Consider the following 57,671-nt stretch of genomic DNA (forward strand, 5'->3'; position numbering starts at 1 on the left):
CACCCGCTGACGGTCCACCGCCAGTGATGCGTAGCCACCGAACGAGCCCGGTTGCTCTTGCAGACCTTGGTTGTTCATCTGAACCTCCATGAAAAAGAAACTGTTGTGATTGTAGGGCGGGGCGCCAGCTTGGCTAAAGTGGCAACTCCCCCGTTCACCTCTACCATAACACCATGAAGCAAAAGCCCTACCTGAGCCTGGAAGACGTCAAGCGCATCGCCGCCGCCGCCGAGGCTGAGGCTGCCAAACACCAGTGGGCCGTGACCATCGCCATCGTGGATGACGGCGGTCATCTGCTGTGGCTGCAGCGTCACGACGGTGCCGCCGCCAGCTCTGCGGTGATCGCACCGGCGAAGGCCAAGGTTGCCGCCATGGGTCGTCGCGAATCCAAGGTGTATGAAGACATCGTCAACAACGGCCGGGCCGCCTTCCTCAGCGTGCCTCTGGAAGGCATGCTCGAAGGCGGTGTGCCGGTCGTCGTGGACGGCCACTGCATCGGCGCCGTCGGCGTGAGTGGCGTCAAGTCCGCCGAGGATGCGCAAGTGGCGAAGGCTGGCATCGCCGCGTTGGGCTGATCGCTTGGATCCCCGAGGTGGTGCGGGTCGACACCCGCCCACCTTGCACGGTTTCGTTTGCGCAAATGTGGTCGGTGTATACCCTGGCAGGCTATACTTAGCAGGTTTACCCGCAACCTACCGCGCCTCGCACACTTCACCCCTCGCAAGGAATCACTCTTTCTGGATTGACCTCTTCGCAGCCGACCTGTGAGCCGCTGACATTGCGCTCCCTGGCTGCACCGAGGCTGGAGCAGAGCTGGGCGCGCGCATAACAACGGAGTTACCCGTGCTGCCCGATCTGCTTTCCACCCCCCCAGCGATCCTCGCCTTGGCAGACGGCACGGTCTTCAAGGGTTCCGCGCTCGGCGCCGCCGGCCGGACCGTTGGTGAAGTGGTGTTCAACACCTCGCTCACCGGCTACCAAGAAATCCTCACCGACCCCAGCTATTGCCGCCAGATCGTCACCCTGACGTATCCGCATATCGGCAACTATGGCGTCAATGACGAGGACGTCGAGGCCACGAAGATCCATGCCGCAGGCCTGATCATCAAAGAGGCGCCCGTCCTCGACTCCAACTTCCGCAAGACCCGCAGCCTGCGCCAGTACCTGCAGGACGAAGGCACGGTCGCCATCGCCGACATCGACACCCGCCGCCTCACCCGCGTGCTGCGTGAAAAGGGTGCCCAGAACGGCTGCATCCTGGCGTTGAAGGCCGGCGAGCAGATCACCGATGCGCTGATCCAGGAAGCCATCGCCCTGGCCAAGGGCGCGCCCAGCATGGCCGGCCTGGACCTGGCCAAGGTTGTCAGCCGCACCGAGCGCGAGACCTGGACCGAAACCGAATGGGTGCTCGGCAAGGGCTACGGCGAGCAGACCACCCCGCGCTTCCATGTGGTCGCCTACGACTTCGGCGTCAAGAGCAACATCCTGCGCATGCTGGCCTCGCGCGGCTGCCGCATCACCATTGTGCCGGCGCAGACCCCGGCCTCCGAGGTCTTCGACCTGGAACCCGATGGTGTCTTCCTCTCCAACGGCCCTGGCGATCCGGAACCCTGCGACTACGCCATCAAGGCCACGGCACAGCTGATCGAAGCGGGCATCCCCACCTTCGGCATCTGCCTGGGTCACCAGATCATGGCGCTGGCCTCCGGCGCCAAGACCTTCAAGATGAAGTTCGGCCACCATGGCGCGAACCATCCGGTCAAGGACCTGGACAACGGCCGCGTCAGCATCACCAGCCAGAACCACGGCTTTGCGGTCGATCCCGACACGCTGCCGTCGAACCTGCGCGCCACCCATGTCAGCCTGTTCGACGGCACGCTGCAAGGCCTGGCCCGTACCGACAAGCCGGCGTTCTGCTTCCAGGGCCACCCGGAAGCCAGCCCCGGCCCGCATGACATTTCCTATCTTTTTGACCGCTTCATCGGTCTGATGTCCAAGGCCTGATGGAGACCCGCAATGCCAAAACGTTCTGACATTCAAAGCATCCTGATCATCGGCGCGGGCCCGATCATCATCGGCCAGGCCTGCGAGTTCGATTACTCCGGCGCCCAGGCGTGCAAGGCCCTTCGTGAAGAAGGCTACAAGGTCATTCTGGTCAACAGCAATCCGGCGACCATCATGACCGACCCGGACACCGCCGATGTGACCTACATCGAGCCCATCACCTGGCAGGTGGTCGAGAAGATCATCGCCAAGGAGCGTCCGGATGCGATCCTGCCCACCATGGGCGGCCAGACCGCGCTGAACTGCGCCCTGGACCTGCACAAGCATGGCGTGCTGGAGAAGTACCAGGTCGAGATGATCGGCGCCAACGAGAAGGCCATCGAGAAGGCGGAAGACCGCCTGAAGTTCAAGGACGCGATGACCAAGATCGGCCTGGACTCGGCCAAGTCCGGCATCGCCCACTCGCTGGAAGAAGCCTGGGCGGTGCAAAAGCGCATCCAGGCGGACATCGGCGGCAGCGGCTTCCCCATGGTGATCCGTCCCAGCTTCACCCTGGGCGGTTCGGGCGGCGGCATTGCCTACAACCCCGAGGAATTCGAAGACATCTGCAAGCGCGGTCTGGACCTGTCGCCGACCAACGAGCTGCTGATTGAAGAATCGCTGATCGGCTGGAAGGAATACGAGATGGAAGTGGTCCGCGACAAGGCGGACAACTGCATCATCGTGTGCTCGATCGAAAACCTGGATCCGATGGGCATCCATACGGGTGACTCGATCACCGTGGCTCCCGCACAGACGCTGACCGACAAGGAATACCAGCTGCTGCGCAATGCCTCCATCGCCATCCTGCGCGAAATCGGCGTGGACACCGGCGGCTCCAACGTGCAGTTCTCGATCAATCCGGACAACGGCCGGATGATCGTGATCGAGATGAATCCCCGTGTGTCGCGCTCGTCGGCCCTGGCCTCCAAGGCCACCGGCTTCCCGATCGCCAAGATCGCCGCCAAGCTGGCGGTCGGCTACACCCTGGACGAGCTGCGCAACGACATCACCGGCGGCATCACCCCGGCGTCGTTCGAACCCAGCATCGATTACGTGGTCACCAAGATCCCGCGTTTTGCCTTCGAGAAGTTCCCGATGGCCGACTCGCACCTGACGACCCAGATGAAGTCGGTGGGCGAAGTGATGGCCATGGGCCGGAGCTTCCAGGAGTCGTTCCAGAAGGCCCTGCGAGGCCTGGAAACCGGCATCGACGGCCTGACCGAACGCAGCACCGATCGTGAAGAGATCGTGCAGGAAATTGGCGAGGCCGGTCCGGAGCGCATCCTCTTCCTCGGCGACGCCTTCCGCGTCGGCATGACGCTGGACGAAGTCTACGAAGAGACCGCCGTCGATCCGTGGTTCCTGGCCCAGATCGAACAGCTGGTGAAGATCGAGCAGAGCCTGAAGGGTCGTGCGCTGGATTCGCTCAGTGCCGACGAATTGCGCCTGCTGAAGAAGAAGGGCTTTTCCGACAAGCGGCTGGCCAAGCTGCTGGGGACGAATCAGCATGAGGTCCGCAAGGCCCGCCATGCGCTGAATGTGCGCCCGGTCTACAAGCGGGTGGACACCTGCGCCGCCGAATTCGCGACGCAGACGGCCTACATGTACTCGACCTATGACGAGGAGTGCGAGGCCAACCCGACCGACAAGAAGAAGATCATGGTGCTGGGTGGTGGCCCGAACCGGATCGGTCAGGGCATCGAGTTCGACTATTGCTGCGTCCATGCGGCCCTGGCGATGCGCGAAGACGGCTACGAGACCATCATGGTCAACTGCAATCCGGAAACCGTCTCCACCGATTACGACACCTCCGACCGCCTCTACTTCGAGCCGGTGACGCTGGAAGACGTGCTGGAAATCGTGGCGAAGGAAAAGCCGGTCGGCGTGATCGTGCAGTATGGCGGCCAGACGCCGCTGAAGCTGGCGCTGGACCTGGAAGCCAATGGCGTGCCCATCATCGGGACGAGCCCGGACTCCATCGACATGGCCGAAGACCGCGAGCGCTTCCAGCAGCTGCTGCACACGCTGGGTCTGAAGCAGCCGCCCAACCGCACCGCCCGCAATGAAGATCAGGCGGTGGCGCTGGCCAACGAGATCGGTTATCCGCTGGTGGTGCGCCCGAGCTATGTGCTGGGCGGCCGCGCGATGGAAATCGTGCACGGCGACAAGGACCTGGAGCGCTACATGCGCGAAGCGGTGCGGGTCTCCGAGAAGTCCCCGGTGCTGCTGGACCGCTTCCTGGAAGATGCGGTGGAAGTCGACGTCGATTGCATCTGCGACGGCGAAGACGTGATGATCGGCGGCATCATGGAGCACATCGAGGCGGCCGGCATCCACTCCGGTGACTCGGCGTGCTCGCTGCCTCCGTACACCTTGTCCCAGGAACTGCAGGAAGAGCTGCGTCGTCAGACCGCCGCCATGGCGCGTGCGCTGAAGGTGGTCGGCCTGATGAACGTGCAGTTCGCCATCCAGGGCGACGTGACCCAGGGCCTGGCGGACAACACGGTGTACGTGCTGGAAGTGAATCCCCGCGCGTCCCGCACGGTGCCGTTCGTTTCCAAGGCCACCAGCCAGCCCCTGGCCAAGATCGCGGCCCGCTGCATGGCCGGCACGAAGCTCAAGGACCAGAAGGCCGCCGGGGGCAAGCCGCCGGTGGAGATCCAGCCGCCGTATTACTCGGTCAAGGAAGCCGTCTTCCCGTTCAACAAGTTCCCTGGCGTGGACCCGATCCTCAGCCCGGAAATGCGTTCGACCGGCGAAGTGATGGGCGCCGGCCGGACCTTCGGCGAAGCCATGCTGAAGAGCCAGCTGGGCGCCGGTTCGCGCCTGCCGCGTCAGGGCAATGTGCTGATCACGGTGAAGAACAGCGACAAGGAGCGCGCCGTGGCACTGGCCCGCGACCTGGTGGCGCTGGGCTTTGGCGTGGTGGCCACCAAGGGCACGGCGGCGTCGATCGCCGACGCCGGCATTCCGGTGCGGGTGGTCAACAAGGTCAAGGACGGCCGTCCGCACATCGTGGACATGATCAAGGGCGGCGACATCCAGCTGGTGTTCACCACCGTGGATGAAACCCGCGCCGCGATCGCCGACAGCCGCCACATCCGTCAGGCCGCCCTGGCCAACCGTGTGACCTACTACACCACCATGGCCGGTTGCGAAGCCGCCGTGGAGGGCATGAAGCACAAGGACGGTCTACTGGTGCAATCGCTGCAGGAACTGCACGCCGAACTGCATTAAACTGGTGCTATCCATTCCGCCGCCGCTGCTCAGAATCCCTGGGCGGCAGCGGCGGTTTGTTTTGTCATTTCTAGGTTCAACACATGGCCACGATCCCCCTGACCAAGCGCGGCGCTGAAAAGCTGAAAGAAGAACTGCATCGACTCAAGACGGTCGAGCGTCATGCCGTGATCAACGCCATTTCCGAGGCTCGCGCCCAAGGTGACCTGTCCGAAAACGCCGAATATGAAGCGGCCAAGGACAAGCAAGGTTTCATCGAAGGCCGCATCCTCGAGATCGAAGGCAAGCTGGCGGCTGCGCAAGTGATCGACCCGTCCGAGCTGGACGCGGGCGGTCGCGTGGTGTTTGGCACCACCGTGGATCTGGAAGAAGAGGAAAGCGGCGCCGCCGTCACCTACCAGATCGTTGGCGACGACGAAGCCGACCTGAAGCAGGGCCTGATCTCCATCAGCTCGCCGATTGCACGCGCGCTGATCGGCAAGGAAGCCGGTGATGTGGCCGAGGTGCAGGCCCCGGGCGGCATCAAGCGCTACGAGATCGTCGACGTCCGGTATCTCTGATGCTGCTGCGGCTGAGGGCTTTGCTGGCGGCGCTGTGGGCGGGTGAACTGCTCACCGTGGCGTTTCTGGCGGCGCCCAATGCCTTTGCATCGCTGGAGCGGGCGCAGGCTGGCCTATATGTCGGCCGACTCTTCGAGATGGATGCGCGCATCGCGCTGGCCGCCGCCGTGCTGCTGGTGCTGATGGAGCGCCGGCTGCAGCGGGACGGCACGTCGACGGGTCCGGTGATGGGCCTGCCGCTGGTGCTGCCCCTGGTGGCGCTGTTCCTGACGGTGCTGGGCTACTACGGTCTGCAGCCGCTGATGGAATCGGCGAAGCAGGGGCTGGGGTCCTGGACCTTCCTGCAGCTGCATGCGGTGTCGCTGGCGATGTTTGGGCTGCGCACGGTGGCGGTGGTGGTGCTGGCGTGGCGAATCATGCCCAGGCAGTAATGCCCAGGCAGTCATGCGCAGCCATCGCTGCTGGCGCATCGTCACCATCCCAGCGGAAATAAAAAAGGACGGCAACATGGCCGTCCTTTTCTCGTGAGGAAGCGCCGGGCTCAGGAAGCGCTGGACTTCTTGACGCTGGTCTGGCGCGGCTTCTTCGCGCGCTTGATCTCGCCGCCCTGGGTGACGCGCTGGTTGCCCAGCACCTGCACCTTCTTGATCTGAGGGCGGTTGTTGCCGCTCTTGGAGAACTTGACGATCTTGACCGTCTTGGGGGCAGGGCGGGCGTCTTCACGCACGGCCTTTTCCTTCTCGGGCATCGGGCGCCACAGCACCAGCAACTTGCCGATGTGCTGGATGGGAGCGGCGTCCAGTTCCTCGGCCAGGGTGGCCAGGATCGATTCGCGACCGTCACGGTCGTCGGACATCACACGCACCTTGATCAGGCCGTGGGCCTTCAGGGCGGCGTCCACTTCCTTGGTCACGGCCGGGGTCAGGCCGTCGGCGCCGATCATCACCACCGGATCCAGATGGTGGGCGTCGGCGCGTTTGTCCTTGCGCTGGGCAGGAGTCAGTTGAATAGCAGGCATGGCGCGCATTATCCGTGAGTGGCGGACTTCGCGAAAGCGCCAGATGGCCGCAGCGGCGCCGCCTGCGGGACATTCAGGCAAAATCCCCTCATGAAAATCGACACCAAAAGCAAGAAGGTCAACAAGGCGTGGCTGAATCAGCACGTGAATGACCCCTATGTCCGGATGGCGCAAAAAGAAGGGTTTCGTTCTCGCGCCGCCTACAAACTGAAGGAAATCGACGAAGAATTCCAGCTGATTCGTCCCGGTCAGGTGGTGGTGGACCTGGGCGCCTGCCCGGGCGCCTGGAGCCAATACCTGCGCCGCCGCTTTGCGCCGAAGGAAGCGGGGGTGGGCGGCGCCGCTGCCGGCCAGCTCAATGGCCGCATCATTGCGCTGGACCTGCTCGAATTCGAGCCGATCGAAGGGGTGGAGTTCATCCAAGGCGATTTCCGGGAAGACGAGGTGCTGGCGCAACTGGAAGCGTCGCTCAACGGTGCGCCGGTGGATCTGGTGGTGTCGGACATGGCGCCCAATCTCTCCGGCATTGCCGCCACCGACGCCGCCCGCATTGCCCACCTGATCGAGCTGGCCCTCGATTTTTCCGCCCGTCACCTCAAACCGGATGGTGCCCTGGTGGCCAAGGTCTTCCACGGGGCGGGTTACGATGAACTGGTGCAGGCGTTCCGGGACCAGTTTCGCCGGGTCAAAACCGCCAAACCCAAGGCCTCCCGGGATAAATCTTCGGAAAACTTTCTCGTTGGCATCGGTTTGAAGCGCTGATCCTGGCGCAGGCAGGGCTCGAGACCTTGGGGTGAAAAGTTCGGAAAATCGCCAAAACCCTGATGAGATCGGCCTTCCACCCCCGATTCAGGTCGTCCCGGGGCCGATGATCATGGCAATATCTATCAACGGACATGGAATTGCCAATCAGGGGCGGGGACTTGACTGTCCTAGAATCAACCCCATGTACCGTCCAAGTCCTGCGCCTCGGAAGTTCGTCGTGGCTGCAGGGGACGGAAAGATGAAGGAGTCGCGGTGAACAATCAGTGGTTCTCGAAGGTGGCTGTGTGGATGGTGATCGCCCTAGTGCTGTTCACCGTCTTCAAGCAGTTCGATCGCAGCGCAACGCAGGGGAATCAGGTCGCTTACTCCGACTTCCTCGACGATGTGCGTGCCAAGCGCATCAAGCAGGTCACCCTGCAGGAAGGGTCCAGCGGCACGGAAATCGTCGCTGTGAACTCCGAGGGCGCCAAGGTGCGCACCACGGCCACCTACCTGGACCGTGGCCTGATCGGTGATCTGATCAACAACAACGTCAAGTTCGACGTCAAGCCGCGCGAAGAGCCGTCGGTCCTGATGGGCATTTTGCTCAGCTGGGGTCCGATGCTGCTGTTGATCGCCGTCTGGGTGTATTTCATGCGCCAGATGCAGGGCGGCGGCAAGGGCGGGGCGTTCAGCTTCGGGAAATCCAAGGCCCGCATGCTGGACGAAGCCAACAACTCCACCACCTTTGCGGACGTCGCCGGTTGCGATGAAGCCAAGGAAGAAGTGAAGGAGCTGGTGGACTTCCTCAAGGACCCGCAGAAGTTCCAGAAGCTGGGTGGCCGCATTCCGCGTGGTGTGCTGCTGGTCGGCCCTCCCGGGACCGGCAAGACGCTGCTGGCCAAGGCCATCGCTGGCGAAGCCAAGGTGCCGTTCTTCACCATCTCCGGTTCTGACTTCGTCGAAATGTTCGTCGGTGTGGGCGCAGCCCGCGTCCGCGACATGTTCGAGCAGGCCAAGAAGAGCGCGCCCTGCATCATCTTCGTGGACGAAATCGACGCCGTCGGCCGTCACCGCGGTGCTGGCCTGGGCGGCGGCAATGACGAGCGCGAGCAGACCCTCAACCAGATGCTGGTCGAGATGGACGGCTTCGACACCAACCTGGGTGTGATCGTCATGGCCGCGACCAACCGTCCGGACATTCTCGACCCCGCACTGCTGCGCCCCGGCCGTTTCGACCGCCAGGTGTATGTCACCCTGCCGGACGTGCGTGGCCGTGAGCAGATCCTGAATGTGCACATGCGCAAGGTGCCGGTCGGCCAGGACGTCCGTGCCGACATCCTCGCCCGTGGTACCCCCGGTTTCTCCGGTGCCGATCTGGCCAACCTGGTCAACGAAGCTGCCCTGTTTGCCGCCCGCCGCAATGGCCGCGTGGTGGACATGCAGGACTTCGAAAAGGCCAAGGACAAGATCATGATGGGCCCCGAGCGCAAGTCCATGGTCATGCCAGAGGAAGAGCGCAAGAACACCGCCTATCACGAGGCCGGTCACGCCCTGGTGGCGCGTCTGCTGCCCAAGACCGACCCGGTGCACAAGGTCACCGTCATCCCGCGTGGCCGCGCCCTGGGCGTGACCATGCAGCTGCCGGAAGGTGACCGCTACAGCATGGACAAGGAGCGCATGCTCTCGACCATCTCGGTGCTCTTCGGTGGCCGGATTGCGGAAGAAGTGTTCATGGACCAGATGACCACTGGCGCCAGCAACGACTTCGAACGCGCCACGGCCATCGCCCGTGACATGGTCACCCGCTACGGCATGACCGACGAGCTGGGCCCGATGGTCTATGCCGACAATGAAGGCGAAGTCTTCCTGGGCCGTTCGGTCACGAAGACGACCAACATGTCGGAAGAGACCATGCGCAAGGTCGACCAGGAAATCCGCAAGATCATCGACGAGCAGTACAGCACCGCCCGCCGCCTGATCGAGGAGAACAAGGACAAGATGCACGCCATGGCGACGGCGCTGCTCGAGTGGGAAACCATCGACGCCGAGCAGATCGACGACATCATGGGCGGCCGTCCTCCGCGTCCCCCCAAGGACTGGACCCCGCCGAGCAACAAGCCCGACAACGGCGGCACTCCTGCCGTCAGCACGGGCAGTGCCCACGCAGCGGCTTGAGCGCCTGCGGGCGATCCTGAAACCCTGACACGGGTCACCGCGGTCCGAATGCGGTAATCTTGAAAGGCCGGTTCCGATGAACCGGCCTTTTTCGTTGGTGCACTGTGGGGCGAGGGGCCTTGCACGGCGCCGACCCTGCCTCGATTGATCCGTCCCATGAGCGTTCGCCAGATCTGGAAAACCACCCGCTTCGACCTCGACCTGTCGGAGCGGCCGCTGGTCATGGGGATCGTGAATGTGACGCCGGACTCGTTTTCCGACGGCGGCCAGCATGACGACCCGGCGCGGGCCATCGACTTCTGCGAGCGGCTGCTGGGGGAGGGTGCGGACATCCTGGACCTGGGCGCGGAATCGACCCGCCCCGGTGCGCCCAAGGTGTCTGCGGACGAAGAATGGCATCGGCTGGAGCCGGTCCTCCGGGCGGCACTCAGCCTGGGCATCCCGGTGTCGGTCGACACCAGCAAGACCGAGGTCATGCAGCGTGCGCTGGACCTGGGCGTGGACATCATCAATGACGTCATGGCCCTGCGGGACGAGGGCGCCGAAGCGCTGCTGGCCAGCCACGCCGCCGCCGGCATTTGCCTGATGCACATGCGGGGGGATCCCGCCAGCATGCAGCAGCAGACCGCCTACACCGACGTGGTGGCCGAGGTGCGGGACTTCCTGCAGGCCCGGCTGGACTGCCTGCTGGGCCGCGGCGTGGCGCCGGAGCGCATCACGCTGGACCCGGGGTATGGCTTCGCCAAGACGGTGGAGCAGAACATTGCCCTGCAGCAGCGCCAATGGGAGCTGCTGGCGATGGGCCGCCCGCTGCTGGTGGGTTGGTCCCGCAAGAGCACGCTGGGCGCGCTCACCGGCCGCGCCGTTGACGAGCGCCTGAGCGCCAGCGTTGCCGCCGCCCTGGCCACCGTGGCCCAGGGCGCCCGGGTGGTGCGGGTGCATGATGTCGCCGCCACGGTGGACGCGTTGAAGGTCTGGCAGGCCTTCGTCAGACCAACGGCCTGAAATCCGCCCTTCGCATGGGCGACAATGACGGTTCCAGTTCGAACAGTCAGAGGTTGCTCCTTATGAGCCGGAAGTATTTCGGTACCGATGGAATCCGCGGTACGGTGGGTCAGACCCCCATCACCCCCGATTTCATGCTGCAGCTCGGCCACGCGGTCGGTCGGGTGCTCAAGCGGAGTTACGCCAAGCCCAGCGTGCTCATCGGCAAGGACACCCGCATCTCTGGCTACATGCTGGAATCGGCGCTGGAGGCCGGTTTTGCCTCGGCCGGCGTGAATGTCCTGCTGACCGGTCCGCTGCCCACGCCCGGCGTCGCCTATCTGACCCGGGCGCTGCGTCAGCACCTCGGGGTGGTCATCTCCGCCTCTCACAATCCGTTTGCCGACAACGGCATCAAGTTCTTCTCATCGAAGGGCGAAAAGCTGCCGGACGCCTGGGAGCTGGACGTCGAAGCGGTGCTGGAAGAGGCCCCGGTGTGGGTGGATTCCGCCAGCCTCGGCCGCGCCCGCCGCCTGGACGATGCCCAGGGACGCTATATCGAGTTCTGCAAGGCCAGTTTCAGCCCGGACCTCAGCCTGCGCGGCATGAAGCTGGTGGTGGATGCCGCCAACGGCGCGGCCTATCAGGTGGCGCCGTCGGTGTTTCATGAGCTCGGCGCCGAGGTCATCTCCATCGGCACCAAGCCCGATGGCTTCAACATCAACGACAAGGTCGGGGCCACTGCGCCGCAGGCCCTGGTCGCTGCCGTCAAGGAACATGGCGCCCATTACGGCATCGCCCTGGACGGGGATGCGGACCGGCTCCAGATGGTGGACGCCGAGGGCCGGCTGTTCAACGGCGATGAGCTGCTGTATGTGATGGTGGCTGACCGCCTGGCCCGTGGCGAGCGGGTGCCCGGCGCGGTCGGTACGCTGATGACCAACATGGCGGTGGAACTGGCGCTGCGCCAGCGGGACGTCGAATTTGTCCGCGCCAAGGTGGGCGACCGTTACGTGCTGGAAGAGCTGGCCAACCGGGGCTGGCAGCTGGGCGGGGAGGGCTCCGGCCACCTGCTGGCCCTGGACAAGCACACCACCGGTGACGGCATTGTCAGCAGCCTGCTCGTGTTGGAAGCGGTGGCGCGCAGCGGCCGTCCGCTGGCCGACCTGCTCGACGGTGTCACGCTGTTCCCGCAGACGCTGATCAACGTCCGCCTGCAGGCCGACCAGCAGGACTGGAAGGCCAATCCCGCCCTGGCTCGTACCGAAGCGGAAGTGACCGCCGAGCTGGGTGACCGGGGGCGGGTGCTGATCCGCAAGTCCGGAACCGAGCCGCTGCTGCGGGTGATGGTGGAAGCCAGCGACGCCGACCTGGCCCGCCGCTGCGCAGAGCGCCTGGTGGAAGCCGTCAAAGGCTGAGCACCGCTTCGATTCACCCCGGTCCAGCAGCCCGCTAGGCGAACATGACAGCGGGGTGAATCGAATATGACAAGTGGACGCTGGGGCAAGCCGCCCCGGCGTGCCCCCTTTGACCGCCCGCTTTGACCTCCCTAGGAAGGGTGGTGAAGGCCCAATTGGCCGGGCTTTGGGCGCTCTGCGTCACCTCCGCCGGGGCTGTCATAGTCGTCACGCTTGTGTCACATTCGGTTCATACCATCCGTTCCGTTCGCCAACAAACCTAGCGATAGGACTGAATGACCATGAACCAACTCCGTGCTGGCCTGCTCTTCGCCGCTTGCGCCACCGTCTTCTCGGTGGCCCAGGCCCAGGAAGTGACCGGTGCAGGTGCCTCCTTCCCGGCGCCCATCTACACCAAGTGGGCTGACGCATACAACAAGGCCACTGGCGTTCGCATCAACTACCAATCGGTGGGTTCGGGTGCCGGCATCAAGCAGATCCAGGCCAAGACCGTCGATTTCGGCGCTTCGGACGCCCCCCTTAAGGATGACCAGCTGGCCAAGGACGGCCTGGTCCAGTTCCCGACCGTGATCGGCGGCGTCGTGCCGGTGGTCAACATCGCCGGCGTGAAGCCGGGCCAGATCAAGCTGACCGGCCAGGTGCTGGGCGACATCTACCTGGGCAAGATCACCAAGTGGAATGACCCCGCCATCACCGCCCTGAACGCAGGCGTGACCCTGCCGGACGCGCAGATCGCCATGGTGCGCCGCGCCGACGGCTCCGGCACCAGCTTCCTGTTCACCAACTACCTGTCGAAGGTGAACGCCGAGTGGAAGTCCAAGGTCGGCGAAGGCACCGCGGTGAACTGGCCGGCTGGCGTGGGCGGCAAGGGTAACGAAGGCGTGGCCTCGTATGTGTCGCGTCTGCCGAACTCGATCGGCTACGTGGAATACGCCTACGTCAAGCAAAACAAGATGACCTACGTTCAGTTGAAGAACGCCGACGGTCAATTCGTCAACCCGAGCGATGACGCCTTCAAGGCCGCCGCTGCCGGTGCCAAGTGGAACGAATCGTTCTACCAGGTGCTGACCGAGCAGCCCGGCAAGGAGAGCTGGCCCATCACCGGCGCCACCTTCATCCTGATGCACAAGCAGCAGGAAAAGGCTGCCACCGCGCAAGCCGCCCTGAAGTTCTTCGACTGGGCCTACACCCAGGGCGACAAGATGGCTGACGACCTGGACTACGTGGCACTGCCGACGTCGGTCAAGGACCTGATCCGGAAGCAGTGGGCGGACAACCTGAAGGACGCCTCCGGCAAGGCCATCAGCCTGAAGTAATTCGGCACCTCTGAGTGCAGCCCGGTGTCCCTGAACGGTCACCGGGCTTTTGCACAAGAGAGAAGAGAAGAAGTACCCCACAGCAACCAGCGGAGGCCCCGTGGCCGCAATACTCCCAGCCAACACCATCGACCGTCAGCGAGGCGACGAGCGAGCCCATCCCCACGGCCGCCCGCCCGCCCGGCGCCGCGTCGCCCCCTGGGCGGACACCGTTTTCTCCATGCTGGCCCATGGCGCTGCCTGGCTCACGCTGGCGATGCTGGTTGGCATCATCCTGTCCTTGATCATGGGCGCCGCGCCGGCCATCAAGCAGTATGGGCTGGGCTTCCTGGTCAGCAGCGACTGGGATCCGGTGCAGGAGAAGTTTGGCGGCCTGGCCATGATCTATGGCACGCTGGTGACCTCGTTCCTGGCGCTGGTGATCGCCGTGCCGGTGAGCTTCGGCATTGCGCTGTTCCTGACGGAACTCGCCCCGGGCTGGCTGCGCCGCCCGCTGGGCATCGCCATCGAGCTGCTGGCCGCCGTGCCCTCCATCGTCTACGGCATGTGGGGCCTGTTCGTCTTCGGCCCGCTGCTGGCCACCTATGTGCAGCAGCCGCTGCAGAGCCTGCTGGGCAACGTGCCGCTGCTGGGCACCCTGGTGTCGGGCCCGCCGGTGGGCCTGGGCATCCTGTCGGCCGGCATCATCCTGGCCATCATGATCATCCCCTTCATCGCGTCGGTGATGCGTGACGTCTTCGAAGTCACCCCCGCGATGCTCAAAGAGTCCGCCTACGGGCTGGGCTCGACCACCTGGGAAGTGGTCTGGCGCGTGGTGCTGCCCTACACCAAGACCGGTGTCATCGGCGGCATCATGCTGGGCCTGGGGCGCGCCCTGGGCGAGACCATGGCCGTCACCTTCGTGATCGGCAACACCAGCCAGCTCAACTCGCTGTCGCTGTTCGAGGCGGCCAACACCATCACCTCGGTGCTGGCCAATGAATTCGGGGAATCGGGTCCCGGCAGCCTGCATCAGGCCTCGCTGCTGTACCTGGCCCTGGTGCTGTTCTTCATCACCTTCGTCGTCCTGGCCTTCTCCAAGGTGCTGCTGAACAAGCTCAAGAAGAACGAAGGAACCCGCACATGAGCGCGACCACCGCCGGCCGCATGGCCATGTACAACAAGCGTCGCCGCATCAATGTGCTGGCGCTGTCCCTGTCGATGGGCGCCATGTCCCTCGGCCTGATCTGGCTGGTCTGGATCCTGTTCGAGACGATCACGCAGGGCGTGGGCGGCCTGAGCTGGGCCACCTTCACCCAGATGACCCCGCCGCCGAATTCCGAAGACGGCGGCCTGGCCAATGCCATCTTCGGCTCGCTGATGATGGTGGTGCTGGCCACCGTGATCGGCACGCCGATCGGGGTGTTGTCCGGCGTCTATCTGGCGGAATATGGCCAGAAGACCTGGCTGGGCAACAGCGTGCGTTTCATCAACGACATCCTGCTGTCGGCCCCGTCCATCGTCATCGGCCTGTTTGTCTACAGCCTGATCGTCATCCGGTTCCGTGGCTTCTCCGGCTGGGCCGGGGTGGTGGCGCTGGCGCTGATCGTGATTCCGGTGGTCATCCGCACCACCGAGAACATGCTGAACCTGGTGCCCAGCGCCCTGCGGGAAGCGGCCTATGCCCTGGGGACCCCCAAGTGGAAGGTCATCCTGACGGTCACGCTCAAGGCCGCCCGTGCGGGTGTGCTGACCGGTGTGCTGCTGGCGCTGGCCCGTGTGTCTGGCGAAACCGCGCCGCTGCTGCTGACCGCCTTCAACAACCGCTTCTGGTCCACTGACCTGTCCGGCCCGATGGCCAACCTGCCCAAGGTGATCTTCGACTTCGCCATGAGTCCCTATGAGAACTGGCGACAGCTCGCCTGGGCCGCGGTTTTCATCATCACCATCGGCGTGCTGCTGCTCAACATCGCAGCGCGTGTGTTGTTCAAGAACAAGCATTGAGCGGGCGCGCGCGCTGAAGCGCGCCGCCCACTGTCAAACGAATTCATAAGGCCCTGACCATGGACGCCAAAGTCGATATGCCGGTGACCGAGCGCTCGAAGCTCTCGGTGAAGAACCTGAACTTTTATTACGGCAGCTTCCACGCGCTGAAGAACATCAATCTGGACATTCCGGAGAACAAGGTGACCGCCTTCATCGGTCCCTCGGGCTGCGGCAAGTCCACCCTGCTGCGCACCCTCAACCGCATGTTCGAGCTGTATCCGGAGCAACGCGCCGAAGGCCAGATCCTGCTGGACGGGGAAGACATCCTCACCAGCAAGGAAGACGTCTCGCTGATCCGTGCCAAGGTGGGCATGGTGTTCCAGAAGCCGACGCCGTTCCCGATGTCCATCTACGACAACATCGCCTTCGGCGTGCGTCTGTTCGAAACCCTCTCCCGCGTGGAGATGGACGAGCGGGTGGAGTGGGCGCTGAAGAAGGCCGCGCTGTGGAACGAAGTGAAGGACAAGCTGAACCAGAGCGGCTCGGGCCTGTCCGGCGGTCAGCAGCAGCGTCTGTGCATTGCCCGCGGTATCGCGATCAAGCCGGAAGTGCTGCTGCTGGACGAACCCTGCTCGGCGCTGGACCCGATCTCCACGGGCAAGATCGAAGAGCTGATCCACGAGCTCAAGCACGACTACACCGTGGCCATCGTGACCCACAACATGCAGCAGGCGGCCCGCTGCTCGGACTACACCGCCTACATGTACCTGGGCGACCTGATCGAGTTCGGCCCGACCGCCGAGCTGTTCATGAAGCCCAAGCGGAAGGACACTGAGGACTACATCACCGGCCGTTTCGGCTGATCCCCGTCCCCGTGCCCCGGGCGGCGCCCGCTGCCCCGCTCCACAAGAACAGGAGAACTCCATGACCGACAAGCATCTCTCCACCCAATTCGACGCCGAACTGAGCGGCATCTCCACCCGCGTGCTCGAAATGGGCGGCCTGGTGGAATCGCAGGTGGCGCAGGCCATCGAGGCCCTGGGCACCTTCAGCGGCGAGATCGCCAGCCATGTGCTCAAGCAGGAAGAGCTGGTCAATACGATGGAAGTGGAGATCGACCGTGATCTGTCCACCATCATCGCCCGCCGTCAGCCCACCGCCCGCGACCTGCGCCTGCTGATCGCCGTCTCCAAGACCATCGCCAACCTCGAGCGCGTGGGGGACGAAGCGGCCCGCATCGCTCGCACGGTGCAGCGTCTGATCAACACCGGTGTGTCCAGCCGCCTGCGTCTGCCGATGGCGGACCTCTCGTATGAAGCCGAACTGGCCACCGCCTCGCTGCGCAAGGCCCTGGATGCCTTTGCCCGCCTGGATGTGGACCGCGCCCTGGAAGTGCTCAAGCAGGACGACCAGATCGACAAGGAATTCGACGGCCTGATGCGCAAGCTCATCACCTACATGATGGAAGACCCGCGCACCATTTCCTCGAGCATCGACCTGGTGTTCGTGGCCAAGGCGATCGAGCGCGTGGGCGACCATGCCAAGAACCTGGCCGAAGTGATCATCTATGTGGTCAAGGGCACCGACGTGCGTCACAACACGCCCGACGCCGTTGAAAACATGGTGCGCTGACCCGCGTGGGTGAGCCTGAGAAGTCCTGAGAAGTTGAGAGAAGTCGAGAAAAAGGGGACCCGCGAATGAGCCGTATCCTGGTCGTTGAAGACGAATCCGCGATTGCCGAACTGATCTCCATCAACCTGCGGCACGCCGGTTTCGAGGTCACCCTGGCGGCCAATGCCGAGCAGGCACAGCTGGAAGTGGACCGGGTGCTGCCCGATCTGGTGGTGCTGGACTGGATGCTGCCGGGTCAGTCCGGCCTGGGTCTGGCCCGTGCCTGGCGCGGGGCGACCCGCACCCGGGAGCTGCCGATCATCATGCTGACGGCTCGCGCGGAAGAAGCCGACAAGGTGTCCGGCCTGGATGCCGGCGCCGACGACTACCTGACCAAGCCGTTCTCCACCAATGAGCTGCTGGCCCGCATCCGTGCGGTGCTGCGCCGCAAGGCGCCCGAGGCGCTGGATTCGGCGGTGGACGTGGGCGGCCTCGTGCTCGATCCGGGCACCCGCCGCGTCAGCCGGGAGGGCGTCGAGGTCAAGCTGGGCCCGACCGAATTCCGTCTGCTGCATTTCTTCATGACCCATCCGGAGCGGGTGCACAGCCGCTCGCAGCTGCTGGACCGGGTGTGGGGCGACCATGTGTTCATCGAGGAGCGCACCGTGGACGTCCATGTGAAGCGTCTGCGTGAAGCCCTGGAGAAGGTCAACTGCCAGCGCATGATCGAAACGGTGCGAGGCGCCGGTTATCGCCTGACCCAACAAAGCAGCGCGCTGTCCGCTTGAGCCGCGCCCGATGAGCTGGTTGTTGTCGCGGGTGCTGATGCTGGTGCTGGGCACCGGCATCGGCGGGTGGATCGGCTGGTGGCTGGGGCACTGGATGCTGGCGCCGCAACTGGCGGCGGGTCTGGGGGCCGGCGTCGCCGTGACGTTGATGGGCCTGTGGGACGCGGCACGCGCCCACCGGCTGGTGAACTGGCTGCGCGGGGATCAGACCGAGGACGCGCCGCGGCTGGGCGGCATCTGGGGTGAGATTGCCTACCGGATGGAGCGCGGGCTGCGTGACCGGGAACGCCGGTACGAGCGTGAGCGGCAGCAGCTGGAGCAGTTCCTGCAGGCGATGGAAGCGTCGCCCAATGGCGTGATCCTGCTGGACGATCAGGATCAGATCCAGTGGTGCAACACTCTGGCGGCCGATCATTTCCAGCTGGACCCGCAGCGCGACAAACTGCAGCGCATCACCAACCTGGTCCGTTATCCGGCGTTTGTCTCGTATCTGCAGTCCCGGCAGTACAACCATCCGCTGGCCTTGCAGAACTCGCGGGGCAGGGCCCATCTGCAGGTCCTGATGCGGGACTACGGCGTGGGCGGCGAATGCCGGCGACTGATCCTGTCCCTGGATGTGACCGACCGGGAGCGCAATGAATCAATGCGGCGGGACTTCGTGGCCAATGTGTCCCATGAGATCCGCACGCCACTGACGGTGCTGGCGGGCTTCATCGAGACGATGGCCAGCCTCAATCTCACCGAGGCCGAGCGCAAGCGGGTGCTGCACCTGATGCAGCAGCAGACGCAGCGCATGCAGACGCTGGTGGGGGATCTGCTCACGCTGGCGCAGCTGGAAGGCAGCCCGCGTCCGGCGCCGGATCACTGGATCGCCCTCGATCCCTTGCTGGCGCGGGTGTCGGCGGATGCGCATGCCTTGTCGGCCGGCCGGCATGAGCTGGTCTGCGACCGGCTGACCCAGGTGGAAGTGGCCGGCGTCGAAACCGAGCTGCTGAGTGCCATTGCCAACCTGGTGAGCAATGCGGTGCGCTACACGCCGGAAGGCGGGCGCATCGAGGTGCACTGGCGCTGGCTGGGCGAGAAGGGCGGCGAAGTGGCGGTGGTGGACAACGGGCCCGGCATTGCGCGGGAACACCTGCCGCGCCTGACCGAGCGCTTCTACCGGGTGGACGGCAGCCGCTCACGCGATACCGGCGGTACCGGGCTGGGGCTGTCCATCGTCAAGCATGTGATCCAGCGGCATGGCGGCGAGCTGCGCGTGGACAGCGAACCGGGCAAGGGCTCGACCTTCCGCCTGCTGTTCCCCGCGACCCGTCTGCGGCATGTGGACGCGCCCGCGATGGGGGACGAATCGGCCCCGGCGATGCTGGCGGCGAGAGAGGACGACGAGGCGGCGTGACCGCGCCAGGGAGGGAGCGCGCCAGCGGGACGGCGACGTCCTGCGGTGACGGGCGCTGCTGTCCTTCAGCGCCGTCGCTTCGCCAGTTCTTTTCGCAACGGCCTTTGGTGCTGTCCGGTAGCCGCGATGGGGCAACCGCCCCGCGTCAGGGATGCTGCGGCGGACGAGGTTCGGGACAGCGGGCGTCCGACTGCTCGACCAGCATCGTCGCAACCTCTTCCCCGGAGGTGACGATCCGCAGGCAGCGCTTCGCTTTGCGGTAGTGGAAGATGCAGAGCGCGCGGTCCATGGCGCAGCTGTCCACCTCACCGATGCCGGCGCGCAGGAGGGCGGATTCAACTCCTATCGGCTCGCCATCCCCTTGGACGGCGTGCGTCTTGACCGGCCGCCAGCCGTCCTTCAACAGCTGTTTGCGCGCTTGTAAAAAGTTTGCGCCTTGCTGCACCGGCGCGGCCTCGGCATTCGCTCTCTGCGGCGCCGCCATCGGCTTTGTCATCAGCGCCGTCATCAGTGCCGCCAACAGCGATGGCACAAGCGATGACAACCGCGGAACGAGTGCACGGCGCCAGCCCTGAATGAAGTGGGGCATCCGCGTCTCCTGCATCAAGGTTCCGGCGCCTCGAATCTCACGGCTGCCGCTGCAGCACGATGAAGCTGCCGGTCCGATCCGTCGGGCGGCGCACGATGGCTTCCACTCGCCAGCCGGGCGGTGCCACCGGCGCCCCGTCGCCCTGTGCAATCAGGCCGGCGTGGCACTGGGAGGCTTCCAGCGTCCGGGTCGCATCGACCTTCCACTTGCCCTGGAACTCCAGTGCGGCCAGCACATGCAGCGGTACGCCGGGGGCGGCAATGCAGTCGACCTGCGTGGGCAGATGGGCGCCCACACGATCCACCAGCGGCGAGTTGCTGCGGGCGTAGTTCAGCGGGTGCAGGCCCAGCGTCATCGCCAGCAGCCAGCTCAGGGCGACGCCACCGGCGGGCAGCGCCAGACTCTTCCAGATCGCATGGCGATGCCGCGCCGTGCGCCAGCGGACCAGCCAGATCCAGGCCAGCGTGCCCAGGATGGCGCTCACGAAGGTCAGCCATCCGAACTCCGGCTGGTAACCCTGGGCCAGTCGCCGCACATTGGCGAGGAACTTGGCGGGCCAGCCCAGTTGCAGCGCGCTGTAGTAGAGCCACAGGAAGATGGCGCCGGCGCTGAAGAAGAACACCGAGAACCAGTCGAGCAGGGCGCTGGCGCTGCGCTGGAAGGTGGGCAGGGCGAAGCTGGCCAGCACCGCGAGCGGCGGCAGCGCCAGCAGCAAGGCGCGATCGTCCGCATCCATCATCAGGCTGCAAACCAGCGGGATGGCGCCGGTCAGGATGGGCACCGACACATGGCGGCGCTGCAGGTGGCCGCGCCAGCGCCAGAGGGACCACAAGGCCAGCGGCCATGCCGGCCAGCAGAACCAGCCCACCAGACGCAGCCACGCCCACAGGCTGCGGGCATTGGCATCGATGCGCCAGGCCCAGCCATGCATCGGCCAGGCGACGACAGCGGCCAGCAGCACCGCGCCCAGCAGCCAGGGCACCAGTTTGCGGGCTTCTTCGTAAATGGAGCGGTGGCTCAGCCACAGGGCGCCCACCGACAAGGCCACGGCCACCGCTGGCGCGCCACTGGTGGCCAGCACTGACAGCGACAGCAGCAGCGCCAGTCGCGCCTTCCAGCGCCGGAACGGTGCGGCCGCCAGGGCATACATCAGTAGCGAGATGCCCACCAGTTGCAGAATCTCAGGCGTGGTCTCGTGGCCCAGTCGCAGCAGGCCGATGCTGGCAATCAGGGCCAGCAGGCTGCCGTCCGCCATGGCGCGGGCGTAGTCGACTGCATGGGCTTCGCCGCCAAAGGCGAAGGCCACCGGCTGGGCCGCTTCGGTCCGCGCCAGGTGCAGACAGGTGTACCAGACCAGTGCCAGCACCGCAGCCAGCAGCAGCCCGAAGGGGATGCGGGCGGCCGTGGAGGGTTCCAGGAACGGCATCAGCTTGATGAAAGCGGCGCCGATCCAGTAGGGCAGCAGGCCGCCTTCGGCCGGGATGCCGGCAATGGCCGGTTGCGCCCAGGAGGCATGGCCCTGGGCAATGCTGGCCATGAATCCGAACGCCGACAGATCGGCATTGCGCCAGGGATCGCGGCCAAACAGGCCGGGCAGCACATACGCGGCACACAGCAGCAACAGGGGCCAGCGCGGGATGGGATGGGCGCTTCGCTCGGCCACAACGGCCGGGGTGGGCAGATTCATGCGCGTCTGTCTCGTTGTCGTTATCGGGGACGGTGGCGATCATGCCGCAGATGCAGCGGGGGCGTGATCAACTTTGCATGAAAAAAGGCAGCCGTGGAGGCTGCCTTTTTGACCAGGCTGCCCAGAAGGCCGCCATGGTGAGCCAGACAACCTGAGGGCTGCCGGCATCGCGCAGATGCGCTTGAATTACTTCTTGGTCGGGGTGAGCTTCGCAAACTTGTTGCGGAACTTCTCGACGCGGCCGCCCAGGCTGTCCACGCTCTTTTGGGTGCCGGTGTAGAACGGGTGCGATTCGCTGGAGGTTTCCAGCTTGACCAGCGGCAGTTCGCGGCCATCGTCCAGCTTGATGGTGTCCTTGGTCACCACGGTCGAACGGGTGATGAACTGGAAACCGTTGGACAGGTCCACGAAAGCGACGTCGCGGTAGTTGGGGTGAATGCCTTCTTTAGCCATTTTGGAAACCTCGCTGTGATGCCGCCAGCCACATCGCACCGTGCGATGCACTTGTCGACAGCGGAAAAACGGCGAGTATAGCGGAAAAGAGGGGTGGGCCTCAATCACGCACTGCGGCGCTCACCAGGAATGGGCGGCGCCAATGAGAAAGCCGCCCGGAAGGGGCGGCTTTCGTGAAGTCCTGACGCCAGGCGGATGCGGGAATCGCCGCCGTCCGGGTCTGCGACCTGCGGTGCAGCTGACGAATCAGCCGCCGCGGCGCATCATGTCGAAGAAATCATGGTTGTTCTTCGACGACTTCATCTTGTCGAGGATGAACTCCATCGCCTCGATCTCGTCCATCGGATAGAGCAGCTTGCGCAGAATCCAGGCCTTTTGCAGGATTTCCGGCTTGAGCAGCAGCTCTTCACGACGGGTGCCCGACTTGTTCAACAGGATGGACGGGTAGACCCGCTTTTCGGCCATGCGGCGATCCAGGTGGATTTCGCAGTTGCCGGTGCCCTTGAACTCTTCGTAGATCACTTCGTCCATCTTGGAGCCGGTGTCCACCAGGGCGGTGCCGATGATCGTCAGCGAGCCGCCTTCTTCGATGTTGCGGGCCGCGCCGAAGAAGCGCTTGGGGCGCTGCAGGGCGTTGGCGTCCACACCACCGGTCAGCACCTTGCCGGAGCTGGGCAGCACGTTGTTATAGGCGCGGGCGAGGCGGGTGATCGAGTCCAGCAGGATGATCACGTCCTTGCGGAGTTCAACCAGGCGCTTGGCCCGTTCGATCACCATCTCGGCCACCTGCACGTGGCGGGCGGCCGGCTCGTCGAAGGTTGAGCTGATCACTTCGCCGCGCACCGTGCGCTGCATTTCGGTCACTTCTTCGGGGCGTTCGTCCACCAGCAGCACCATCAGGTGAGCGTCGGGATAGTTGGCCGCGATCGAGTGCGCCAGGTGCTGCATCATCATCGTCTTCCCGCTCTTGGGCGGGGCGACGAGCAATGCGCGCTGGCCTTTGCCCAGCGGGGCGATCAGGTCGATGATGCGGCTGGTGATGTTGTCATCGCCGCGAATGTCACGTTCCAGCTTGAACTGCTCTTTGGGGAAGAGCGGTGTCAAGTTCTCGAACATGATCTTGTGCTTGGACTCTTCGGGCGTCAGGCCGTTGACGCGGTCCACCTTCACAAGCGCGAAGTAACGCTCGCCGTCCTTCGGCACGCGCACTTCGCCTTCGATCATGTCGCCGGTGTGCAGATTGAACCGGCGGATCTGGCTGGGCGACAGATAGATGTCGTCCGTCGAGGCCATGTAACTGGTCTCGGGGGAGCGCAGGAAGCCGAAGCCGTCCGGCAAGACCTCCAGCACGCCGTCGCCGAAGACTTGCTCGCCGGCTTTGGCGCGTTTTTTCATGATCGCAAACATCAGCTCCTGCTTGCGCATGCGAGCGACGTTGTCGATCTCCAGTTCTTCGCCCATTTTGATCAGGGCGGAGACGTGAAGCGCCTTCAGTTCAGAAAGATGCATAGGGTGACCCGGTCTGTCGTCCAGAACCTGCCAAGGCCAGGGACACAAACAACGGCGAGTCCAGGCGCCCCGCGGCCCTCCATGGCGTCCATTGCCATGCCGGACCCGGCGATCGCAAGGGATGAAACCTTGACGGTCGCCGGTCTGGTGACTTCATGCGCTGAAGCAGGGCAGGGCCGGAAGGTCTGCGCGCTTCAACGGGAAGCTGAGGGACATGCGGGAGCTTGGGCGCCGAGTCCACGCGCTCATCCGGAGTGCTTGCCAAACGGTGCGGTGAAGCTGTGCGGTGAAGCACATTCGTCTGACGCTCAACCCGGGGCGGGCGTGGTGGCAACAGGTCCGCAGGGGCGCTCGGCCCACTGCGGATGGGGAGATTATAGGTGGGCGTCCAGGAAGGACGTCAACTGCGCCTTGTTCAGGGCACCGACCTTGGAGGCGACCAGCTGGCCGCCCTTGAACAGCATCAGGGTCGGAATGCTGCGGATGCCGTACTTGGCGGCGACTTCGCGGTTGTCGTCCACATTCAGCTTGGTGATGCTGACGCGGTCTGCGGAGGACTGGGCCACTTCTTCCAGAATCGGCGCAATCATCTTGCAGGGGCCGCACCATTCGGCCCAGAAATCGACCAGCACCGGCTTGTCGGCTTGGATGACGTCGCTGTCGAAGGACGCGTCGGAAATGTGTTTGATCTGTTCGCTCATGAAGGAGTCCTTGCTGAAACCCGTTGGCTGGCCCGAGGCGGGGATCCAGGCACAATGATTCTTACACAAAGCCCTGAGCCCGCTTGTCGAGTGGGTACTCGACCTACATAGGGGTGATCGGGCCCAACACAAGATGGCCATTCCGGCCGGCACCTGCTCAGTTGTTTCTGATCACCTGTTTCTGATCACCTGTTTCTGCTTACCTGTTTCAGTTCACCTGTTTCTGCTCACCAGTGCCTGTGACCCACCCCAGCGATCTTCCTCCGGCTTCACCGCCCGCTTCACCGCGCGATTTGCCGCCTGATTCCGCGTTGTTGCCGCTAGAGGAGGGCGCAGAGAGTGTTGCGTCCGCGCCTCATGGTTCGGCTCCTGGGTCTGGTCATGGGTCTGGTCATGGTCAGCCCCCATCGCAATCTCAGGCACCGGACCTTTCGTTCGCGCTGGACAGCGCACACGCCAATGGCGTCTTCTGGGACCGGCTCGCCGAGCAGGCCGCCCGATGGCTGGAATCCCAAGGCCTGCAGGCGCGGGATGCCGTGCTGCTGCTGCCCTTCGCCCAGCATCTGCAGCCGGCCCGCCGTGCGTGGATGAAGCTCAGCCGATGGCAGCCCCGCATTGAAACCACCCACAGCCTGGCTTCCGCGCTGGGACCGAGTTCGCTGCCGCAAGCCCTTCAACTGACCTTTGATGCCGCCATCGACGCCCTGGCGGCGCGGCAGCTGCTGCGCGGGCAGAGCTGGGCCCAGGCCCTGCGTCAGGAAGATCCCCGCGCTTTTGATGCGGCCGTGCTGCGTTTGGTCGAGGCGGCGCATGCGCTGGCCCGGGCGGCGCAATTGCGGTCGCCCGACGGGCGATTGGCGTTTTGGTCGCAGGCGCGGGAGGTGCTGGCGGCGCAAAGTGGCGCCGGGCAGCTGGAACGGGCGCTGCTGCTGGTCGCGCTGGAATGGGCCGCGGCGGACCCTCGGGCGCCGGCCACCGACGCCTTGTTTGACCTTCGCCCCAGTGCCTGGCTGCATCTGCAGGCGGGTGGGCCGGATCCGCTGGCCGAGGCGCTCCTGAGTGCGGCGCAAGCGGCCGGCGTGCCCTGTCTGCGCCTGAGCGCCGACCTGCCGCTGGAGGACGCCTTCGCCCGCGGCCTGCCGCCGGCCCAGGTGACACAGGCGCTGTGCGACGACTTCGAAGACCTGGCGCAGTGCAGTGCCGCCTCGGTGCTGGATCACTTGAATGCGGGCCGGACGCCGGTGGCACTGATCGCGCAGGACCGGGTGCTGCTGCGCCGCGTCCGCGCCCTGCTGGAGCGTCAGGGTGTGGGCATTGCGGACGAGACCGGCTGGACGCTCGCCACCACCGCACCGGCTGCGCAACTGATGGCGCTGCTGCGAGCCGCCCGCCGCGATTCCACCGTCGATGAATGTCTGGCCTGGCTGAAGACACCCCTGGCGACGGGCCTGCGGGAGCGGGCCGGCGCCGGGGCCCTGTCGGCGCTGGAAGCCCGCTGCCGTCAGCGCGGCTGGTCGTCACCGGCCGCCGTGCGGGAGGACCGGCTGCTGCCGGGGTCGGCCCGACTCTGGAAGCTCTCGCGGGAGGTGCTGGCCACTTTTCAGGGTGGAGGCAGCCGCAGTCTGGAAGACTGGCTGGAACTGCTGAAAACCGTGCTCAAACGCCTGGGCGCGGATGAGCAGTTGGCGGCGCAACCCGCCGGCGGGCCTCAGTTGCTGGATGCGCTGTGGCTCAAGCGCTCGCCCTGGCCGGGGTCCGCGCACGAAGCGGTGGTGAAGGAGACGACGCTCAGCGCGTCCGAATTCACCGCGTGGGTGTCCGCCACGCTGGAGGCGGCGCAGTACGTGCCCCCGCTGCAGGGGGACCTGCAGGTGATGATCACGCCGCTGGCGCGCGCGATGCTGCGCCCGTTTGGCGCGGTGGTGCTGCCGGGCGCGGATGCCGCCACGCTGGGGCCTGTCCCGGCGGGGCCGGTGCTGGTCAGCGATACGCTGGCACGGCAGATGGGACTGCCCACGATCGAGGACAAGCGTGCCGCGCTGGCCAGCCAGTTCACGCAGCTGCTCCGGTCTCCGGCGCTGACCTTGCTGCGCTGCGCCCATCGCGGCAGCGAGCCGCTGGCGGCCAGTCCCTTGCTGGATCGTCTGGATCTGGCCCGGCAGTCCGCGGGGCTGGGGCCGTTGCCGGGTTGGGTCGATCCGCGCGTGGTCGTGCCGGTGGAGGTGCGCCCGCAACGCCGCGCCAGCGCGCAGGCGGCCGGCATACTGCCGGCGGCTTTGAGCGCAAGTGCGGTCGAATCCTTGCGGCAGTGCCCTTATCAATTCTTTTCCCGCGTGCTGCTGGGCCTGCGCGAGGTGCAGGAGCTGGACCAGCAAGCGGACAAGCGCGACTACGGCACCTGGCTGCATGCGGTGCTGCATCAGTTCCACACCGAGCGGCGCGACGGTGTCGAGCCTGCGCTGAGCGACGAAGCCCGACTGCAGCGCGCCGCCCAGACGCAGATGCAGGCGCTGGGCTTGTCGGCCGCGGAGTTCCTGCCGTTTTCGGCGAGCTTTGCGCGCTTTGTGCCGGCGTATCTGGAGTGGCTTGCGGCGCGTGCCATGCAGGGACAGACCTTCGTCGACGGTGAGGTGGACTGCGAAGTCCAGCCCTGGGGGGCGGGTGACCCGGCCCTGGCGCCGGTGCGGTTACGCGGACGCATCGACCGGATCGATGCCGGGCCGGACGGGCACCGCCTGATCGACTACAAGACTGGAGGGCTGAAGGGCCTGAAAGACAAGGTGGCCGATCCGCTGGAAGACACGCAGCTGGCGGTCTATGCGACGCTGGTGCGGGCGGGGGCTGCGGCTGTGGTGGCGGCGGAAGCGCTGCCTCAGGCCGCGCCGGCGACTCCGTCGGGCCTGTTTGCCGAGTACCTGGCTCTGGATGACGCCAAGGGCATCGCCGCCGTGGAGCATCCTGAGGTCACCCAGACCGCGGTGCGGCTGGTGGAGGGCCTGGGGCAGGATCTGCTGGCCATCCACCACGGTGCCGCCTTGCCGGCACTGGGGGAGGGCGTGGCTTGTGAGTATTGCGACATGCGGGGCCTGTGCCGCCGCGACGACTGGGAAGGAGCCGCGCCATGACGGCGGCTGAAGCACGCGGTGACGAGCGCATGGATGCGGTCGCCGCCTACACCCTCAACGGGGCTCCCGTCGCCCGCGAGCGCTTTTATGCGCTGGCCTGTGACCCGGCGCGCAGCGTTGTCGTCGAGGCATGTGCCGGTGCCGGCAAGACCTGGATGCTGGTGTCGCGCATCCTGCGCGCGCTGCTGGACGGCACCCAGCCCCAGGACATCGTGGCCATCACCTTCACCCGCAAGGCAGCGGGAGAGATGCGGGAGCGGCTGAACGAATGGCTGCATGAATTCGCGCATTGCGACGACGCAGGCCGTGTCACCGCACTGCGTCAGCGCGGGCTGTCGGAGGCGGAGGCGCATGCCTTGGCGCCGGCACTGGCGGGTCTTCAGCAGCGATTGCTGCAGGGGGCGCGCGCCGTGGAAATCCGCACCTTCCATGCGTGGTTCTCGCAGCTGCTGCGAGCCGCGCCCCTGGAGCTGCTGCAGGCGCAGGGCCTGTCGCCCGAGCTGCAGCTGCTGGAGGACGAAAGCGACCTGATGCCGGAGCTGTGGCATCGCTTCCACACCGCTGTGCTGGCCGATGCCGCCTTGCTGGCGGACTATGAATCGCTGTGCCTCACGCAAGGGCGCAACCGCCTGACGGGCTGGCTGCTGTCGGCCTTTGCCAAGCGGGTGGAGATCCGCCTGGCGCATCAATCAGGCCGGCTGCTGGAGAGCATGCCGGACGCTGAGGATGTGGCGCCCGAATTCGCGGCCTATGAGCATCCGATGCAGGCGTTTGCGGTGCTGCGACGGGAGCTTCAGGCGCAGGCGGTGGTGCTGGGGGGCATGAAGGCCGCAGGAGCGAAGAAGGCCGCCACTGGGGTCGAACAAGCTTTGCTGCTGGAGGACGACGCCGCCTTGCCCGCCATTCGGGCTGCGCTGTTCACCGCCGACGGCAATCCGCGCAAGGCGCTGGGCGATGCACCGGAATTGATGCAGGTGCTCGATCAGCTGTCCCGGCTGCAACTGGCGCTCGATCAGCGTCAGGCGCGCGTGTGGCACCGGCAGATGTGCGGCCTGGCTTTGGTGCTGCTCGATCAGTTTGAGCGGCTCAAGCGCGAGCGGGGTCTGGTCGACATGAACGACCTGGAGCGTGGCGCCCTGGCCCTGCTGGGGGATGCCGGACTGGCCGGCTGGGTGCAGGAACGGCTGGATGCGCAGGTGCGGCATCTGCTGATCGACGAATTCCAGGATACGAGCCCGCTGCAATGGCATGCGCTGTATGCGTGGCTTTCCGGCTATGTGGGGGCGGGCGGCGGCGCGAGTGGGCAGCGGCCACCGTCGGTCTTCATCGTGGGAGACCCGAAACAGAGCATTTACCGGTTCCGCCGGGCCGAGCCTCGGGTGTTCGCGGCCGCGAGGGACTTTGTGCGGGAAGGCTTGAACGGCGTGCTGCTGGCCTGTGATCACACCCGGCGCAATTCGCCGCAGGTGCTGGCGGCGGTGAATGCAGTGTTTGACGCTGCCACGCGTGCTCAGCAATACAGCGGCTTCCGCGCGCACACCACCGAGTCTGGCGACGGACATCCGCTGGATGGGGTGTTCCATCTGGTCGACGATGGGGCGGACGAGCCGGAGGACGACGTTGTCGCGACGGACTCCGGGGAGGTGGCCCCTGTGCCGTATGACGTTGTGGCGGGGCGTGCGCCAGGTGCGGCCGGCAACGCGCTCACGATGGACGGTATGGCAGGAGCGAGACAGGTCTCGCGTCATCCACCGCGCGACCCGGAGACCTGGCGGCCCAGCCTGATCGAGCCGCGTCGGGAGGCGGAGCTGCATCGGCGGGAGGCCGAGGCGGCGAGGATTGCCGATGCCATCGAGGATCTGCTGCAGGGCGGAGAGGCCGAGCCCGGTGACATTTTTGTGCTGGCGCGCAAGCGTGATGGCTTGCGGGTGTTGGCCCAGGTGCTGAAGTCTCGCGGTATTGCGCACGCAGCACCGGAGGACATGGCTCTGCTTGACGCGCCCGATGTGCGAGACCTGCTGGCCTTGCTCGACCTGCTCGCGTCGCCTGGGCATCACCTGTCGATGGCGCATGCACTGCGCAGCCCGCTTTTCGGGGCGACGGAAGCGGATCTGCTGGATCTGGCGGCGCGCGCGAGGGAGATGGCGAAGGCGACTGCGATGCCGGCAGAGGCATCGGCAACGCCCAGCGCCGCAACCGAGGTGGGTGATCTCCCGCCGGACTGGCATGACGCCATGCCGATGGCGGACGAGGAGAGTGCGCCGTCGGAGGCCGCTGGAGAGTGGGGCGGCCGTGATGAGCCTGATCCCCAGTCCGATCCTCAGTCTGATGCCTTCGGAAACGAGGCGGCTGTGACGGCCACCCCGACAATTGCCAGCGACGCGCCGCAGGAGCTCGCCGGATGGTGGGCCGCGCTGATGGCGGCCCGTCCGGAGACACTCAGTCCGGCTCTGTCGCGGGCGCGGGATCTCCTGCCCCGGTGGGCGCAATACGCTATTGAACGCAGTCCGCATGATCTGCTGGATGCGATCGTTCACGAAGGCGACCTCATGGCGCGGATCGCCGCCGTGGTGCCGCCCAGCGAGCGCCGGGCGCGTCTGCATGCAGTCGAAGCGATGCTGGCGCTGGCGCTTGATCTGGACGGTGGGCGCTATGCGGGCCTCTATGGATTTGTCCGATCCCTCAAACAGCGAGCGCTGAAGCTGGCGGCGCCGGCGGAGCCCGAGGCGGTGCAACTGCTGACCGTCCACGGCGCCAAGGGGCTGGAGGCGAAGGTGGTGATCCTGATGGACACTGAAGCCGGACCCGCCCGCGCGGAGTCGATGGCGCTGGCGGTCTCTTGGCCGGTGCAGGAAGAGTCGCCGCAGACGGTCGCGTTTCTCGTGTCGGAGAGCCGCCCACCGGCATCCTTGCAGCCCTTGCTGGACGATGAGAAGGACCAGCGGCAGCGGGAGGAACTCAATGCGCTGTATGTGGCGATGACCCGGGCGCGTCACCGCTTGCTGATCAGCCGCACCCCCGCCAAACGGGCCAGCAGCACGGCGACCTGGTGGGCGCGGTTGATGCCGTTGTCGGCGCCATTGGCGTTGGGTGGGCGTGCCGCTGGCGGGCATCGGGCGCTGGGGCCTGCAGTGAAGATGGGGGCGAGCCGTGCAGCAGCGGCCCACGCTGCAGACGCTGCAAACGCTCAGGGGGCTGAAGTGGGAGGCGCACATCTGTCCTCGCCGGGCGGTGTTGCATGGCTCAAGCGATTGCCGAGCGCTCCGCCAAAGGCGCCGGGGACGTCGATGGCGGCCTCTCCGGCCGCCCATGCAGCATCGACAGCCGGCCGCGACAGGGTCGGCAGGTCGGGCGCATCAGGAGCAGCGGGCGAATCCATCACCAGCGGCGGTGCCCTCGGCCAAGGCCCTGAGGTGGTGGACGACAGCGCCGCGCTGGGCGAAGCGCTGCATCGCGTGCTGGAATGGCACAGCGGGCCACAAGGTCGCCAGCACACGCTGGAGCGATTGATGGCTGCCGCCGCGCAGATGTACGGCCTGGATGCCCGCCGCGACGAGCGCCTGCAGCGAAGCGTCAAGGCGATTCTGGGCAGCAGTGCCTGCGCGCCGTTCTTCGACCCGGCGCAACTGCGCTGGCAGGGCAACGAAGTACCGCTCAGTTGGCACGACCTGGATATGCGTCTGGACCGGCTGGTCTGCCTGCGCGGGGAGGGCGCCCAGCCGGACACCTGGTGGGTGCTGGACTACAAGTTGCATCCGGCGCCGCAGAACAATCCGGAGTATGTGGACCAGCTCTGGCGCTACCGGGAGGCGGTGCGCGCGCTGCAGCCTGGGGAGCCGGTGCGCTGTGCTTTCATCACCGGCCAGGGACGGCTGATCGACTGCACAGAACAAGTTGCTGACAGAATCGATTTTGGGAGCTGAATTTCCGGCTACAATCGAATTCTTCGTCGGGGCGTAGCGCAGTCTGGTAGCGCATCTGCTTTGGGAGCAGAGGGTCGCGAGTTCGAATCCCGCCGCCCCGACCATCTTATTCTTGTCAAGTCATTGAGCCGAAAGGGATCTTTCCCTCTCGGCTCACTGCTTTTGTGGCGTCCGCTATCGATCGTGGTGCCACGGGGCACGCCAGCAGCGTCAGCGCAACGGTGTCGCGCCCCAGGCTTACTTCTTGAAGATCTTGCGCAAGACGGAGATCACAACGACGCCGATCAGGATGTAGACGAACACCCTGCCAGTGGAGCGGCCCTTGGCATAGCCGTCGCTGGTGGTGTCCACCGCGAAGGCGAAGGCGGGCATCAGGGCGGAGATTGCGGCGGCGAGGGTCCGGGTGGACGAGCGTTGCTTCATTGAGCGGTCCTGCGACGAGGTTGAGTGCATTGAGCGGCCCTTTGCTTGCGGTGCAGAGCGGGGCGATCGAATGTTAAGCGCTCGCGGCAGTGGCGCCTCCGGGGCCATCAGGAGTGGTCTCAAGCCACCTTGAATACGCTGACCACACCCACCAGCGTGTTGGCTTGGTGGCGCAGGCTCTCGGCAGCGGCCGCCGATTCTTCGACCAGCGCTGCATTCTGTTGAGTGACCAGATCGATCTGGGACATTGCGCTGCCCATCTGGCCGACGCCGGTCGCCTGCTCCCGACTGGATGCGCGAATCTCCCCAACGATCACCGTCACATCCCGAATCGCTTTCACCGCTCCCTGCATGGCGGAACCTGCCCGCTCCACCAGCACCGAGCCCTGCTCGGCATGAGCCACGCTGCCCTGGATCAGCTGTCTGATTTCCTTGGCGGCGACGGCGCTGCGCTGAGCCAGTGCACGCACCTCGCTGGCGACCACTGCAAAGCCGCGGCCTTCCTCGCCGGCGCGCGCGGCTTCCACAGCGGCGTTCAGCGCCAGGATGTTGGTCTGGAATGCAATGCTGTCGATGGTGCTGGTGATGTCTGAAATGCGTTTGGAGCCGGCGTCGATCTCCAGCATCGTCCGCACCACGTCATTGAACACCGACCCCACTTCGCTCACAGCCCGGGACGCGTCCTGCGCCACTTCATCCGCGCGGATCGCGTGATCGGCGTTGTTGCGCACCGTAGTGCCCAGCTCTTCCATGGTGGCGGCGGTTTGCTGCAGGGCGCTGGCCTGTTCCTCGGTGCGATGACTGAGATCGGCATTGCCTGTCGCAATTTGGGAAGTGCCGGTCGCAATCGATTCCGACGAGTCACGAACCACACTGACGATGTTGGACAGGTCAGATCGCATCCGACCCAGAGACGCCAGCACGCTGTTCGACGGGGCGGCTGACTCGCCCTGGAGCAATGTGAGATTCCCCATCGCCACCTGCGCCGCCGCTTTGCCCAACTCCAATGGCTCCGCACCGAGGGCACGGAAAACCGATCGCAGGATCAGACAGCACGCTGCTACCGCCATCACCAATCCGGTGGCAACGAGGGCGGCAAAGCTTGTCAGGTCGCGCGCGATCGCTTCGTCCGCGGCGTCCATCAGGTATTCAGTACGGCGCTCCGTGTAGTCGGCATAAGCTTCACTGGCCTGCTCCAATTGCGCCAGCAGCGGACGACACTGTTCATTCATTCGCCGGACGGCCTCTTCGTGCTGTCCATTCAACGCCAGGCGGACAATGTCGAGTGCGACAGGTGCATACAAAGCTTCCACCCGGGCGATCTCCTGGATCTTCGAACGTCCTTCCGGACTCACGTCACTCGCTTCGGAGAGTTTGAGGAGGAGTGACAGCTGCGCCTGGGCTCGCTCATGTGCCTTCTCCACCTTTTGCTGTTCGGTTCGGATGTCCTCTGTGCGCGAGACCAGCACCAGATTCCGTGCAGCGATGGCGCGTGCTTCCACGGCATGCTGAAGTGCGCTCGCCACGTGCGCCCGGCGGGTCACGCCTTGGCTGAACTCATCGAAAAGATCGTTTGAATGGCGCAAGCCTTTCCAGGCAAAGAGGGCGATCGCGAGGAGCAGGAAGACCAGCGCCCCGAAGGCGCCGATCAGTTTGGAGCGCAAGGATAGATTGTTGAAACGCACGTTGAACTCCGCCGCAACAGGCTTTAGTAAAAAAAATGATAGAACATTACTGATCAATTCGATGAAATCGGATCAATGGGAGTCAACTGACAACGTGAATTTCGGCACGGGGCCAAGCGTGCCGTTGGCATGGCGAAGAGCGCCGCATAGGGCAGGGCAGGGCAAAGCCGCGCACCGTGGAAGGCGGTCCGACGCGCGACGATGCAGAGCATTCGCGTGTACTCCGCGTGCGTAGGAACAGGACCGGGTTCGACATTGGTGGGAGTCCGGCTTGCCGCGTATCAAAGCCAAGCCAACCCACATCCAGGAGTTCTCGATGGAAGCCACCGCCACCCTCGGAAAAGTCTCGCCCAGCATCACCAAGATGATCCGCATGGACCATTCACACGTGATGGTCACCTTCCACAAGTTCCAGCCGGACGCCTCACCGTCGAAGAAGCAGGCCATCGTGAACACGGTGATGCTGGCGCTGGAAATCCACGCGCAGCTGGAAGAAGAAATCTTCTATCCCGCCCTGGAGCAGGTGGCGGTCAACAATCCGGCATTGAAGAAGGCCAAGCCGGAGCACGATGAGATGAAGCGTCTCATTGCAAAACTGCGCGGCATGGCGCCGACCGATGCCGGCTATGACGACACGTTCATGGAGTTGATGCGGGACGTTGTGCACCATGTGGCCGACGAAGAAACGATCATGCTGCCCGCCGCTGAAAAGCTTCTGAAGGACCGCCTGGGCGAGCTCGGCGCGCAGATGACGGCCCGGCGATTGCAGCTGGCTGCACCGCATGCGGGTGAAATGATCGTCAATGGCGCCCGGGCCATGCCGGTGGCCACCATGGGCATGGCAGCCGCCCTGCTGGCAGGGGGCTGGTTGGTCGCGCGGGCGTTGCGGCCCTCGTCGCCAGCCTCTGCACTGAGAACCCGCTTCCACCTCTGAAGAGAGGCGGACAGCACAAGGGCCGCCATTGGCGGCCCAAGTCGCAACGAGCGGTGAATCGTTACCTCAGGCCATGGCGGCCGACGGCAACTTGAACACGGCCACATTGCCAACCAATTGCTCTGCCTGAACTTTCAGGCTTTCGGCAGCGGCTGCGCTTTCTTCCACCAGCGCGGCGTTCTGCTGAGTGACCTTGTCCATCTGGCTCACGGCTTCACCCACTTGGGAGATGCCCGAGCTCTGTTCCTGACTGGCCGAACTGATCTCGGCGACGATGTCATTCACCCGGCGGATGGATTCCACGATCTGTCCCATGGTGGCGCCGGCATGATCGACCAGCGTCGTGCCTTGCTCGACTTGCGACACGCTGTGGTGGATGAGCGTCTTGATCTCCTTGGCCGCATCGGCACTGCGCCGCGCCAGCGTGCGCACTTCGCTGGCTACCACGGCGAAACCGCGGCCTTGTTCACCAGCCCGTGCGGCCTCGACGGCTGCGTTCAGCGCCAGAATGTTGGTCTGGAAAGCAATGCCGTCGATGACACCAATGATGTCGCCAATCTTGCGGCTGCTTTCACTGATGCCTTGCATCGTTGCAACCACCTTGCCCACCACTTCACCGCCGGAGGTGGCAATGGTCGTGGCCGCCTGCGCCAGCTGATTCGCCTGTTGCGCATTGTCAGCGTTGTTGCGCACGGTGGTGTTGAGCTGTTCCATCGTGGCCGCGGTCTGCTGCAGGGCGCTCGCCTGCTCTTCGGTCCGCTGGCTCAGGTCCTGATTGCCCTGTGCAATCTGCGCACTGGCCGTGGCCACACTCTCGGAATTGGCGCGTACGCCGGCGACTACGTCGGACAGGTTGGATTGCATGCGCGCCACATTGGCCAGCACACTGGTGGAATCCGATGCGGCGGGGCACAAGGGCAGAGTGAGGTCGCCGCCAGCGACGCGGGCCACTGCGTGGCTGAGCGCTTCGGGTTCCGCACCGAGTGCCCGACGGAGGTTGCGAGACAAGGACAAGCCCACCGCGCCGCCGAAGACCGTCATCACCAGAGCCAGTGCGAACATGATCATGGCGCTGGATCGGGCGGTCTCATTGGCATTCCTCGCGAGCCCGTCGGCGATCTCCTGCTGGAGTGCTTTGGACTGGTCGACCGCGACGAACAGCGGCGTTTGTAGTGAGCGAACCTGGCCCACCAGGAAGGCGCCGGCCGCCGCTTTGTCGCCATTGATGGCAAGGGCCATCGTGTCATCCAGGGCCTTGTTGTACGCGGGTCGCTGCTCCACGATGCTCTTGAGAAGCTCCTTGCCGCGCGGCAGGGTGATGGTCTTCTCCAGCTTTTCAAGAAGTTCCTGATTCTTGAGTCGCAAGTCGCCGATCTTCTTCTTCTCGCCCTCGACAAAAGTCGGATCCGTGTTGATGACGCAATTTCGGACGAACCGGCCAATCGACTGAAGGTTGTCCTTGAGCTCACTGAACTGAGCCACCTTCACCATCCGGTTGGAAGCGAGCTGGTCAATGTCTGCGCTCAGGGCGTTCAGCTTCACCACGGCGAAGCTCACGCTCGCGATGCCCACGGCAATGGTCAGGCCGAAGCCCATGGCAAGGCGTTGTCCAACGGTCAATGTTTTCATGGGATTCCGTTTTGATGGGGGTCACTGAAGTGAATCGGCGCCTCGGGGGCGCACAACCACGTTCGAATGTATCGATTTAATCGCTGATAACAACGTTAACAAGTCACGACTATCACTTGCAAATCAGAAAAATCATTTCGGTGGCGACGCGCCGGGTGGGCGTTTTCTGGCCGTAGGAACGGTAAGTGGCGCGGTCATGACGGGTTGCGCTGCAGGCACACGTCAGGGACAACCACTGATCGCCAGGACGAAGCCGTGGGAGAGAGTGCAAATTTATCAATCTGCCCTGTCTTCTTGATAGATTCATTCTTTAAATGATAAACAATGATGCATTGAAATCAGTTTGATCATTTGGAGTAACTATGAAATCCCGTTTCGGCGTCGGCGCAAAGCTGGCAGGCAGCTTCGGTCTGGTGTTGCTGATGCTTATTGGCCTCGGCATTACCGCCGTCATCCAGTTGGCGCGGGTCAACGATGTGGCGGACGACATGCACACCAATTGGCTGCCTTCCACGCGTCAGGTCAGCGCCATCGCGCAGCACGTCAATCGCTATCGGATTCGTGAGTACCGCGTCCTCATCACGGAGGCGGACAAGATGACTGCGGCCCTGACGCGTATGCAGGAGTCGAAGGAAGCGGTGGACAAGGCCATCGCCGCTTATGGTCCGATGGTGAGTTCCGACGAGGAGGGTCGTAAATACAAGGAAGTCGCCACCTTGTGGGCGAAGTACCTGGAGCGTGCCGATCAGCTGAAATCGGCGGCGGGGTCCGAAGATCTGGTCCTGGCCAAACGACTGGTGACGGTCGATGGACTGGCGACGTTTGATCAGCTCAATAAAGCCATGGAGGAGTTGACCGAGATCAACACCCAGGGCGCTCAGAGCGCGGCCGAGTTGGGCTCACAGATCTATGCCAGCGGCAAGGTCACCATGTTCGCGGTTAGCCTGCTGGCGATCGTCGTCGGCAGCGGATGCGCCTTCATCATCACCCGCGGCATCACCCGCCCGCTGGCGGAGTCGGTCAAGCTGGCCGAAACGGTGGCCGATGGCGACCTCACGGTCACGCTGAATGTGCGGGGTACCGATGAAGTGGCTCAACTCCAGCTCGCCTTGCTGAGCATGGTGGACCGTCTCAAGGGCGTGGTGGCCCAGGTGCGGGATGGCGTGTCCGCCGTCTCTGGCGCGTCCAGCCAGATTGCCGCGGGTAATTCGGACCTCTCATCGCGCACCGAAAGCACCTCGGCCAATCTGCAGCAGACGGCCTCCAGCATGGAACAGTTGACTGGCACGGTCTCCCAATCTGCGGACACGGCGCGTCAAGCCAACCAGATGGCCGCGAGTGCCGCCGAGGCTGCGCAAAAGGGAGGTGAAGCCGTGGGGCAAGTGGTGGAGCGGATGCGCGAAATCAGCGATGCCTCCCGCCGCATCAGCGACATCACCAGCACCATCGACAGCATTGCCTTCCAGACCAACATCCTCGCATTGAATGCGGCCGTCGAGGCGGCCCGTGCAGGTGAGCAAGGGCGTGGTTTTGCCGTGGTCGCCAGTGAAGTGCGCACGCTCGCCCAGCGCAGCGCGGTGGCCGCCAAGGAGATTCGCGGTTTGATCGATCATTCCGTGCAGACGGTGAGCGCCGGATCGACCGAAGTGGCCAAGGCGGGCGAAGCCATGGGCCAGATCGTCAACGGCGTCAGCCGCGTGACCGACCTGATGGGCGAGATCGCCGCGGCCAGCAGCGAGCAGCGGGATGGCATCAATCAGGTCAACCAGTCGGTGGCCAATCTGGACCAGATGACGCAGCAGAACGCCGCGTTGGTGGAAGAGTCTTCGGCCGCTGCAGCGTCCCTGCGGGATCAGGCTGCCCGGTTGGCGGATGTGGTGGCGGTCTTCCGGGTGGGCATGGCCACTTAAGAGGCGACCGGCTGGGTGGCTTCTTCTTCCACCGTGGATTTCCATCCCTTCGGACCTGCGGTGGCGACGATTTTCTGGTGGATGAGTCGCTCCACCTCCATGACACGATGGAAGGCCTTGCGCAGCGGCTCATCGCCCTGCGCATGGGACAGATAGCACAGCCGGATCAGCGCGTCGTTGGCTTTGGGGACCTTGCCATGACGCTCCCAGAGGCTCACCGCCTGTTCGGAGACGCCCTGCGCCCTGGCCAGTGCGGCCTGCGAGATGCCCATCTGCACGCGCAGGAACCGGAATTCCTTTCCCGACAGGCGGCCGGGCTTGCCGACGATCCGCTGAGCCAGCAGCGCCAGCAGTTCGTCTGCATGCGCAACAGAGATGCCAGGGCCATAGGCGGTTGATTGGGTGGTGTAGCCGTTGGCGAGCCACACATTGTCCAGGCCGCATTCGGTGTAGTGATGCATGAGCCGCTTCCTTTCAGACAATCACGGTGATGATGAGCAGGTCGGGTTCATCATCGGATAACGCCACGCAGGTGGTCAGGTCTCGCTCCGCTCCCCACCAGTTCATCCGGCAGACGAGAGATGACCGGTCTTCAAGTCTTGTTCTGGCGGGGTTCGGAGACGGCCCCGACGCAGACATTCGAAGACTTCCGCCATGGAGACCTATCTTTCGGCCATCCGCTTGCGGGCGTGCGCCGTCAGCACGACGCGCTCGGTACGGGCAGCATGACTGCGGATGTGACGTTGCAATTGCTGCAGCGAGAGCCCGCTAAGGCTCATGACTGCAACCCATAAAAAGTATGGGTCCTATCGTAGGCGATTTTTACCGCGGGTGGAAGTAGGTCGGTGGGATGGCGCATGGTTGGCAAGCCGTTCTCAGGGCGTGGCCGCATGGCGGCCTCGGCATGCCGACACTCTCGCCCACCGCCCACCCGGGAGGCCAGCCCGCTTTGATGTAAGTTCTCCCATTCGCGCGACTCACACCCGTGGTTCGCCAGACTGAAGGATGTGGGAGATGCAGACCAAGCAGCGCTTTGCGCTCGATCAAACGGTGATCCTCAGACGCTTCAATGGTGAGGTGAGCGCCCCGGAGGGCACCGCGCCTGACCATGACTACTGGCGGCTGATCGGCCAGATCGGTCAGGTGCGGGATCTCGACGACAGCCGCTTGGGCCTGTCTGCTCAGCAGCCGCGGCGCATGCTGGTGCAGTTCCAGGTCGATCCCAACTCGCTCGGGCTGCACTGCCACAACCGCTTGGCGCGGGCCTTGTGGGTGCAGGTGGAGGACGCGGAGCCTCTGCCCACCTGGGCGCCTTGAAGCGACGCCTTCGCGCGCAGGTGTCGCTCAGCGTTGCTACGTCTGCGCGTTACCGGGCAGCGGTTGCAGCCGCCGACGCCGCCGAAGCTCGCCGGGCGGGTTTCTCCCCCAGCGCCCAGTGACCATACGGTATCCGGCGCAAGGCAGCCGTCAAGGCGATGGAGCCCGCAAGTCCGGCCACAACACCGGCCACCAGCAACACGCCGATGTGCTGCACCTGGGCGGCCTTGAGCATCATGCGCGCACCCGCCGTGAACACCGGGTGGAACAGGTAGATGCCAAACGACCAGGTGCCCAGCCACGCCAGCCAGCCCACCTGGGGTCGCAGGCGCAGCAGCAGCAGGCACAGGCAGACACTCACCACCAGGCGTTGCATGCCCGGGTAGTTGTCTGTGGGTGCATCGATGAGGGCCCACAGCAGCATTAGACTGCCGATGACGGCTGCCAGCAGCAGAGGGGTCCACCGTGGACCGGCACGGTCCAGTTCAAAGCGATGCGCCGCCAGGCCCAACAGGAAGAAGGGCGCCAGATACGCGGCTCCGTTGAGCCCGAAGTACACCGGCAGGCGACCCCAGCAATGCAGTGCCGCTGCCAGCACCCAGACCGTCCAGAAACTGCGCGGGGTCGACAACCATCCCAGCCGCTCCAGCACCGCCGTGGCAATAAAGATGATGAACAGCGCTTCCAGAAACCAGTAATGCGCCACTGGCACCGTGTGCAGCAGCCACCAGTTGTAGTCACCCTCGTTGTTGGTGCCATTGGTCAGGTTCTGAAGCAGTGCAAAGCCGGTTCCCACCACCAGCATCGGCAGCAGCAAGCGGCGCGTCTTGCCGATGGCAAAGGGGGTGATCTCGCCGGTCAGCGGCCGGCGTGCATACACCATGCCGGACAGGAAGCAGAACAGCGGCATCCGCACCAGCGCAAGCCAGTCATTGAGTTGGCTCGCAATGTGCTCATCGGGCAATCTCAGCCCGGAATTGCTGCTGTCACCGATGACGTGATAGCCCACCAGCAACAGGCAGGCGAAGCCGCGAAGCGTGTTGATTGACAGGCCACTGGACAAGGAAGACTCCTGGGGAGAAGGGGACGAACGCAAGGACGCGTCGGCGCACCAAAGCCTTGGCGCGTCGACGCGTCTGGCATCCTAGTCGTCCCTCTCTGAAGCTACCGACCAATGCAGGGGAAACCGGGTACGTCACGCGCACCCGTAAGCCGTACAGCGGCGATGAACGCGCAAATTGCAGCGTGATGTGTTCGGCGGCGCGCTTAACAATGTGGGCCCGAACACATTGCAAAGCGTGGCCGAAGCGCCTGCAAATGGAACACGACCTCAAAGCGTTGCGGACGCCATCACGCTCAGAAGCTCAGTTTTGCCCGAGCGTAGTAATACGCGCCATTGAATCCAATCGGAGACAGCACGTCATACGGGAAATTGCCGTAATACGCGATATCGGCCGTCGAGCGGCTGGGATAACGGTCGGTGGCATTGAGCGCGCCCAAGCTCAGCGTCAAACTGCGGGTTGCTTGCCACTGCGCTTCCAGGTCCAGTTGCCACACCGCCGAATAGGTCTGCGTCGGCACAAAACCATCCCCGAAATCGAACACACGGGTCGTGCTGCCGTGACGTGTGGCGCGGGCCTGCAAGGCCCAGTCGCCCCGTTGCCACTGCGCGGTGAAGATGTGACGCTGCCGCGGCGTGGCCGTGGTCAGCGTGTTGATTTCCTCCAGGCCGACATTGGCATCCCCGTGGGTCTGCACCGTCGTCTTGTTGAAGGACGCGGCCCACGACAGCTTCATTTCACCCGTCAATGCGGCGCCACTCCACTGCGTCACCAGGTCCGCACCGCGTGTGCGGGTGTCCAGTGCATTGGTGAAGAAGTTCACGCCCTGCACGCCGACCACGCCGAATTGCGATGCCAGCTCATCCGCCAGAGTGTCCCGGCTGATGCGCTGCGACAGCGTGATGCGGTTCTTCACCCGGATGGTGTAGGCATCCAGCGTTGTCGACCATGCCTTCGCCGGTTGCCAGCTCAGCCCGAGGCTGGCATTGCGGGATCGCTCGGCCTTCAGGGGCTGGGCGCCGAGATATCGCCCGAGGTCGCTATCGGCAGGTACGGTTTTCACCTGGCTGAGTTCTCCGCCGTCCCCCCGGTCGGTCACGGTGAAGCTGAAGCCGCGCTGTGCCAGCGAAGGGGCCCGGAAGTTGCTGGAGAGGGCGCCGCGCAGTGCGAATGCGGGTGTCAGCGCCCAGCGGCTGGACAGTTTGGCGGTGGTGGCATTGCCGAAGTCACTGTAGTGATCGTGGCGCAGCGCGGCCTCCGCTTCCCAATCGCGGGTCAGATGCGCACTGAGGTCGGCATAGGCCCCCACGACGCGACGCGACAGGCGAGTGGCATCTCCGGCCTGAAGGCCAGGACCGGCCTGCGCGCCAGCGGGCCCGTCAAAACTGCCCACGGCGTAAGACGCGACATCACCGGCCCCGGTGGCAAACCGCTCTTGCCGGGCGTCCAGCCCCACGGCCAAAGTCGCGGGGCGAGACAGGCCGGGGAGGGCGACCGGACGGGTCAGGTCCAGATTGGCGCTGGTCAGGCGGCTGCTGAAATCGCCCAGATGAAATTGGGTCGGACTGGCCGGGCCGAGTGACACATTCAGCGAGCGCTGCACGCCATAGTCGAAGTCATTGCGGCCTTGATTGAGCGACGCGTCGTAATCCCACTCGCCCCAGGCACCGCGCAGGCCGGCCGCGAGTTGCAGGTCCCGGTTGTGGCCGGTGGTCTCGGGTCGATAGCCATTCGGATAGATGCTCTTGAGCGTGGCACTACTGTCGGGATAACGGAAGTACGCCGCGCCCACCGAACGCCGTTCCTGCCAGGTGCCGAAGGCATACAGCTGGTGCTCGGCAGAGAGGTCCAACGCGCCATTGAAAAAGGCCTGCCATTGCCGCGTGGCTGGCTCGCCAGCCGCGTAGTTGCGCTGACCCATGGTGGCGAGGTTGTCGGGCGTGCGGTCCTCCCAGTCGGGCAACTGGTCGAGGCCGCTGCGGTTGGTGGCGTTGCGATGCAGGCCTTCCAGTCCGGCGCGCAGGAAGCCTTTGTCGCCGACGGCCAGACCGTGGGTGACGCTGGCCGATTGTGTCTGGCCGTCATTGAGGGTGCGACCGGTCGGCGCGAAGTCGGTATGGAAAAGCCCCGCCTCCGTGCTGATCTCGGTACCGCTGCGGCGGTCGTCCAGGATGATGTTGACCACGCCGGCGATCGCGTCTGAGCCATATTGCGCACCGGCGCCGTCTCGCACCACCTCGATGCGCTGCACGGCCGACAGCGGGATGGTGTTGAAGTCGACCGGATTGGTGCCCTTGCCGGTCTTCGATTCCAGATTCACCAGCGCGGACGTGTGCCGCCGCTTGCCATTGACCAGCACCAGCACCTGGTCCGGCGAGAGGCCGCGCAGCTGCGCAGCGCGCACATGGTCCGCACCGCCGGAATTGGACTGGCGCGGGAAGTTGAACGAGGGCAGCAGCGCCTGCAGGGCGGCAGCCAGCGTACCGTCCGGGCCGGCGGCGCGCAGCACCTCGTCGCGGCTCAGCACATCCACCGGCACCTGGCTGTCGGCCAGCGTGCGGTCCTTGGCTCGCGTCCCCGTGACGAGCACCGGACTCAGCCCCTGGGTCGCGGCGATGGCCGACGCGTCGGCGCTTGATCCAGGCGTTTGGGCCTGCGCCGGTCCTTGCGACTGCGACTGCGACTGGGCCTGGGCCTGGGCCGAATGCATGAGGCCGGCCTCCAGCAGCAGGGTCAGGCAGGCGAGGGTGATGGGGCGGAGCTGGCGCATGGTGGTGGAAGCGTCAATCAAGAGGGTCGTGAGCCTACCCATACGCCGCAGGAAATCCCGGGTTGGGTCTCAGATGTCTTGCTCATAAGCTCATGCCGTGGCGGCGCTGCGACGTTGCAGTGATCTGCCCGAGGGGATTGCCCGTAGGATGCCCGCACCCGAGGCTGCCTGTTCCCCCAGTTCCCCCTGTTCCCGATGACCGCATCTGATCCCGCCGCCTCCGCATCCGCGCCCCCTCTGCCTCAGCGCATCCTGGATGTGAAGCACGCCGTCGCGCTGTGCGTCGGCATGGTGGTGGGCGCCGGCATCTTCAAGACTTCTCCGATGGTGGCGCAGGCCCTGAGCACCCCCTGGGAGCTCTACATCGCCTGGGCGCTGGGCGGCGTGTTGTCGGTGATCGGCGGCCTGTGCTTTGCGGAACTGGCGGCCACCTTTCCGGATGCTGGCGGCGACTATCACTTTCTGCGTCGGGCCTATGGGCACGGGCTGGGCTTTCTCTTCGCCTGGTCGCGCTTCGCGGTGATCCACACCGGGTCGATGGCGCTGCTGGGCTTCGTCTTTGGCGACTATCTTGCGCAGGTGGTGGATCTCTCCCCCTGGCTCGGCCCCTACGCCAGCGCCTGGATGGCCGCCGGACTGATCGTGCTGCTGACCGGATTGAACCTGCTGGGCGTCCAGGTGGGGCTGGGGACGCAGCTGGGTTTGACGAGTCTTGTGCTGCTGGGCCTGTTGCTGCTGGGGGCGGGCGCAGGGGTGCAGCAGTGGCAGGGCGTGGCCCCCGCGCTGCCGCACACCGGCGCTGCAGCGCCGGACTGGGGTCTGGCGATGGTCTTCGTCTTCCTCGCTTATGGCGGCTGGAGTGACGCCGCCACGCTCTCCGCTGAAATGAAGGACGAGCAGCGCGGCATCGTGCGGGCCTTGCTGCTGGGGCTGGGTCTGGTGATGGGTCTGTACCTGGTGGCCAACTGGGCCTACGTGCGGGTGCTCGGCCTGTCCGGTCTCGCCGCCAGCCCTGCGCCTGCGGCCGATCTGATGCGAATCGTCTTCGGTCGTGGCGCAGAACTGCTGATGGTGGGCGTGGTCACGCTCACCGCCCTGTCGGTGATGAACGCCATCCTGATCGCCGGACCGCGCACCACCTATGCCGCCGCGCGCGACCTCGCCGCCGAATGGCATCTGGCGCGCTGGAATGCGCGGCGCGGCACGCCCAGCACTGCCGTGGTCGCGACCAGCACGGTCGCGCTGGGGCTGGTGGCCTTTGGCGCGCTGACCCGGGGTGGCTTTTCAACCATGGTGGACTACCTGTCGCCGGTCTACTGGTTCTTCATCACCCTCAGCGGTCTGGCGGTGATCGTGCTGCGACGGAAGGAGCCGACGCGGGTGCGGCCCTTCCGTGTGCCGCTGTATCCGGTGCTGCCGCTCGTCTTCAGCGGCTGCAGCGCGTACGTGCTGTGGTCCAGTCTGGTGTATGTGAAGGCCGGGGCGATGGTCGGCGTGGCGGTGCTGGCGCTCGGCGCGCTGATGCTGTGGGGTCATGGGCGGGTCCGGTCGGCGCGACCTGCACGTCGCTCCTGATGCTGCGCGCATGGGTCCGACGGCTCCATCTCTGGCTCGGCCTGAGCCTGGGCCTGCTCTTCGTGTTGCTGGGCCTGACCGGCTCCGCGCTGGTGTTCTATCAGGACATTGACCGGTGGCTGCATCCGGAGGTGCCGGCTTCTGCCGCGGAGGGTGGGCCGGGCTGGAGCGATCCAGTCTGGGACCGCGCCTTGACTACGGTTCGCGCCCGCTGGCCGGAGCGTCAGGGCGCCTGGCGCTTTGAGGCGACCGGGGAAGCCGGGCCCATTCCCGCTCGTTATTTGCCCGCTTCGCAGGAACACGCGGGTCGCATGACGATGGTGTGGCTGTCCGCGGATGGCCGCGAGGTGCTGCGCGAGGCGGAGTGGGGCAGCTATGCCATGACCTGGCTCTATGACCTGCACATGGCGCTGTTGGTTGGCGACACCGGGCAGGCGGTGGTGGGCTGGTCCGGGCTGGGTCTGGGCGTGTTGCTGCTGTCCGGCGTCTGGGCGTGGTGGCCGCGGGGGCGCCTCGCACCCGCCCTGCGGTTCAAGCGCGGTGCAGTGCTGGTGCGTCGGCTGTATGACCTGCACAAATGGACCGGGCTGCTGTCTCTGCCGCTGCTGGTGATGCTGGTGGGGACCGGGGTGATGCTGGCGCTGCCGGGGCCCAGTGACGCGGCGCTGTCGGCGGTGGTCGGGCCGGTGAGCCGGCCGCAGAAGGTGGTGGTGGCGATCTCCGTGGAGGGGATCAACCGTCCCCCGGTGACCCTTGGCGCCGTGCTGGCTGCGGCCCACAGCGCGCTTCCTCAGGCGCGGCTGGCCTGGATGGAGGTGCCAGGGGCAGCGTTGGCGTCCGCCGATGGCGCCGGGCAAGCGCTCCTGCAGCAGCGCGCCTTCATGGTCCGCCTGCAGCAGCCCAGCGATCCGAGCCGACGTTTCCCGCACAGCTACGTCTGGGTCCACCCAACGACTGGCGAAGTCATCGCGGTGCACGATCGCGAGCGCCTCGGCCCTGCGCACTCGATCAACAACTGGCTGCATCCGCTGCATGACGCGTCGATCGGCGGGTTGCCGCTGCGGCTGCTGGTGGCGCTGATCGGACTGGCACCGGCTGGGCTTTGGGTGACCGGGCTGTTGCGCTGGTGGCGCCGCCGCTCGCCCGTTGCGCGCTGATGAAGCCATTCATTCGGCCGTGCTGACGCCACTGGCGCAAACCCTGAATCGACGCACTCTGCCGTCCCGCTTCCTGAGTACATCGTAATTTCCGAAGTTGCATCGCGGGGATTCCGATGGTCCGAAGGAGCTGTTGTCACGGCCACTTCATGAAGTCTTTCGAGACTGCGCCGCTTAGGAAACGTTCCTTTGCGGAGACTTACATGACCTCGTTGCCCGGTACCTGCCCAGCCCCGAATGAATACGACGAAGACGCCGTCGTCAACACGTCTGCCAACCCGTCGTTCGACGACATCCTGACGGCTCGCCTGAGCCGCCGCGTGGCACTCAAGGGCGGTATCAGCACCACCGCTGCGGCATTGCTGGGCGGCTCTGTGCTGACGGCCTGCGGCGGCGATGGCGGTTCCGACACCCCGCCCGCACCAGCGCCTGCGCCAGCACCCGCGGCCGGTCCGAAGATCGGTTTCACCGCCGTCGCCAAGAACAAGAACGACCTGGTGACGGTGCCAGACGGCTACAACGTCAGCATCCTGCACGCCCTGGGCGATCCGATGCACTACGGCGACGAGTCGTGGAAGGATGACGGCAGCGAGACGGCCGACTCCTACAACCGCCGCATCGGCGACGGCCACGACGGCATGTACTACTTCGGTCTGTCCGACACCGGTGCCTACCAGGCCGACCGCTCGGACCGCGGCCTGCTGGTGGTGAATCATGAGTACGTGGTGGCCCCGTACGTGATGCACCCGGCCGGCCGCAGCGCCGGTGCCGCCCGCAACGCTGCCGAAGTGGAAAAGGAAATCTACGCCCACGGCGTGAGCATCGTGGAAGTCAAGCGCACCAACGGCGTCACTGCCATGGTCCGCGGCTCCAGCTACAACCGCCGCGTGACGTCCGCCACCACGATGGACATCACCGGCCCGGCCCGCGGCCATGCGCTGCTCGCCACCAAGTTCAACCCGGCAGGCCAGCAGACCCGCGGCACCAACAACAACTGCGCCAACGGCTACACCCCATGGGGCACCTACCTGACCTGCGAGGAAAACTACCTCAACGTCATCGGCCGCGCGGCGGGGGATGACGCGCTGCGTACCGCCAAGGAAATCGCCAGCCTCAATCGCTACGGTCTGCCACAGAACCGCAAGAGCCCTTACCTGTGGGACACCGCCGGCACCGCCGACCTGTTCGTGCGCTGGAACTCTTCGGTGACCGGAGCGACCACTGCGGACGACTATCGCAACACCATCAACACCTTCGGCTGGGTGGTCGAGATCGATCCGTTTGCACCCGCGTCGGCCCCTGTCAAGCGTACCGCCCTGGGCCGCTTCAACCACGAAGGCGCCTGGCCCGCACCGGCAGTGGCCGGGCAGCCGATCGTCATCTACATGGGCGACGACTCGCGCAACGAGTACATCTACAAGTTTGTCTCCAAGGCGCTGTGGGATGCTGCTGACGTGGGCAAGGGCATGGCGGCTGGCGCCAAGTACCTGGACGAAGGCACGCTGTATGTGGCGCGCTTCAACGCCGACGGCAGCGGTGAGTGGCTGGAACTCACCTTCGGCAAGAACGGTCTGGACGCCACCAATGCGGCCTATCCCTTTGCCGACCAGGGCGACGTGCTGATCAATGCCCGTCTGGCCGCCGACAAGCTGGGCGCCACCAAGATGGACCGCCCGGAATGGGGTGCGGTGCATCCGACCACCCGTGAGGTCTACATGACCCTCACCAACAACAGCAACCGGGTGGCCACCACCGCCACGCCGACGGGCAGCCAGCTGAAGCCGGACGCCGCCAATCCGCGCTATTACGAAGACCTCAAGGGCACGACCTCGCAGAAGGGCAACCCGAACGGCCACATCATCCGCTGGCGCGAGAACGGCACCGACGTGACCAAGCTGAACTGGGACATCTACCTGTTTGGTGCCCAGGCGGACGCTGCGTCCGACGTCAACCTGTCGGCACTGACCGACGTCAACGATTTCTCCAGCCCGGACGGCCTGTACTTCGACAAGCGCGGCATGTTGTGGATCCAGACCGACGACGGCGCCTATACCGACGTCACCAACTGCATGATGCTGGCCGCCTTGCCGGGCAAGGTCGGTGATGGCGGCGTGGCCGTGGCCGCGGGCGGCACCAGCACCATCAAGGGCGCCAGCGCGACCGCGGACACCGTCCGTCGTTTCCTGGTGGGGCCGAAGGAGTGCGAGATCACCGGCATCGCGATGACGCCGGACAACAAGACGCTGTTCTTCAATGTTCAGCACCCGGGGGAAGAAACCACGCCCGACTGGGCTGGCAACACCTTTGGCAGCTACTGGCCGGCCAACCAGGCGGATGCGACGGTGAAGAAGCGTCCCCGTTCCGCAACGGTGGTGATCACCAAGAAGGATGGCGGCGAGATCGGTCTCTGATTCGTCGTCGATCAGCGGTGGATCGATGCTTGATCGGCCGCTGACGCCTCCGGAACCGCGGGTCGGCCGCCGCTGAAAGCGAGTGGTCGATGCGAACGGGCCAGTGTCTGTCGATGCTGGCCCGTTTTTGTTATGGGGACAGGCGTCTCCCACTTCAACCGGATGGCTGGATGTCGATGGAGTGGTTGTCTGGAGACAGCTCGCTGTGAATCGCGCGATCTGGTTGCTCAGCGTCCTAATCCTAGGCTGGCGATAGCCTCTTGTGGTATATTCAGGTGCATAGATTCGCACAAGACCGTTCTTCCAAGGTCTTATCTGCAGCCCCGCCGGGTCTTCCCAGACCCCATCGCGAGCGGCTCGCTACAGCTTCACCCCCTGCTGATTGCTCTTGAGTGTGTCTGTCTCCGCTACCGCCAGGTGGCGCGGCGGAGTGTTCCCATCCATTCCAAATCAATAAAGGAAACATCATGACGACTCAACAAGGCACCGTGAAGTGGTTCGACGACGGCAAGGGTTTCGGCTTCATCACGCCGGCCAACGGCACCAAGGACCTCTTCGCTCACCACAGCGAAATCCGCAACAATGGCGGTTTCCGCACGCTGGCTGAAGGCGCCACCGTCGAATTCGAAGTCAAGGAAGGCCCGAAGGGTCTGCAAGCGGCCAACATCCGCCAGCTCTGAGCCTTGCACGGCTTCACCGCGCGGGGTGCGGTTCATCGCCCCGGCATCTGAAACCGCGTTAGACGGTTCCAGCCGATCCAACGTTCATTGAATTGGCCTGTTTTGATCTGGCAGTGCAGCGGAATTCGTTCTGCGGGCCACTAGGGATGAACAGGCCCAGACTAACAAGGACCCCAATGGCAAAAGAAGAGCTGATCGAGATGCGCGGCACCGTGAATGAGGTGCTGCCGGACTCCCGTTTCCGCGTAAAGCTGGAAAACGGGCATGAAGTGATCGCCTATACCGGTGGGAAGATGCGCAAGCATCACATCCGCATTCTTGCGGGTGACGCCGTGACGCTCGAACTGTCGGTGTACGACCTCTCCAAGGGTCGCATCACCTTCCGTCACCTGGAGCGTCGTGGTGGCCCGCCGAGCGGCAACGGGGGGGGTGGCGCTCGCCACTGAACTCCCACGGAACGGGGCAGGGGGCTGAGAGGCCTGGCTCCGACCAATCAGAAAAAGCGGCCTCGGCCGCTTTTTTTCGTTTGTAGTCAGCCCCAGCGCCTGAATCAATCAATCCTGAACGACACCCCCGTAATAAACAGCGTATCCCCCTTCTTCAACCCCGGCCCCGGATTGCTGTCATACCGGTGCGAAATCGTCGCCGTCAGGCTCAACCGTTTCGTCATCGCCACCGACAACGCGGTATCAAACGTCGCACGAAATTCCCCGCTGTCCCGCAGGTCCGGCAGGTAAGACAGCTTCTGCCGGAAGGTGGTCGTGTCGGAAAACTTGTGCGTCGATTCCTCGGCCAGCAGTACCTCGGTGTTGCCGTAGCGGGTCCGATAGCTCCCATCGTTCTGCAGTTCCGGATTCAGGTAGCGCTCTTGCGTATAACCCACACCGGCGGACACATCGAAAGTCAGGTCGTCGCGCCGGATGAGGTGGTAACCCAGACCGCCGCCCACCGAGCCGCGAAATGAGAGATTGGCCGGCTCATCCCGGAGGGCATCCAGCTGCCCGAATCCAAACACCTTCTCGTTCAGGTCCCGCTGATACGCCAGCCCTGCGGACAAGCGCTTCTCCGCCTCGGTCTCTTCGTTGTCCACATACAGCCCGCGCCCGTTGATGGTGAGCTTGTCCGTCGTCGTGGCCTTGATCGCCTCGCCGCTCAGATTGATCGTGGTCGAGTTGCTGTTGCCCGACGCCACGCTGGCACCTGCAGTGAACAGCGCGCGCCACTGGCCGTCATTCTTGACGGTGACCTGGGCCCAACTCGCGGCGGGCGCGAAGGCGGCGGCCATCGCCAGGGGCAGGGCGACGGGAAGCGCCGAAAACAAAGCGCTGCGCTTTGCAGCGGGTGGCACAGACCCCAGGGCAGGGCGTTCCACAGGGCATTTGGCAGAGGGTTGGCCAGAGTGTGGGGCGATGGAGATCAGGCGCGTCAGCTGCATTGTCGGGGTCCCAAAATGAGTTTCAACGGGGCACCGTTTGGCAAGCTCCGCTCCCGCCTGAGGCGAACTGCGCACAACGGCGCGTAAGCCCCTCCTATCCGGCGCTGTACAGCGTGTGTGTTAAGGTTACGGCTTGCAAGCGGCTTCAGCCGCCCCCGCAACGTCCTCGCACTACTCGCGGATCTTCGAATCCCGTCGCGGTGCAGGAACTCTCGCCGCCGGGCCCCAGGCCCGGCATCCCCAGTCGGCCTTGGGCCGGCCCCATGCCACGCCAGGCTCCACCAGTCCGCGCCCCTTGACCAGGCCCGCAGGCTGCACCGTGAGCCCCCGGCGGGTGCTGGTGTCTCGTGTTGTGCTCAGTGCCCGTCGGCAGCCGTTGAGGCCGCTGGACGCCGCTGTGCGCCCCCAAGCCTCTCCCTGACGGTTGGCGTGATCCCACCTGCGCCCACCCGCGTTGGCGCAGGTCCACCACCGCACAGAAGGAGTTTCGGCCATGGCGACAGGCATCCTCATCGACCACGTCTTCAAGGTCTTCGGCGACGATCCGGAGCAGGCGGTCGCACTGGCCCGAGAGGGCCTCTCCAAGCAGGAGATCCTGGCGCGCACCGGCCAGTCCATCGGCGTCTTCGACGCCAGCTTCGACATTCAGGCCGGCGAGATCTTCGTCGTCATGGGCCTGTCCGGCTCCGGCAAGTCCACCCTCGTGCGCTTGCTCAACCGGCTGATCGAGCCCAGCGCCGGCCGCATCGTGATCGACGGTGAAGACATCAACACCCATTCGCCGAAGCAGCTCCGCGCGCTGCGCCGCAAGGACATCAGCATGGTGTTCCAGTCCTTTGCGCTGATGCCGCACATGACCGTTCGCGACAACACCGCTTTCGGACTGGAGCTGGCTGGCGCAGACCGACAACATCGACTGGCGCAGGCGGATCTGGCGCTGGAGCAGGTTGGGCTCAGCGGCTGGGGTGACAAGTACCCCGACGAGTTGTCCGGCGGCATGCAGCAGCGCGTCGGCCTGGCACGGGCATTGGCCTCCGATCCCTCCATCCTGCTGATGGACGAGGCCTTCTCCGCGCTGGACCCGATCATCCGCACGGAGATGCAGTCCGAACTCCTGCGACTGCAGCAGGTCAAGCGCCGCACCATCATCTTCATCTCGCACGATCTGGATGAGGCCATGCGCATCGGCGACCGCATCGCCATCATGAAGGACGGACAGGTGGTGCAGGTGGGCACGCCGGACGAGATCCTGCGCACACCGGCCGATGATTTCGTGCGCAGCTTCATCCGCGGTGTCGACACGGCCGCGGTCTTCAAGGCGGCCGACATCGCCCGACAGCCGCTCACCCTGGTGGCAGAGCACAGCACCCGCGGCGCGCGCGCCGGCCTCAAGACGCTGGAAGACCAGGACCGCGAATTCGCCCATGTGGTGAGCCCGTCCCGGCGTTATCTGGGTACCGTGTCTGCGGACTCGCTGCGCGCGGCACTGGACGGTCACGTGGGTCCGCTGGGCCTGCATCACGCGTTCATCGACGGCCTGACGCCGATTCCGTCCGAAGCTCCGGTGGCCGGTCTCTTCGGCCAGGTGGCGCAGGCCCCGTGCGGCGTGCCGGTGGTCGATGCCGACGGACGTTTCCGCGGCGCCATTTCCAGGACCACGCTGCTGAAGTTCCTGGACCGCGACACGCCTCCGATCGACCCGGCCCTTGCAAGCGCCGCCGCGTCGCTGTCGGCGGCATCGGCGGCATCGGCCTCATTGCCGACCCTGCATCCTTGACCACTCCGGAGGCACCATGACGAACAACACGATCAACACGTTAACCTCGATCCCCGCCGCCAGTGCGGCCGCGCCGTCCACGAGCCGCGCCTCTGAGGCGCTGTTGGCGAATGCCGGCGGCGTGACGTCGTCGGTGGCAGCCTCAGCACCGGGCAGCGGCGCGATGCCGATGGACCCTTGGGAGGCGATGTCCCAGGCGCCGGACCCGTCCGCCACTGCTGCGTGGCTGGATGCGCCGGCACAGGCGGCAGGCGCCACGGATCCCCGCGCCGCAGCCACAGGCCTGCAGGGTGTGAGTGACAGCCTGCAGCAGTTCTTCAACGGCTCGCTGCCGATCGAATCCTGGATCAACACCGGCCTGGCCTGGGCGGTGGAACACGGTCGGCCGTACTTCCAGGCGCTGCGCCTCCCCATCGACGGCACGCTCAACACGGTGCAGAGCCTGCTGACCCAGTTGCCGGCCATGGCAATGATCGCGCTCATTGGCCTGCTGGCCTGGCAATTCGCTGGACGGCGTCTCGCCATCGGCACCGCCGTGGCACTGGCCATCGTCGCTGCGCTGGGCATCTGGCCGGAAGCGATGGTCACGCTGTCGCTGGTGCTGACCTCCCTGGTGTTCTGCCTGCTGGTGGGCCTGCCGCTGGGGGTGCTGCTGGCCAGCAGCGAACGTGCGGAACGCATCATGCGGCCGGTGCTTGACGCCATGCAGACCACACCGGCCTTCGTTTACCTCGTGCCGGTGGTGATGCTGTTTGGCATCGGCAATGTGCCGGGGGTCATCGTCACCATCGTGTTTGCGCTGGCTCCGCTGGCCCGCCTCACCAACCTGGGTCTGCGCCAGGTGCGCCCCGATCTGATCGAAGCGGCACGCGCCTACGGTGCCTCGCCGTGGCAGATGCTGTGGAAGGTGAAGCTGCCGCTGGCCATGCCGTCGATCATGGCGGGTATCAATCAGGCGCTGATGCTGTCGCTGTCGATGGTGGTGATCGCCTCCATGATCGCCGTAGGCGGCCTGGGGCAGATGGTTTTGCGTGGCATTGGCCGACTCGACATGGGCCTGGCAACGGTCGGCGGTGTAGGCATCGTGATCCTGGCCATCACGCTGGACCGCCTGACGCAGGCGCTGGGCCGACCGGCGCGGGTCGCCGGCCAGCGTTGGTGGCAAGGCGGCCCGGTGGGACTCATGGTGCGTGCCATGGCCGGTGTGTCGCACTCGTCGAAGACTGCAGCAGCCGAGGCGGGAAAGACGCTGTCGGCGCGCCTGCCGGAGCCGATGTCAACGGCCTCGCAGTCTTGAACCGCCCCCACAACGCCTTGAACCTCTGAGGAAAGGAGTCTCCCGGATGATCCATATTCGTACGATCACTGTCGCGCTCATGATGTTGCCCGCCGCCCTGATGGGCTCTGGCCTTGCGACCGCGCAGTCCGCCTCGGCGGCACCAGCAAGCGTTCAGGCGCAAGCTCAACCTTTGCCCGGCGAGGGCATCACCGTCCAGCCCCTCAAGAGCTCGCTCGCCGAGGAAGCCTTCCAGACACTGCTGGTCTCTCGCGCACTGGAGAAGCTGGGCTACACCGTCCTGCCGATGAAGGACCTCGAACCCGCCACCGAGCACCTGGCCATCGCCAATGGTGACGCCACCTTCATGGCCAGCCACTGGCGCCTGCTGCACCAGGAGTTTTATCGCAACAGTGGTGGAGACGCGCGTCTGGCGCGCTTCGGTCCTTACGCAGAGGGCGCGGTGCAAGGCTACCTGATTGACCGCAAGACCGCCGAAGCCCATCACATCACCCGTCTCGACCAGCTGCGCGACCCCAAGATCGCCCGCCTGTTCGACACCGACGGTGACGGCCGCGCGGACCTCACCGGCTGCAACCCCGGCTGGGGCTGTGAACGCGCCATTGAGCATCACCTTGACGCCTACGAGTTGCGCAGCACGGTCACCCATCGCCAGGGCAGCTACACCGCGCTGATGGCGGACACGATGGCCCGCTACAAACAAGGGAAGCCGGTGCTGTACTACACCTGGACGCCGTACTGGGTCAGTGCGGTGCTGCGCCCGGGCGCGGACGTGGTGTGGTTGCAGGTGCCATTCTCCGCCTCGCAGGACGGCACCACCGACACCCGTCAGCCCAACGGCAAGAACTACGGCTTTGCGGCGGACCAGGAGGAAATCGTGGCCAACCGCGACTTCATCCAGCGCAACCCGGACGCGGCCAGGCTCTTTGCGGTGATGCGTCTGCCGATCTCCGATATCAATGCGCAGAACCTGCGGATGAATGAAGGCGCCAATTCCGAACGTGACATCGAGCGTCACACCGACGGCTGGATCCGCGCCCATCAGGCGCTCTTCGACGGCTGGGTCGAGCAGGCACGTGCGGCTGCTGCGACGGCGACGTCCCCGGCCGTCCCGATAGCCCGGACAGCCCCGACCGCCGTCTCTCAGCGCTGACCGCCACCTTCCTCCAGCTTGCGGGCATACACGGCCAGCACGATGCGCTCGGAGTGCACCAGGTAGTCGTTCAGACGCGCGGAGGCCTTGGCGAATTCGCCGGCCTCCGCCAGTTCCAGAATCTCTCGATTCATGTCGACATAGGGCGCATGCAGGAATTCCGCATCCCGCAGCAGCCCGAAGGCCAGGCGCAGTTCCGCCAGCACCTGCGCAAACAATGTGTTGAGCCGTTCGCTGTCGGCCAGCTCCACGATGCCCATGTGGAAGGCCATGTTGGCCGTGCCCACACCCACCCAGTCGCTGCGCTCGCGCGCCTGCAGCGCCTGCTCCACCGCCTGCCGCATGTGCTTCTTGGCGGGATGGCGAGGGTAAGCCTGCGCCAGCGCCTGGCATTCAATCAGGCGCCGCACCCGATAAATGTCGATGATCGCGGCAATGCTCGGCACCGACACAAACACACCGCGATTCGGCTCATGCCGCAACAGGCCGTCCTTGGTCAGCACCCGGAAGACTTCGCGCAGGGTGTTGCGAGAGATGCCGAGCTGCTCGGACAGCGCCTGCTCGGACAAACGCTGCCCAGGACCGAATTCCCCCGCGGTCACCATCTGGCGCAACTGTTCGGACACCCGATCGGTGAGGGTCTGCGTCCCCGGGGGCAGGGCGGTGCCGGGCGCGGGCGCTTGGGATTGAGGGGAGCGTTGAGCAGGCATAGGGCGGGATTGTCTCCGGCGACCGCGTCTGTGGGACAGGGGTGCGGGTTTGCACCAAGGCGTCGGCCGTCTTGACGGGGCAAGATGATGTTGATTGTTCAACAATCCATTGGAATTGCCCTTCAGCTCAGGAGCGCCGACGTCATGACCCACGACCCCTCCCTCTGGCCCCTGCTCGGCGTTGCCGTAATCATCCTGGGCTTTGTGCTGCGCTTCAATCCGATGGTGGTGGTGGCCATCACCGCCGTGGTGACGGCCATCGCGGCGGGTTTTCCGGTGCAGAAGATGCTGGCGACCCTTGGCACCGGCTTCATCAAGACCCGCAACCTGCCGCTGATTCTGCTGCTGCCGCTGGCAGTGATCGGGCTGCTGGAGCGGCATGGGCTGCGCCAGCATGCGCAGCAGTGGATCGCGCGCTTCCAGTCGGCGACGGCGGGGCGCCTGCTCATCGTGTATCTCGGCGCACGCCAGCTGACGGCCGCCATCGGCCTGACGAGTTTGGGCGGTCATCCGCAGATGGTGCGTCCGCTGCTGGCCCCGATGGCCGAAGGGGCGACCGAAGCACGGCTGGGGCCGCTCCCGGACCGCATCCGGCACCGACTCCGCGCCTTTGCAGCCGCCACCGACAACGTCGGGCTGTTTTTCGGTGAAGACATCTTTGTCGCGTTTGGCGCTGTGGTGCTGATGACGACCTTCCTGCATGAAGCAGGCATCGACGTCGAGCCCATCCATGTGGCGCTGTGGGGCCTGCCCACAGGCATTGCCGCCTTCCTGATCCACGCCTGGCGATTGCGCCGGTTGGACGCTGAACTCAAGCGTGAGCTGGACCGTCCACGCCCGATGACGGAAAGCGCCGCCAGCGCCAGCGGTGGCCTCGGCACAGTCACCGGTACCAGCACCGGCAACGCCGCCGGCACCACCACGGGCGCTGCGACCAGCACCCACACCCGGGAGGCCTGACATGACGCTCTCCCTGGATCTGCTCTTCGTCCTGGCCGGCCTGCTGCTCGGCGCCATCGCGGTGATGACGCTGCTGGACCGCAGCCATCCCAAGCGCTGGACCACCGGGTTCTTCTGGGGCCTTTATGCGGCGATGTTCCTGGCGGGTCATCTGGTGCCGCCTGAATGGGTGGGCGCCGGCGTGCTGCTGATGGCGCTGCTGGTGGGGCTTCGCGGCGTCGGGCCGGGCCGTTTGTCGTTGCCGTCTGCCGAAGCCTGTGCCACCAGCGCCAGGCGCCTGGGCCACCTGCTGTTCGTGCCAGCCCTGGCCATTCCGCTGCTGACCATGGTGGGCACCTTGTCCGCCAAGCATCTGGTGGTGGGCGGCCTGCCGCTGATCGACCCGAAAAATGCCACGCTGGTGAGCCTCGGTCTGGCCTGCATCGTGGCGCTGGGCCTGGCCTGCTGGCTCACTCGCGAGACGCCAGTGCAAGGCGTGCGCGAAGCCCGCCGCCTGATCGACGCCCTCGGCTGGGCCCTGGTGCTGCCGCAGATGCTGGGCATGCTGGGGCTGGTCTTCTCCGATGCCGGCGTGGGCAAGGCGGTGGCACATGTGGCCACCAGCACCATCAACATGGACCTGCGCTTCGTGGCCGTGACCGTCTACGTGGTGGGCATGGCCCTCTTCACCGTCATCATGGGCAACGGCTTTGCGGCATTCCCCGTGATGACGGGCGGTGTCGGCGTGCCGGTGCTGGTGGGTGTCTACCATGGTGACCCGGCGGTGATGGCGGCCATCGGCATGTTGTCCGGCTACTGCGGCACGCTGATGACCCCGATGGCGGCCAACTTCAACATCGTGCCGGCGGCCTTGCTGGAATTGCCCGACAAAAATGCTGTCATCCGCGCGCAGGTGCCCACCGCGCTGCTGTTGCTGGCGGTGAATGTCGTGCTGCTCAATCTGCTGATGTTCCGTTGAGGCTGACCGCAGCGGGCACTTGCCAGTTGGCGGTCGGCGGTCGGCGGTCGGCGCTCACGGTACCCACTCCTTATCTCATCCATTCCCATGAACATCGATCTCAACAGTGATCTCGGCGAAAGCTTCGGCGCCTGGCGCATGGGCGACGACGCCGCCATGCTGGCGGTGGTCAGCAGTGCCAATGTGGCCTGCGGCTTCCATGCAGGCGACCCGGCCGGCATCCTTCAGACGCTGCGGTCCGCCGCGGCGCAGGGCGTCTGCATCGGAGCGCATGTGTCCTACCCGGACCTGGTCGGCTTCGGCCGGCGGAACATGGACATGGCCAGCGCAGATCTTCAGGCCAGCGTCATCTATCAGATCGGCGCGCTACAGGGCCTGGCCACGGCAGCGGGCACGCGGGTGCGCTACGTGAAGCCGCATGGCGCGCTTTACAACTTCATTGCGCACGACGCGCGGCAGGCGGCCGATGTGATCGCTGCGGTGAAGGCGGTCGATCCTTCGCTCGGCCTGGTGGTGCTGGCGGGCTCTGCACTGGCGGGCTGGGCGAGGGAGGCAGGCCTGCGGACCATTGAAGAAGC

General features: G+C 65.2%; 47 protein-coding genes and 1 tRNA gene (2 of these 48 only partly in view). 33 read left to right on the forward strand and 15 right to left on the reverse strand.

Annotation, left to right across the window (positions count from 1 at the left end):
• Window positions 1–78, reverse strand: the 5' end (the start) of a protein-coding gene (locus FHS28_RS00770) for a Bax inhibitor-1/YccA family protein (RefSeq protein WP_088449530.1). Its footprint begins 624 nt before the window's first position; 78 of the gene's 702 nt are visible here — the first part of the coding sequence; it begins with the start codon at window positions 76–78; its stop codon lies off the left edge, out of view.
• 95 nt (window positions 79–173) lie between these two features.
• Between FHS28_RS00770 and FHS28_RS00775 the strand changes: the two genes are divergently transcribed.
• From FHS28_RS00775 to FHS28_RS00795, 5 genes are all read left to right on the forward strand, one after another.
• Entirely contained in the window at window positions 174–575 is a 402-nt protein-coding gene (locus FHS28_RS00775) for a GlcG/HbpS family heme-binding protein (RefSeq protein WP_088449529.1), read from the forward strand.
• A 268-nt stretch (window positions 576–843) separates the two neighbouring features.
• Complete coding sequence (carA, locus tag FHS28_RS00780; protein ID WP_088449528.1) at window positions 844–2,004, forward strand: glutamine-hydrolyzing carbamoyl-phosphate synthase small subunit; 1,161 nt, start codon at window positions 844–846, stop codon at window positions 2,002–2,004.
• A gap of 12 nt (window positions 2,005–2,016) precedes the next feature.
• Window positions 2,017–5,283 (forward strand): carbamoyl-phosphate synthase large subunit, encoded by a 3,267-nt coding sequence (gene carB / locus FHS28_RS00785; protein WP_184293943.1) that lies wholly within the window; start codon window positions 2,017–2,019, stop codon window positions 5,281–5,283.
• A gap of 83 nt (window positions 5,284–5,366) precedes the next feature.
• On the forward strand, window positions 5,367–5,843 hold the full coding sequence (gene greA / locus FHS28_RS00790) for a transcription elongation factor GreA (RefSeq protein ID WP_058934852.1): 477 nt from the start codon (window positions 5,367–5,369) through the stop codon (window positions 5,841–5,843).
• Window positions 5,843–6,274 carry a DUF4149 domain-containing protein gene (locus FHS28_RS00795; RefSeq protein ID WP_088449526.1) on the forward strand — a complete coding sequence of 144 codons (432 nt, stop codon included), beginning with the start codon at window positions 5,843–5,845 and terminating at the stop codon, window positions 6,272–6,274. Before greA ends, FHS28_RS00795 begins: the two co-directional genes overlap by 1 nt.
• A gap of 110 nt (window positions 6,275–6,384) precedes the next feature.
• On the opposite strand, the gene yhbY is transcribed toward FHS28_RS00795, so the two are convergent.
• Window positions 6,385–6,861, reverse strand: a complete 477-nt coding sequence (gene yhbY, locus FHS28_RS00800; protein ID WP_088449765.1) for a ribosome assembly RNA-binding protein YhbY — start codon at window positions 6,859–6,861, stop codon at window positions 6,385–6,387.
• Window positions 6,862–6,951: 90 nt separating this feature from the next.
• Between yhbY and FHS28_RS00805 the strand changes: the two genes are divergently transcribed.
• The 11 genes from FHS28_RS00805 to phoR all read left to right on the forward strand — a co-directional run bounded on the left by FHS28_RS00805 (window position 6,952) and on the right by phoR (window position 19,264).
• Complete coding sequence (locus tag FHS28_RS00805; protein WP_088449525.1) at window positions 6,952–7,623, forward strand: RlmE family RNA methyltransferase; 672 nt, start codon at window positions 6,952–6,954, stop codon at window positions 7,621–7,623.
• A 255-nt stretch (window positions 7,624–7,878) separates the two neighbouring features.
• The gene (gene ftsH / locus FHS28_RS00810) at window positions 7,879–9,783 is read left to right on the forward strand and encodes an ATP-dependent zinc metalloprotease FtsH (RefSeq protein ID WP_088449524.1); all 1,905 of its coding nucleotides are present in this window, start codon (window positions 7,879–7,881) and stop codon (window positions 9,781–9,783) included.
• Between the two features lie 156 nt (window positions 9,784–9,939).
• Window positions 9,940–10,788: a dihydropteroate synthase gene (folP, locus tag FHS28_RS00815; RefSeq protein ID WP_088449523.1), complete on the forward strand. Its 849-nt coding sequence runs from the start codon at window positions 9,940–9,942 to the stop codon at window positions 10,786–10,788.
• 62 nt (window positions 10,789–10,850) lie between these two features.
• The gene (gene glmM, locus FHS28_RS00820) at window positions 10,851–12,185 is read left to right on the forward strand and encodes a phosphoglucosamine mutase (protein WP_088449522.1); all 1,335 of its coding nucleotides are present in this window, start codon (window positions 10,851–10,853) and stop codon (window positions 12,183–12,185) included.
• 281 nt (window positions 12,186–12,466) lie between these two features.
• A complete protein-coding gene (gene pstS, locus FHS28_RS00825) occupies window positions 12,467–13,501 on the forward strand; it encodes a phosphate ABC transporter substrate-binding protein PstS (RefSeq protein ID WP_088449521.1) in 1,035 nt (344 codons plus the stop codon).
• A 100-nt stretch (window positions 13,502–13,601) separates the two neighbouring features.
• Entirely contained in the window at window positions 13,602–14,627 is a 1,026-nt protein-coding gene (gene pstC / locus FHS28_RS00830) for a phosphate ABC transporter permease subunit PstC (RefSeq protein ID WP_375140711.1), read from the forward strand.
• A complete protein-coding gene (gene pstA / locus FHS28_RS00835; protein ID WP_088449519.1) occupies window positions 14,624–15,484 on the forward strand; it encodes a phosphate ABC transporter permease PstA in 861 nt (286 codons plus the stop codon). Before pstC ends, pstA begins: the two co-directional genes overlap by 4 nt.
• A 59-nt stretch (window positions 15,485–15,543) precedes the next feature.
• Window positions 15,544–16,329, forward strand: coding sequence for a phosphate ABC transporter ATP-binding protein PstB (gene pstB, locus FHS28_RS00840; protein WP_088449518.1), 786 nt, complete (start codon window positions 15,544–15,546; stop codon window positions 16,327–16,329).
• Window positions 16,330–16,390: 61 nt separating this feature from the next.
• The gene (phoU, locus tag FHS28_RS00845) at window positions 16,391–17,098 is read left to right on the forward strand and encodes a phosphate signaling complex protein PhoU (RefSeq protein ID WP_058934862.1); all 708 of its coding nucleotides are present in this window, start codon (window positions 16,391–16,393) and stop codon (window positions 17,096–17,098) included.
• A 65-nt stretch (window positions 17,099–17,163) separates the two neighbouring features.
• On the forward strand, window positions 17,164–17,865 hold the full coding sequence (gene phoB / locus FHS28_RS00850) for a phosphate regulon transcriptional regulator PhoB (protein WP_088449517.1): 702 nt from the start codon (window positions 17,164–17,166) through the stop codon (window positions 17,863–17,865).
• A gap of 10 nt (window positions 17,866–17,875) precedes the next feature.
• Window positions 17,876–19,264: a phosphate regulon sensor histidine kinase PhoR gene (gene phoR / locus FHS28_RS00855; protein ID WP_088449516.1), complete on the forward strand. Its 1,389-nt coding sequence runs from the start codon at window positions 17,876–17,878 to the stop codon at window positions 19,262–19,264.
• A gap of 145 nt (window positions 19,265–19,409) precedes the next feature.
• Here the strand turns inward: phoR and FHS28_RS00860 are convergent, their stop codons facing one another.
• From FHS28_RS00860 to trxA, 5 genes are all read right to left on the reverse strand, one after another.
• Window positions 19,410–19,853: a hypothetical protein gene (locus FHS28_RS00860; protein WP_184293951.1), complete on the reverse strand. Its 444-nt coding sequence runs from the start codon at window positions 19,851–19,853 to the stop codon at window positions 19,410–19,412.
• 37 nt (window positions 19,854–19,890) lie between these two features.
• Window positions 19,891–21,540: a hypothetical protein gene (locus FHS28_RS00865; RefSeq protein WP_088449514.1), complete on the reverse strand. Its 1,650-nt coding sequence runs from the start codon at window positions 21,538–21,540 to the stop codon at window positions 19,891–19,893.
• Window positions 21,541–21,726: 186 nt separating this feature from the next.
• Window positions 21,727–21,993, reverse strand: a complete 267-nt coding sequence (locus FHS28_RS00870) for a type B 50S ribosomal protein L31 (protein ID WP_088449513.1) — start codon at window positions 21,991–21,993, stop codon at window positions 21,727–21,729.
• Window positions 21,994–22,239: 246 nt separating this feature from the next.
• On the reverse strand, window positions 22,240–23,502 hold the full coding sequence (rho, locus tag FHS28_RS00875) for a transcription termination factor Rho (protein WP_088449512.1): 1,263 nt from the start codon (window positions 23,500–23,502) through the stop codon (window positions 22,240–22,242).
• A 374-nt stretch (window positions 23,503–23,876) separates the two neighbouring features.
• Window positions 23,877–24,203, reverse strand: coding sequence for a thioredoxin TrxA (gene trxA, locus FHS28_RS00880; RefSeq protein WP_058934868.1), 327 nt, complete (start codon window positions 24,201–24,203; stop codon window positions 23,877–23,879).
• Window positions 24,204–24,739: 536 nt separating this feature from the next.
• On the opposite strand from trxA, the gene FHS28_RS00885 reads away from it, so the two are divergent.
• The 3 genes from FHS28_RS00885 to FHS28_RS00895 all read left to right on the forward strand — a co-directional run bounded on the left by FHS28_RS00885 (window position 24,740) and on the right by FHS28_RS00895 (window position 31,355).
• On the forward strand, window positions 24,740–27,328 hold the full coding sequence (locus tag FHS28_RS00885) for a PD-(D/E)XK nuclease family protein (protein ID WP_088449511.1): 2,589 nt from the start codon (window positions 24,740–24,742) through the stop codon (window positions 27,326–27,328).
• Window positions 27,325–31,251: a UvrD-helicase domain-containing protein gene (locus tag FHS28_RS00890; RefSeq protein ID WP_088449510.1), complete on the forward strand. Its 3,927-nt coding sequence runs from the start codon at window positions 27,325–27,327 to the stop codon at window positions 31,249–31,251. The genes FHS28_RS00885 and FHS28_RS00890 overlap by 4 nt, the downstream gene beginning before the upstream one ends.
• Before the next feature lie 27 nt (window positions 31,252–31,278).
• Window positions 31,279–31,355 (forward strand) — tRNA-Pro (locus tag FHS28_RS00895).
• 133 nt (window positions 31,356–31,488) lie between these two features.
• Here FHS28_RS00895 and FHS28_RS00900 read toward each other — a convergent pair.
• On the reverse strand, window positions 31,489–31,674 hold the full coding sequence (locus FHS28_RS00900; protein WP_088449509.1) for a hypothetical protein: 186 nt from the start codon (window positions 31,672–31,674) through the stop codon (window positions 31,489–31,491).
• Window positions 31,675–31,793: 119 nt separating this feature from the next.
• Entirely contained in the window at window positions 31,794–33,416 is a 1,623-nt protein-coding gene (locus FHS28_RS00905) for a methyl-accepting chemotaxis protein (RefSeq protein ID WP_221193652.1), read from the reverse strand.
• 259 nt (window positions 33,417–33,675) lie between these two features.
• Between FHS28_RS00905 and FHS28_RS00910 the strand changes: the two genes are divergently transcribed.
• A complete protein-coding gene (locus FHS28_RS00910; RefSeq protein WP_088449507.1) occupies window positions 33,676–34,293 on the forward strand; it encodes a hemerythrin domain-containing protein in 618 nt (205 codons plus the stop codon).
• 66 nt (window positions 34,294–34,359) lie between these two features.
• Here FHS28_RS00910 and FHS28_RS24510 read toward each other — a convergent pair whose 3' ends face one another.
• The gene (locus FHS28_RS24510; protein WP_088449506.1) at window positions 34,360–35,922 is read right to left on the reverse strand and encodes a methyl-accepting chemotaxis protein; all 1,563 of its coding nucleotides are present in this window, start codon (window positions 35,920–35,922) and stop codon (window positions 34,360–34,362) included.
• A gap of 362 nt (window positions 35,923–36,284) precedes the next feature.
• On the opposite strand from FHS28_RS24510, the gene FHS28_RS00920 reads away from it, so the two are divergent.
• Window positions 36,285–37,832, forward strand: coding sequence for a methyl-accepting chemotaxis protein (locus tag FHS28_RS00920; protein WP_088449505.1), 1,548 nt, complete (start codon window positions 36,285–36,287; stop codon window positions 37,830–37,832).
• Here the strand turns inward: FHS28_RS00920 and FHS28_RS00925 are convergent.
• The gene (locus FHS28_RS00925) at window positions 37,829–38,293 is read right to left on the reverse strand and encodes a helix-turn-helix domain-containing protein (protein ID WP_088449504.1); all 465 of its coding nucleotides are present in this window, start codon (window positions 38,291–38,293) and stop codon (window positions 37,829–37,831) included. The two genes, FHS28_RS00920 and FHS28_RS00925, sit on opposite strands and share 4 nt — an antisense overlap.
• Window positions 38,294–38,846: 553 nt before the next feature.
• Here FHS28_RS00925 and FHS28_RS00930 point away from each other — a divergent pair.
• Window positions 38,847–39,149, forward strand: coding sequence for a hypothetical protein (locus FHS28_RS00930; RefSeq protein WP_184293953.1), 303 nt, complete (start codon window positions 38,847–38,849; stop codon window positions 39,147–39,149).
• Window positions 39,150–39,198: 49 nt separating this feature from the next.
• Here the strand turns inward: FHS28_RS00930 and FHS28_RS00935 are convergent, their stop codons facing one another.
• Window positions 39,199–40,212 carry an acyltransferase family protein gene (locus FHS28_RS00935; RefSeq protein WP_184293956.1) on the reverse strand — a complete coding sequence of 338 codons (1,014 nt, stop codon included), beginning with the start codon at window positions 40,210–40,212 and terminating at the stop codon, window positions 39,199–39,201.
• A gap of 293 nt (window positions 40,213–40,505) precedes the next feature.
• Window positions 40,506–43,001 (reverse strand): TonB-dependent receptor plug domain-containing protein, encoded by a 2,496-nt coding sequence (locus FHS28_RS00940; RefSeq protein ID WP_184293958.1) that lies wholly within the window; start codon window positions 42,999–43,001, stop codon window positions 40,506–40,508.
• A 174-nt stretch (window positions 43,002–43,175) separates the two neighbouring features.
• Between FHS28_RS00940 and FHS28_RS00945 the strand changes: the two genes are divergently transcribed.
• The 5 genes from FHS28_RS00945 (at window position 43,176) to infA (ending at window position 49,249) form a co-directional block, all read left to right on the forward strand.
• The gene (locus FHS28_RS00945; protein ID WP_088449499.1) at window positions 43,176–44,555 is read left to right on the forward strand and encodes an APC family permease; all 1,380 of its coding nucleotides are present in this window, start codon (window positions 43,176–43,178) and stop codon (window positions 44,553–44,555) included.
• Window positions 44,555–45,712 carry a PepSY-associated TM helix domain-containing protein gene (locus FHS28_RS00950; protein WP_088449764.1) on the forward strand — a complete coding sequence of 386 codons (1,158 nt, stop codon included), beginning with the start codon at window positions 44,555–44,557 and terminating at the stop codon, window positions 45,710–45,712. The genes FHS28_RS00945 and FHS28_RS00950 overlap by 1 nt, the downstream gene beginning before the upstream one ends.
• Window positions 45,713–45,915: 203 nt before the next feature.
• Complete coding sequence (locus FHS28_RS00955) at window positions 45,916–48,123, forward strand: PhoX family protein (RefSeq protein ID WP_088449498.1); 2,208 nt, start codon at window positions 45,916–45,918, stop codon at window positions 48,121–48,123.
• Window positions 48,124–48,590: 467 nt separating this feature from the next.
• Window positions 48,591–48,803: a cold-shock protein gene (locus tag FHS28_RS00960; RefSeq protein ID WP_058934879.1), complete on the forward strand. Its 213-nt coding sequence runs from the start codon at window positions 48,591–48,593 to the stop codon at window positions 48,801–48,803.
• 176 nt (window positions 48,804–48,979) lie between these two features.
• Window positions 48,980–49,249, forward strand: coding sequence for a translation initiation factor IF-1 (infA, locus tag FHS28_RS00965; RefSeq protein WP_088449497.1), 270 nt, complete (start codon window positions 48,980–48,982; stop codon window positions 49,247–49,249).
• 104 nt (window positions 49,250–49,353) lie between these two features.
• Here infA and FHS28_RS00970 read toward each other — a convergent pair whose 3' ends face one another.
• Window positions 49,354–50,088: a DUF481 domain-containing protein gene (locus FHS28_RS00970; RefSeq protein ID WP_184293960.1), complete on the reverse strand. Its 735-nt coding sequence runs from the start codon at window positions 50,086–50,088 to the stop codon at window positions 49,354–49,356.
• Between the two features lie 643 nt (window positions 50,089–50,731).
• On the opposite strand from FHS28_RS00970, the gene proV reads away from it, so the two are divergent.
• The 3 genes from proV to proX all read left to right on the forward strand — a co-directional run bounded on the left by proV (window position 50,732) and on the right by proX (window position 54,465).
• Entirely contained in the window at window positions 50,732–52,015 is a 1,284-nt protein-coding gene (gene proV / locus FHS28_RS00975; protein ID WP_088449495.1) for a glycine betaine/L-proline ABC transporter ATP-binding protein ProV, read from the forward strand.
• Window positions 52,016–52,178: 163 nt separating this feature from the next.
• On the forward strand, window positions 52,179–53,312 hold the full coding sequence (proW, locus tag FHS28_RS00980; protein ID WP_246409540.1) for a glycine betaine/L-proline ABC transporter permease ProW: 1,134 nt from the start codon (window positions 52,179–52,181) through the stop codon (window positions 53,310–53,312).
• A gap of 100 nt (window positions 53,313–53,412) precedes the next feature.
• A complete protein-coding gene (proX, locus tag FHS28_RS00985; protein ID WP_088449763.1) occupies window positions 53,413–54,465 on the forward strand; it encodes a glycine betaine/L-proline ABC transporter substrate-binding protein ProX in 1,053 nt (350 codons plus the stop codon).
• Here proX and FHS28_RS00990 read toward each other — a convergent pair.
• Window positions 54,456–55,175 (reverse strand): GntR family transcriptional regulator, encoded by a 720-nt coding sequence (locus FHS28_RS00990; RefSeq protein ID WP_088449493.1) that lies wholly within the window; start codon window positions 55,173–55,175, stop codon window positions 54,456–54,458. The two genes, proX and FHS28_RS00990, sit on opposite strands and share 10 nt — an antisense overlap.
• Before the next feature lie 144 nt (window positions 55,176–55,319).
• Between FHS28_RS00990 and FHS28_RS00995 the strand changes: the two genes are divergently transcribed.
• The 3 genes from FHS28_RS00995 to FHS28_RS01005 all read left to right on the forward strand — a co-directional run.
• Window positions 55,320–56,135 (forward strand): DUF969 domain-containing protein, encoded by an 816-nt coding sequence (locus tag FHS28_RS00995; RefSeq protein ID WP_088449492.1) that lies wholly within the window; start codon window positions 55,320–55,322, stop codon window positions 56,133–56,135.
• A 1-nt stretch (window position 56,136) separates the two neighbouring features.
• A complete protein-coding gene (locus FHS28_RS01000; protein WP_088449491.1) occupies window positions 56,137–57,093 on the forward strand; it encodes a DUF979 domain-containing protein in 957 nt (318 codons plus the stop codon).
• A gap of 87 nt (window positions 57,094–57,180) precedes the next feature.
• A protein-coding gene (locus FHS28_RS01005; RefSeq protein WP_088449490.1) for a LamB/YcsF family protein crosses the window boundary here: on the forward strand, window positions 57,181–57,671 show its 5' portion. The gene runs 274 nt beyond the window's last position; 491 of the gene's 765 nt are visible here — the first part of the coding sequence; it begins with the start codon at window positions 57,181–57,183; the stop codon falls past the right edge of the window.

Origin of the sequence: Roseateles terrae, from assembly GCF_014192155.1 — a bacterium.
Classification (GTDB): Bacteria; Pseudomonadota; Gammaproteobacteria; order Burkholderiales; family Burkholderiaceae_C; genus Roseateles; species Roseateles terrae.

Coding starts and splice junctions, on each gene's coding strand:
- infA (WP_088449497.1), top strand. CDS start 48,980: ATGGCAAAAGAAGAGCTGATCGAGATGCGCGGCACCGTGAATGAGGTG.
- FHS28_RS00970 (WP_184293960.1), bottom strand. CDS start 50,088: ATGGCCGCCGCCTTCGCGCCCGCCGCGAGTTGGGCCCAGGTCACCGTC.
- FHS28_RS00910 (WP_088449507.1), top strand. CDS start 33,676: ATGGAAGCCACCGCCACCCTCGGAAAAGTCTCGCCCAGCATCACCAAG.
- proX (WP_088449763.1), top strand. CDS start 53,413: ATGGGCTCTGGCCTTGCGACCGCGCAGTCCGCCTCGGCGGCACCAGCA.
- FHS28_RS00775 (WP_088449529.1), top strand. CDS start 174: ATGAAGCAAAAGCCCTACCTGAGCCTGGAAGACGTCAAGCGCATCGCC.
- FHS28_RS00990 (WP_088449493.1), bottom strand. CDS start 55,175: ATGCCTGCTCAACGCTCCCCTCAATCCCAAGCGCCCGCGCCCGGCACC.
- FHS28_RS00920 (WP_088449505.1), top strand. CDS start 36,285: ATGAAATCCCGTTTCGGCGTCGGCGCAAAGCTGGCAGGCAGCTTCGGT.
- FHS28_RS00925 (WP_088449504.1), bottom strand. CDS start 38,293: ATGCATCACTACACCGAATGCGGCCTGGACAATGTGTGGCTCGCCAAC.
- FHS28_RS00995 (WP_088449492.1), top strand. CDS start 55,320: ATGACCCACGACCCCTCCCTCTGGCCCCTGCTCGGCGTTGCCGTAATC.
- trxA (WP_058934868.1), bottom strand. CDS start 24,203: ATGAGCGAACAGATCAAACACATTTCCGACGCGTCCTTCGACAGCGAC.
- FHS28_RS00860 (WP_184293951.1), bottom strand. CDS start 19,853: ATGCCCCACTTCATTCAGGGCTGGCGCCGTGCACTCGTTCCGCGGTTG.
- FHS28_RS00900 (WP_088449509.1), bottom strand. CDS start 31,674: ATGAAGCAACGCTCGTCCACCCGGACCCTCGCCGCCGCAATCTCCGCC.
- FHS28_RS00955 (WP_088449498.1), top strand. CDS start 45,916: ATGACCTCGTTGCCCGGTACCTGCCCAGCCCCGAATGAATACGACGAA.
- FHS28_RS00930 (WP_184293953.1), top strand. CDS start 38,847: ATGCAGACCAAGCAGCGCTTTGCGCTCGATCAAACGGTGATCCTCAGA.
- FHS28_RS00870 (WP_088449513.1), bottom strand. CDS start 21,993: ATGGCTAAAGAAGGCATTCACCCCAACTACCGCGACGTCGCTTTCGTG.
- yhbY (WP_088449765.1), bottom strand. CDS start 6,861: ATGCCTGCTATTCAACTGACTCCTGCCCAGCGCAAGGACAAACGCGCC.
- greA (WP_058934852.1), top strand. CDS start 5,367: ATGGCCACGATCCCCCTGACCAAGCGCGGCGCTGAAAAGCTGAAAGAA.
- phoU (WP_058934862.1), top strand. CDS start 16,391: ATGACCGACAAGCATCTCTCCACCCAATTCGACGCCGAACTGAGCGGC.
- pstA (WP_088449519.1), top strand. CDS start 14,624: ATGAGCGCGACCACCGCCGGCCGCATGGCCATGTACAACAAGCGTCGC.
- FHS28_RS00950 (WP_088449764.1), top strand. CDS start 44,555: ATGCTGCGCGCATGGGTCCGACGGCTCCATCTCTGGCTCGGCCTGAGC.
- proW (WP_246409540.1), top strand. CDS start 52,179: ATGCCGATGGACCCTTGGGAGGCGATGTCCCAGGCGCCGGACCCGTCC.
- FHS28_RS00805 (WP_088449525.1), top strand. CDS start 6,952: ATGAAAATCGACACCAAAAGCAAGAAGGTCAACAAGGCGTGGCTGAAT.
- phoB (WP_088449517.1), top strand. CDS start 17,164: ATGAGCCGTATCCTGGTCGTTGAAGACGAATCCGCGATTGCCGAACTG.
- FHS28_RS01000 (WP_088449491.1), top strand. CDS start 56,137: ATGACGCTCTCCCTGGATCTGCTCTTCGTCCTGGCCGGCCTGCTGCTC.
- phoR (WP_088449516.1), top strand. CDS start 17,876: ATGAGCTGGTTGTTGTCGCGGGTGCTGATGCTGGTGCTGGGCACCGGC.
- proV (WP_088449495.1), top strand. CDS start 50,732: ATGGCGACAGGCATCCTCATCGACCACGTCTTCAAGGTCTTCGGCGAC.
- pstB (WP_088449518.1), top strand. CDS start 15,544: ATGGACGCCAAAGTCGATATGCCGGTGACCGAGCGCTCGAAGCTCTCG.
- FHS28_RS00795 (WP_088449526.1), top strand. CDS start 5,843: ATGCTGCTGCGGCTGAGGGCTTTGCTGGCGGCGCTGTGGGCGGGTGAA.
- glmM (WP_088449522.1), top strand. CDS start 10,851: ATGAGCCGGAAGTATTTCGGTACCGATGGAATCCGCGGTACGGTGGGT.
- FHS28_RS00945 (WP_088449499.1), top strand. CDS start 43,176: ATGACCGCATCTGATCCCGCCGCCTCCGCATCCGCGCCCCCTCTGCCT.
- FHS28_RS00865 (WP_088449514.1), bottom strand. CDS start 21,540: ATGAATCTGCCCACCCCGGCCGTTGTGGCCGAGCGAAGCGCCCATCCC.
- folP (WP_088449523.1), top strand. CDS start 9,940: ATGAGCGTTCGCCAGATCTGGAAAACCACCCGCTTCGACCTCGACCTG.
- FHS28_RS00890 (WP_088449510.1), top strand. CDS start 27,325: ATGACGGCGGCTGAAGCACGCGGTGACGAGCGCATGGATGCGGTCGCC.
- FHS28_RS00960 (WP_058934879.1), top strand. CDS start 48,591: ATGACGACTCAACAAGGCACCGTGAAGTGGTTCGACGACGGCAAGGGT.
- carB (WP_184293943.1), top strand. CDS start 2,017: ATGCCAAAACGTTCTGACATTCAAAGCATCCTGATCATCGGCGCGGGC.
- pstS (WP_088449521.1), top strand. CDS start 12,467: ATGAACCAACTCCGTGCTGGCCTGCTCTTCGCCGCTTGCGCCACCGTC.
- FHS28_RS24510 (WP_088449506.1), bottom strand. CDS start 35,922: ATGAAAACATTGACCGTTGGACAACGCCTTGCCATGGGCTTCGGCCTG.
- rho (WP_088449512.1), bottom strand. CDS start 23,502: ATGCATCTTTCTGAACTGAAGGCGCTTCACGTCTCCGCCCTGATCAAA.